Below are 57,671 nucleotides of genomic sequence, written 5' to 3' on the forward strand. Positions count from 1 at the left end.
AACTTAATACAATGTTATTTTTAATAAGCGCTTATCAAAATCATTACTGCAAATACATACTGCCTTCAAAAAAAGCAAATACCGTTTCAAATGCACTTTCTTGATATTGCTTTAAACCCGTATCACGAAAATCAATATCCACTTGGCTACGAGTTAATGCTTTTTTAATAAAAGTACCCGCTAAAATTTCTACCGGTAAATCTTTAATTAGCTGAATAGCTGCTTCTAATTTAAAGCCAACCGGCCCACCTGAGAACTTTCCTTTTAAGGCACGACCTCTGATAACCACTTTATCAACTTTGTAGTCTTCCATCAGTTTAGCAAAAGCAAATTGAAAGTACTGCACTTGCTCAGCGTCGCCAGCATCAACAAGACTAATTTTTTGTACGCGCGTTTTTGGTATGTCGTACAACCCATTTTCCCGCGACATAATACAAATAATTGCATCGTTACCTTTTAATTCAACACCACATATCTTCATAAATTAACCTCGTTTCTATATTGTTCGTTATTATAAAATAGTTTTGCTTAAGCTGCAGTGTTTTCATGCATTTAAAGTAAGCTTTTAGAGCAAACCTATTTATCGTGATAATTTAGCGCTAAATATCTTTTGCCAATTTAATGTTATTTAGGTCAGCAAACTTAGTGTAATCGGCAACCGCATTTGGGTTTGCTTTATTTACTTGGCATACACCGCGTTGGTATTGATAGCTAAAAACATCGAACCACAAATCAAGCAAGTCGGCATTGGTTTGCTCACCCATTAATGACAATACCTGCGCAGCAACTTCAGCCGTGGCTAATTCAGTATTATTTGCCGCCAAACGTATTTGGTAGCGAGAGCTCAATTCAGCTGAATCTGATGGTGTTTTTGGCGTAAATGACACAACAGGCAAATCTTGCAAATATGGACTACGTCGAAACATTTTTTTAGCTTCTCGCCAACTGCCATCTAGCATGATAAATAATGGTCTTTTTCCTGAGCTCAGAGTTATTTTATTATCAAATATTTCGCGATTTTCACCCGCATAGGCTTTAGGAAATACGATCATCGGTTGCCACATAGGATCATTTATTAAGGCAATAATCTCAGGGTTGACTTCGGTTCTCGACCAAAGAAAAGCAAAACTGTCAGGAATTAAATCTGCAATTAATTTACCGGTATTACTCGGTTTTAATACTTCAGTGTCGTACATTAGCATCAAAAATCCAGCATCAGAGTTCACTTTAGGTGCTAACTCGCAAATACAAAAAGGTACGGCTAAACGACAAAGTTCGCAGCGTATAACGCGCTGACCTCTTGATTTATAGGTAGTGGTACTTAAGCTTTTACGATATTGATGAAGTTGCTGTACAGCGTGCATAAAATATTTGTCAGAGCGATTGAGGGCGCTACTTTAACGTGCACCTAATGCGTTGGCAATAAAAAAGCGCAACCTAAGTTAGGTTACGCTTTAAAGTGAGTAAAACTATGAGATATTAATCTTTTGAGTACAATGATTTAGATCGAATTGTTATGCTTGCTTGTACTCGCTGTAATAAAGTCGTAGTCAGATATCTCATCAATACTATTTCTTAATTGCGCTTCCATTTCATCGATAACAATAATTGACTGACATAAAGCTTCACCACGTTTTTCTATGTCTGTACTACGATTCTCCATTTCATTACCTATACGCTCGCCAAAATTTTCCATTTTAGCTTCGAAGGCATCCATGTCACCGCCAGAAAATAATAACTCTTGGCCTACCGCAATCATAACGGTCCCTAAAGAATTTTTAATCGTACTCTCTACCGCTGATTCAATTCTTTGTTCAAAATCTTCACCAAAAAAGTCTTTGCCAGAAAAGCCATCTTCATCGATATAAAAGTTATTTTGATTACCGAATTCCGCTTCTACTTCAGTTCGTATGTAAGTTAATTGCGTGGTTAGATCAGCGCTTACATTGTTACCTTTACCTAATAATTCATTAAACGCTAAATTAACGCCATCAATTGCTAAGTCTATCGCATCTAAGGCAATATTTTTAACTTCAGGCACAACATCTCTAATATGACTAGAGTAATCGTTTAACATTGATTTTTGTTGAGTTGTTAAAGCAATTTCTTCCCCCTTAATCAATAAAGTGTTGTTGTTTGTTATGGTATAAAGAGGTGATTTATTTTTAGAGAATACAATTTCATTTGCACTGATATTAATGCCTCCATTTAACTCAACATCGCATGAATCACTAGAAAAAGAATTATCGTGGGCATAAGTTAATGTGCTGGTCATTATTAGTGCTGTAGCAATCAATGTTTTCATTTTAATCTTCCTTATAAATTAAATCTTTCTAAAGCGACTTAAGACTTTTGAAATCGCTAGTTAGTATTCTATTTACAAAACGGATGCCAAAATTAAAAACATATAATTATCAATAGGTAAGAAATAAAAGTTATTTTTAGGATAAATGTAATTAACTATAATTTAGTGAAATTATTAACTTTATGGTGAGTTTAACAAGTCGTATGATTTCGGGGGTAACTTTACTTAAGAATAAGATAATCGCTGCATTTCAAAAAGACGTGACATGCAACGGGCAAACTCGAAATTCAGTTGTGTACCTTGATAAAGTTCAGCGATATCAACATCTGCGGTTATAATTAAGCGAATACCTCGATCGTAAAATTCATCAACAAGTGCTATAAAGCGACGAGCTTCATCGTCTAAACCTCTTAATTGTCCCATAACAACACCACTTCGTTGATAGCCATCTTCAACACCCGAAAATACCGCCGGAATTAATTTACCATTAAATTGAGGGACATTACTTACCAGTACATTTTTAAAATTATCCGCTAGTTTAATGTAGTCTCTTTGGCTTCTAGGCCCAGAGCAGAGCGCCATAAAATCGAACCAAATTGTGTTATCACTACGAGATCTAAAGTTAATATTTCTATTATTAATGACTATATAATCGTTACAACGAATATTCCCTAGAGATAATTTATTAAAATAATCGACTAAAAAGTTATGCTCAATGTCGTTACCAATAGAGTAATCACGATATTTATATTGTTGAGTTTCTGAAATTAATAACCGATGATCCGTAGGTCCATCAATTGAAATAACTTGGCAGTAATGATTAATTACATCAATTGTTGGTAAAAACCTTTCACGTTGTAAGCCATTTTTATAGAGTTCTTTTGGTGGACAGTTTGACGTTGCCACTAAAGTAATACCGTTTGATAACATGGTTTTAAGTAAACCCGCTAATAGCATGGCATCACCAATATCATTTACAAAGAATTCATCGAAACAAAGTATATCAACTTGTGTAGACCATAGCTTTGCTATCAACATTAACGGATTATCTTTACCACTAAAGTCTTTTAACTGTTGGTGCACATTCTCCATAAAATGGTGAAAATGAATACGTCTCTTCCGTTTTATTTTCAGCTGTTGATAAAATAAATCCATTAGCATGGTTTTGCCACGACCTACTCGTCCATGAAAATATAATCCTTGAATGGGCTCATGTTTAGTGAATAAGTTATTTATTTTGAAAAGGATTGGTTTTGGCTTTTGTGCACACATTAATTTTCTAGAAAGATCATCTAAAGCGAGTGCTGCTTTGTATTGCTCGTTATCGGGCTTAAGCTTGTTAAGTTCAATGAGTTGTTGGTATTGTTCAGTTACAGACATACAAGTTATGCCAATTTTATTAATTAAGTATTCTACTTTTTCATCATTAAAAAGAGATAATTACAAGACCTAAAGCTTAGTCAGTAGCTAGGCACATTTATAAACTTTATAACGCCGTACTTATTCATTTTAACCATTAATACCAATTGAAATAAATAATCGATCATTTTAAGGCGGTTTAAATCGTCAATAACTTATTACATTTGGTATAACAATGAACAACTAATTAATCAATTTATTACAGACACAAAAAAGGGCAGACTAATGTCTCCCCTTTTTTTAACACTGTTAATATTTTAGCTAGTATAACCAGCTAAGAAATATTAATTAAAGTGCTACGATGTTCTCAGCTTGAGGACCTTTTTGACCTTGAGTAACAGTAAACTGTACTTTTTGGCCTTCAGCAAGAGTTTTGAAACCGTCGCCAGAGATTGCAGAGAAATGTGCGAAAACGTCTGGACCAGACTCTTGCTCGATGAAACCGAAGCCTTTAGACTCGTTGAACCATTTTACTGTACCAGTAGTTGTATTAGACATTTTATTATCCTATTTATTCGTAATTGATGCCTCAAAAATAAGGCGATGTTGCAGAGAGTGTTGCTATTACTTATTAAACAGGACGAGCTACTTACTAATATAACTGCGAAACTTTGTACATAAATATAGGTCTTACTTTCTAGCTGCAGGTATTGTATCTAGTTTCTAACAATAGTCAACCCGTTTAATATAAAAGTATCAAATACTGATAAATAATATTTTTAACTTAATAATTAGCGCTTCTAGCTACAAGTTTTTAGACTTTCACGAATACTTTATTATTGGTATCTCGACTACGTTTAATGAGTTCGTTATTAGCAACTATATGCTTCGACTTTGCTAACCGGTCGTATAGTAATACATTTACGCTCGCGGCTAAATTCATGCAACCTATGGTAGGGACATAAACTACGGCATCTGCAGCATCAATAACATTCTGCGCTATGGTGCCATCTTCTGGACCAAAGATGTAAAGTGCATTTTCTGGATGTTCAAACTCAGGTAAAGGTATTGCCCCTTCAACCAAATCTACACAAATAACACGCTGATCTTCAGGTAAATCAGTGATTAAGGATTCAACGGCGTTTAACGGAATTTTTCTAAGCGCATCTTTTGTGTCGGTATGAAACTTTGCTGCACGGGCATATCTAACACCTGTATAACGAACTTCATTGGCTTGGTAACAACCAGCAGCACGCATTACTGCACCAACATTTGATGGGCTTTTAGGGTCGGTTAAACCAATAACAACTTGCTCTGCTTTTAATTTCATTTCAACATTACTCTATATTCACCACGGTATTTTTCGCAATTTTGCGCTGCCAATGATAATACTACAAGGTAATTTTTAATAACTGAGCATTGAATAACACCTTACTTAGCCTTTTCAATTATCTATTAGCGTATTATCTGATAGCATCGCTATGAAGCTTTTAAAAATAAGTCAATTTAGGTATATAAAATGAAAACTAAAAAAAGCATATTAGCCCTCATACTTTCAGGCAGTATTTTCTGCTTTAGCAATGCTGCTATGGCATCTGACGCACCATTAGTGTCTATCGAAACACATGATGATTTTTTTAACAGCATTAAAGCGCTCTGTGACAAAGCCTTTCAAGGTCAAGTAACTATTGATAACGCACCTGGTGACAGCTTTGCCAATAAAGATTTGATTATGCATGTTAGAAAGTGCTCAGATGAAAAACTCGAAATCCCCTTTCACGTTGGTGACGATGCCTCGCGTACTTGGATTATTACTAAAACAGGGTCAGGGTTATCTTTAAAGCATGATCACCGTCACCGTGACGGCAGCCATGATGAAAGCACTATGTATGGAGGTCATACCTTAGATGCCGGTTGGTCACAAGCACAGTCTTTTCCTGCCGATCAATACTCAAAAGAGCTATTTGTTAGTTCAGGGATCCCACAATCAGCGGGAAATACTTGGCAAATGTTTATCTACGCAGACAAATTTACCTACCGATTAATTCGTCAAGGAAGAGAATTTCGTGTCGACTTTGATTTAACAGCCCCCGTAACTCCACCGCCAGCGCCTTGGGGATATTCAGACGAAAACAATGAATAAGCAAAGTGTAAAAGGTGAATGGGTGAATAGATAAATAACGTATAAAACGTCAGACATAAATAATTACATTTAACTGTCTTTAGCGCCTTTGAATGAAGGAACTTTAAAATAACGACTTGGTCAAAAACTAAGTCGTTATTTTTTTAATTGTATTTTAATTCTGCTATTTATTTTATTTAGCATATTACCTATTACTTCAGAGGCTTGCATGAAAAACAACATAAAAAAGAGTATCACTCGAGTATTTAAAGCAAACGCATCATTATTGCTTTTTGTTAGCTTAATGCTAGTTTTTCGCAGTGCCGTCGCTGACTGGAATGATGTTCCTACCGGCTCTATGAAACCAACTATTGTCGAAGGTGACCGAATTTTAATTAATAAGATGGCTTACGATTTAAAGCTGCCGTTTAGTCAGTATTCATTGATAAAGTTCTCTGATCCTTTACCGAATGACATTGTTATTTTTGAGTCAAAAGTGGCAGATAAACGTTTAGTTAAGCGTGTTATTGGTGTACCAGGTGATACAGTTTCCATGCATAAAAACCAGTTATTCATTAACCAAGATACAGCGAATTACCAGCTCATTACAGAAAATGCTAATTTTACTTTAAGCGAAGAAAGTATCGCGGGTAATCGCCATTTAATTAGAACTTCAGTAATGCCCGGGCACAATACCCCTTACCCATTAGAAAGCTTTAAACCGGTAACTATTCCTGAGGGATATTATTTAGTTATGGGCGACAATCGAGATAACAGTGCCGACTCTCGTGCCATAGGACTTATTCCAAGAGCAGAAATTATAGGTAGATCAAGTACTGTGGTTTTTTCTCTGGATTACGAAAACTATTTATTACCCAGAGCTGAACGATTTTTGAAATCCATTTAGTTAATATCTAAGCATATTGTCGAGTAATAGCGAGCTATTGGAATTGAAAACAACGCAGTTATTGACGATTTAAACCGCCTTAAAATGAGCGATTATTTATTTCAATTGGTATTAAAGCTTCTTGCTGTTGTCATTAAAGCCCATTACTATTCAGGCACTTCTTACTAAAAATAGCTATAAGTAATTAACCAATGAATCGCTCAAAACTTTCGAAACTATCAATTGCTGCATTAATTTTTGCTAGCACCTCAAGCTTTGCTACCGTTGTTGAATTCACGACTTCCCAAGGTAACTTCAAGGTTAACCTTCACGATGAAACAACACCAGAAACAGTCGCTAATTTTTTAAAATATATTAATGATGGTGATTACAACAATACCGTTGTTCATCGTGTTGTACCTGACTTTGTCATGCAAGCAGGCGGATTTGAGTTTACTGGAGAGTTCCCGTTAACCCCAATAGCTACAGATAGCAGTATTATTAACGAGCCTGTTTTTTCCAATGTACGTGGTACTATTGCGATGGCTAAAGTGGCCAACAACGAAAATAGTGCTACTAGCCAATGGTTTGTTAATTTATCTGATAATAGTGGCGGCATTGCTGAATTAGATACACAAAATGGCGGTTTTACTGTTTTCGGTGAAGTAATTGAAGGGTTAGAAAATATCGATAATATTTCAGATATATTTCGTTGTAGCGATGTCCCAATGCCTGGATATAACGCCACACAATGCTCTGATAGTAGCTTTGTACCCGGCGTTGAAAACTTTGTGACCATAGAAACCGTAATCATAGTAGATGCAACAGTTAACACGGCAGCAAGCTTAGCTGGTGTTAGGAACACCTCATTAAACACTACGCCACCAGTATCAGAGCCTTCAGAGCCAACAACGTCAAGTAGTGGTGGCGGCTCAATGACTTGGTTCAGTTTAATTTTTGCTGGCTTAATTACCTTAAAAAGACGCTTTAAATAGCGAGTAATAATAAAATCTAGTTGCCATATTAACAGCAACTAGGTTTTAGTTTACTGACTATTAGCCTGATGATTGACTTAATTGCTTTTGACACCATAAGTCGATTAACAACCTTGATATTGACTCTTTTCTTGGTAATTTAGGTCCGTCGCTCTCATCTCCCCATTCACCAAAGTTAACAAGTTCTTGCGCAGTAAACCAGTCCGCGCTGCGAAGCTCTTCCTCTTCAAGGCATAGCTCTGTATTTTGTGCTCTAGCAATAAAACCTATCATTAAAGAGTGTGGAAAAGGCCAAGGTTGCGAGTCAATAAACTCAATATCTGTGGTTTTAACACCTGCTTCTTCGAACACCTCTCTAGCGACTGCTTCTTGTAAAGACTCGCCTGGGTCAACAAAGCCTGCGAGTGTAGAGAAAACTTTTTCGGGTATTCTATGATGCTCAGCTAATAAACAAACTGCAGGCCCTGATTTTGGTTGATGCTCCACCAACATAATTACTGCAGGATCAGTACGAGGAAAATGCTCTTTTTGACAGCGAGTGTTTTGACAAACTAAACGGTGACCACCATCCATAAGCTCGGTTTTTTCACCGCAATGCCCGCAAAATGAAGCACTTTTTTGCCAATGTATTAACGCTTTTGCATAACTTAATATAGCGCCTTGGTGTTGGCTTAATAGTGTTAGCGAACTTCTAAAATCAATAAACTTTAGCCTTTGTATAGCAAGTTTATCCAACCATTGCTTCATCTCAACATCAGTCAAAAATGAAAGATCACACACAAAATATGCTGCATCTTGCTCTGTTCCTAAAAAGGTAACCCGATTATCACTAATTGCTTGATTAAATATTGACGAATTTGAACTATCAAGCGTTAAATCTGGTGTTGATGCTTTGCTATAAACCAATAGACGTTCTTCAAGATAAAGGTACTTGCCGCGCCAATAAAAATAGAAACAACTTTCAGTTGCTGCTAGTTTTTGCTCCAACCAAGACTGATTTTTTCTTAACGTTGATGCTCTATCAAGCGGCATTTTACAAAACGTTAACTCATTGTCCATATTACTTCCTAATGCTTATTGTTATTCAACAAATGCTACTTTTGAATGTATTCAAATTCATATTACTCACGATATATGGCTAACACACGCTTTAATGATCGACTTTTGCACGTAGTAACTTATTGGAACTGTTCTTCTTTTTAGAATCCAAACGTCTGAGGTTTGAGCCTTTGGTTGGCTTGGTAGCTCGTCTGGTTTTTTTCACTATCATGGCCGTATTTATTAACGCTTTTAAACGTTTTAATGCATCATCTTTATTCATAGATTGCGTGCGAAAAGATTGTGCTTTAATAATGATAACACCGTCACTTGAAATACGACTGTCTGAGAACTTTAACAATCTATCTTTGTATATAGCAGGTAATGTAGAGCGCTTAATGTCAAAACGTAAATGTATTGCAGTTTCAACTTTATTAACTCTTTGCCCACCGTTTCCTGTAGCTCGTATGCCTGTTAGCTCAATTTCCCAATCAGCAAGCATGACATTGTTGGAAATTTCTAGCATATACCCTCTTTTTGTATCTTTTAATAAATATAGTAAGGCTATTTTATTGTGATGCCAAACTAAGTGAAACTTAGCAGTATAAGGTTAGCATTTCTGAGCATAAAAAAAGGAGGCAATTGCCTCCTAGAATAAGTTACTAATATCGAACGGTTAATTTAAGCTCATTTCTTGTACTTTTTCGTGAGCAATCTCTGGTGCGGTACTTTCAGGCTTACTATGCAAATTAGCTTTTAACAAACCCTTACGGTGTTTTAATGCTGCGTCTAATTTTTTCGCTGCTGCTGCAATGGCAGGATACATGACATTGTCGCTTGCTGAGGCGGAAATACGACCACCTTCATAAGTTGTTCGCAACTCTACACTATGTTGGTTATGTTCGTGCGATAAAATAACATCGAGTGAAATTAAGGTTGGGAAGTGTGTCGCTATTTTTGAAAACTTTTCGTTGATATGTTCTTTAATTGAATCTGAAACTTCAACATGGTGACCAGAAAGATTTATTTTCATATTTTTTCCTTTTATTGTCTACTCAATAATAATACTTGGGTCAAAAGGTTAAAAACGCAAGTTAATTAGTATTTATTTTTTCGATAAATAATTTCAAAAAGCAATTTGTAAAATAAAACTTAACAATGAAACTTCGCTATGAGCTTTATAAACATTAGTATTTAATCAGTTCAAACAACATCACTATTTGCTTATTTTCGATTAACTTAATATTTTTATTAAAGCTAATCTATTAAACAAAATGCACATTTTTTAAGATGATTCGGTTATAATAATTGCTTATAAATTATTTATTTTCGACCAAAGAAGAGAATTTTGAATGTTTGATGATATTCGCCCTTATCGTGATGATGAGGTAGTTGACGTAATCGAAAAATTAATCAATGAAAAAGGCTTACAAGCTTCAATTGCTAGTCTTAAAATGCCGCGCTTATATCAAGTTCTTCCTTCGCTTGCTTGCACTATCGTTAAATGGTCTTTAAAAATTCGCGTGCAAAAGTTTCACAATATTGAGCAAATTCAAATCGAGGTAGCTAAATACCTCCATCATCTTATCAAAAGCAGTACAGCTGGTTTTAGCTTTAGCGGTATGGATAATTTTGACAATACTAAGCCTGCACTTTTCATTAGTAATCATCGTGATATTGTTTTAGATGTTGCTTTAGTAAATTTAGCGCTCTATAAAAGTGGTATCAGCACAGTTGAAGCTGCTGTAGGTGATAATTTATTAGACCAGCCTTGGGTAGCCAATCTTATGCGGATTAACAAAAGCTTTATTGTTAAACGCAGTGAAAAGACTAAACGTGCAATGCTAACCGCGTCAAAACAACTTTCGGCTTATATTCACGATACCGTAGCAAACCGCAAACAAAATATTTGGATTGCACAACGTGAAGGTCGTGCTAAAGACGGTATAGACAAAACTAACTCTGCATTAATTTCGATGTTGTTGCTTAATAAAGATAAACAAACCCCCATAGCAGACTATCTTGCTGAAATTAATATAGTTCCGGTGTCGATTTCCTATGAATTTGACCCCTGCGATACTGACAAAGCTATTGAGCTTGCTGAAAAAGAAGCAACAGGCAGTTATCAGAAGAAAGCAGGTGAAGACTTAAGGAGCATTACGCAAGGTTTAGTTGGGCAAAAAGGTCGCGTACACATAGAGTTTTGCCAGCCAATTCAAGGCGACTATTGCGACAGCAAAGCCATTGCAGCCGCAATAGACAAAGAGATTATAAGCCACTATAAATTATACGACTCTAACCTAGTAGCGCACGCTAAACTCAATAATTTATCGATCAACGATACTGTATTAAAGCTTTTAAATAAGCGTATGGAAAACCTTAGTACAGCACAACAACATTGGTTATTAACTATGTATGCTAACCCTGTTACAGCTAAGCAAAATTTGCAACTATAAATAAGACAACCTTGGAAACAGACATTTTTCAAGTACGGTATTGCTCGTCTTATACCAATTGACTTAATGAATCGATCAATTTTAAACGAGGATAAATTTTCAGTAGCAAGGCGCTTGATTGATTCTTACATGGATGTAAGTCATTAGAGCAATGCAGGAGCATATTGTCGAGCAATAGCAGGCTATTGGGATTGAAAGCAACGTAGATACTGGATATTTAAACCGCTTTAGAATGATCGATTGTTTATATCAATTGGTATTAAATGTGTTTAAACATTTAAGGCGAGAAAATTCTCAGATAACGGCGTAATGTATCCTAAAAGCACAGTTCAATGGTTAGACGTAAACGAATAATAAGCTAAACGCTTAACAAATATCGACTTAAAACAAAGGTAATTAAACCAATAAACATGGTGAAATAAATGCTTTTAGTTTTGGCTGCGGTTAATACTGCCAAGGTCGCTGAAATTAAATAAGGGTTTTGTAACGAAACACTTAACTCGCCCTGTTGAACAAAAATAATAGGCACCCAAATAGCCGTTAATACCGCGGGCGCGCTAAAACTTAATAGTTTTGCCATTTTTGCGCCTAGGCGCACAGGTAAACGTGGATGAATGAAGAGATAACGGGTAGTAAACGTGATCAGCGCCATCAAAAAAATGGTCAGTAATGTCATACATTTTCCTCAATAGATGAAGCTGAATTGGGTTTACTGTTTATATTGTCACTACCGCTAACGTTAAGCTTTTCGTCAAGGCCATTCTTATCGTCAGTTTTGTTTGTATTTTTATGTTTATGCTGAAATCTGTCGGTAAGGTAACCGCAATACATGGCAATTAATGCCGCTGCAACTAAATCTAATTCAAATGCCATTAACTTAAATACAACAGACAAAATAGCAGCCACTATTACTGTTACCAAAATAGGCAAATTAATAATTGTTGGTATAACTAGGGCAATAAAAGTCACCGCAATGGCAAAATCTAAGCCCAAATGCGTTAAATCAGGCAGGTAACTGCCAGCAATAACCCCTGCTACATTCCATAGCAGCCAAAATACATAGAAACTTCCGCCAGCCACTACAGCATAAATTAACCTTAATTGCCCAACAAACGACTTACTATGACTCGACAACGCAAACAACTCATCGGTCAATAAAAAACCAAGTCCATAACGCCACTTGCTTGGTAAAACTTTCAGTTTATCCCTCAGCGCTAGGCCATATAGAAAGTGTCGCGAGCTAATAATAAAAGTAGTAAATAAAATAGTCGCAAGCGAGGCGTTATTGGCGATTAATTCAATCGCAACAAGCTGTGCTGAGCCAGCAAACACAATCAAGGGCATGAGGATAGCTTCGAGCGCCGAAAAATCACGTTGAACAGCTAAAGAGCCACACAGAATTCCCCAAGGCAATACAGCTAAGTTGAGGGGTAACATGTCAAAAAAGCCTTTTCTTGCCATCAACCAGCGCGCTTTTTTCTTGCTAAGTGCCATTAAACTAAAAACCTTATAGGTACATCTAACTAAACGATAAATTACAATTTATATCTACATAGTAAATTGCTGAAACATACAACTTGGGTTTAACATTTCAAAGATATAATAAAAAAGAGGCTTATTGCCTCTTCATCATTGTTTTCAATGCTATAACGCTTTGGCGTAAGCACGTGCTTTCTCTAAGTCTTCTGGTGTGTCTACACCTTCCACTTCCAAACGAGTATTAGCAACCGCAACGTGAATTTTTTCACCCTGCCAAAGTACTCGCAGTTGCTCTAAAGATTCAACTTGCTCTAGTTGGCTTGCTGGCCACTGAACATAATCTTTAATAAAACCAGCACGATAAGCATATATACCAATATGGCGAAGATAGTAGTCACCAATGGCATTTATATTATCATTATTGAGAAAGCGTTCACGGTCGTACGGTATAGTTGCACGGCTAAAATACAAGGCATAACCATTTTTATCGCATAATACTTTAACCGCATTAGGATTAAGTGCTTCTTCGACATTATCAATTTTCATCGCTAACGTTGCCATTCTAGCTTGGCTTTGATTTGATAAGTTTTCTGCAACTTGAGCAATATTTTCAACTGGAATAAATGGCTCATCCCCTTGCACATTGACAATAACTTGCTGATCTGAAAACTGATAAGTTTGCATCACTTCTGCTAAGCGCTCGGTGCCCGACTGATGATCAGCACGGGTTTTACATACTTCACCGCCAAAACTTTTAACCACACGAGCAACTTCATCGTTATCTGTTGCCACAATAACTTGCTCTGCGCCACTCGCTAAGGCCTTTTCCACAACCCATTGGATCATCGGCTTGCCAGCTATATCAGCAAGTACCTTACCCGGTAAACGTGACGATTCAAACCTTGCAGGGATCACTACCACAAATGACATAAAAACCTCTTTAGACTTATATTTTTTTATACAACATAGCTCAGCATAAATTAACTCAGCATGGCATTTCTAATTTTAGTAAAAAGTTAAACGTCATCCGCGCTAATGCGACGCGCTTCACTTTCAAGTAACACGGGAATATCTTTTTCTATTGCATAAGATAAACGGTCAAACTTACAAATTAACGCTTGTTGCTCTTTGTTGTAATCTAACTTTCCTTTACAAACTGGGCACGCTAGGATTTCCATTAATTTAGTATCAAATGCCATTATTCTCTCTCTTAAGTCTCTTATTACCTAATAAATAGTTATCAGGTGTTAATGTTGATTAAAGCTCATAATTAATACGAATAGCTACTGCATAGCATTCATACGTTTAATTTAAGCTCAATTTTATTTATTGTTATGCAAAAGCTTTATTTTTAACATTCGCAATAGCCTATATGCTTTTTGGAACAAGCCTTACAATATTATTAATAACGTTTGAAATTAATTCGTTATCGCTATTAGTTGAGAAGTCTGCATCTACAGGCAAATACCAAAAATTATCTTGAGCAAACCCAGCACATTTAACCGCATCTTTTTCTGTCATTAATAACGGTATATCTTGAGAAAACACCTGTAAATCATCGGCAGTAAAAGCTTGATGATCAATAAAGCCCTTAGCCGAAACTAAGTTAAACCCGAGTTGCTCAAGGGTATTAAAAAACCGCTGAGGGTCGCCAATACCTGCTAAAGCATTAATGTTTTTAGCACGGGTTAATTGTGTGGTTAAAAAAGTTTCTAGCTCAATTACCACACCACTTTTAACATTAATAACTTGCTTAGCTTTTAACTGCATCGTTAATACAGGTATCGAAAGTTTACTGCTGTTACCCGGCCATGAACTCTCGCCATTTACAATCACACAGTTAGCACTATTTATTCGTGAAGTTGTTTCGCGCAATGGTCCAGCTGGTAATAATAAGCCGTTGCCAAACAAGCGTTTGCCATCAACTACAACAAATTCGAAATCTCTTGCTAAGCGATAATGCTGCAAACCATCGTCTGCAATAATTAATTCGCAGCCTAAATCAACCAAGCGCTGACATGCTTGCACTCTATCAGCGCCAATCACCACAGGAACACCCGTTCGCTTAAAGATTAATAAAGGTTCATCGCCAGCCTGTTCTGCATTACTTTCATGACTAACTTGATAAGGGTAGTGCGGTGCTTTTGAACCATAACCACGACTAACCACCCCAACCTTTAACCCTTGTTCAGTAAGCTTTTCAACCAAATATAACGTGGTAGGTGTTTTCCCATTACCGCCAATACCAATATTGCCAACCACCACAATAGGAACTGAAATCTTAATACGCTTTAGTAGTCCAACTTGGTACGCTATTCGGCGCAAAAAACTGATGATGGCGAACATAACCGTTAATGGAAACAATAGCGGCACGAATAGCCATTTAGCCACATGCCCTTGAAACCATACTTTTTCAATTAATCGCATTATTATTTGCCGCAACCATTCAAGTAATACATAACGTGTTAATCACCAAATTGAAATTTATGTAGTTGAGCATAAGCACCGTTTAACGCTAATAATGTTTGATGGTCGCCCTGCTCTTTAATTTTCCCTTGCTCCATAACAATAATTTTATCAGCACTTTCTATGGTGGATAAGCGATGGGCAATAACGATACAGGTACGATTTTTTTGCAGTATGCTTAAGGCGTCTTGAATATGGCGTTCAGATTCAGTATCAAGTGCGCTGGTTGCTTCATCTAGAATTAAAAATGGTGCATCACATAATAAAGCTCGCGCTATAGCCACGCGTTGACGTTGTCCACCCGATAACATAGCGCCATTGTCACCAATATTAGTCTCTAACCCTTCAGGTAACGCTTCTACAAACTCCATAACATGCGCTTTACGGGCAGCATCTTCTATTTCTTCACGGGTTGCTTCAGGTTTTCCGTAAGCAATATTATTGGCAATAGAGTCATTAAACAGCACAACTTGTTGAGAAACATAAGCAAACTGCTTACGTAAGTCTTTTAATTTGTAGTCTTTAATATCTTGCCCATCAATTAACACCTTGCCTGATGTTGCATTATAAAATCGTAACAATAACGAACTAGCTGTAGATTTACCACTACCAGAACGCCCAACTAGAGCAACCGTTTCGCCCACATTTGCCGTAAAACTTAAATCGGTTAGTGCTTGTTTTTCTTCGCCATCGTTATAAAAGAAATTGACGTGTTCGAACGCCAGTGTGCCTTTTGCTCGTTCAATTGATAACGTGCCGGTGTCATGTTCTGTTTTTTGATCGAGTACACCAAAAATACTGACACAAGCGGCCATACCTTTTTGAAATTCGCTATTAACCGTTGTCAGTAGCTTAAGAGGTCGAAGCAGCGTAACCATGCACATTAATATTGTCATAAATACACCGGCAGAAATGTCAGCTCGCATCGAGTCTAAATTAGCAACATACAAAACAAATGCTAAAGCAAACGACGCTATAATTTGAATAACCGGAACACTAGCTGCTTGAGTTGCTACCATTTTCATACGTTGTTGACGATTTTGTCTATTAATTTTAGAAAAGCGAGCAAACTCTCGCTCTTGGCCATCAAAGGTTAATACCACTTTATGGCCATTAAAAGTTTGCTCTGCCGCCGTGGTAACTTCGCCCATGGCATTTTGAATACCTTTACTTATTTTGCGAAAACGACCAGAAACCACTGTGACTATGCCGGCAATAACAGGCGTGATCAGTAAAAAAATCGACGCTAACTGCCAACTGTTATAAAACATAACAATAAGCAAACCTAACACAAAAGCCCCTTGCTGAACCAAGGTCAGTAAAGCTTTAGAAACCGCACTAAGCACTTGCTCTGTATCAAAGGTTAATTTTGAGATCAAACTCCCTGTTGATTCTTTATCATGGTAAGCAACCGGCATTGACATAACATGTTCAAATAGCTCTTGGCGAATATTAGCAACAACATTATTACCCAACCAAGCCAAAGTATAATTACCCGCAAAGTGACAAATACCGCGAAGAATGAACATTATAACAATGACAAAGGGTGCCCACTTCATAAATTCAGGATCTTGGCCGTCTAAGCCTTTATCGATAAGGGGCTGAAGCTGTGAAAAAACAAAACTGTCGATAGCGGCATAACCAAGCATGCCTAGAATAGATACAACAGCAGCCGCTTTGTAAATTTTGGCGTAACCCAAAAGGCGCTTAAAGTTTTTTCGCGTGGTATCTTCTGTAGTCAATTGTTGGGGTTTTGTCGACATTCATACTCTCAATACGTTATCAAAAAATATCATCCCTAAGGGATTACTTTAATTATAGATATTAAATTATCTGAGTATTTTAACGCTATTTTACCAATCAACCAACCGATAAACTTTCATCGGTGATAAAAACCTAATAATTACGGTAAAACTATTGCCCACCTACCTAATTTACAAACCAGTATGGGCGCATGTTCTCACGATAACTCAACACTTCAATATGTTTCTCATCGTTAGTTTTATTCGCTTTATCTGGACTAAATTTAAAAGTGACCATGCCGACCTCAGCAGTATTAAAGGTTTGTATATTAAACCTATTATAGCGCTTGGTTATTTCGTCTGTTGGCATATGCCAACGGTTCAAGTAGCCCGCACTAAATACCGCATAACTAGGTGAAACAGCAGTTAAAAATTGGCGACTCGACGATGACTTAGAGCCATGATGGGGAACAATTAATAAATCACTGTTCAGGCTTTTACGTATGCTCTTTATATTTAATAACCGCCTTTCTTGCTTTACCGAAATGTCACCGGGTAATAAAACACTATGTACACCATCACTAACAACAACCACACATGAATCGTCATTTTTATCGCCATCAGGCTTTATAGGCGCTAACATTTCAAAACTTAACCCCTGCCAACTGAAACGTTGCCCCATCAAACAAGACCTATCAGGATTAAGTTTACTGTCATTTGCTATAACGTGATCAATACGCATTTTTGCTCTTAATTGCTCTAAACTGCCCGCATGATCATTATCATTGTGACTAATAATAACGCCATCAATCGATTGATGCCCCTGATGAGCTAAGTAAGGTAATAGCGCCGCATCGGCCATATTAAAACCGCTCGGGTAACTCGCACCAGTATCATAAATATAAACATGGTTATTTTTCTCAATAACAATGGCGAGCCCATGTCCAACGTCTAGTACCGATAATTGCCAAGTCTGTTGTTGGCTATTTTTAAATAATACTAGAGAGACGGTGATTACAAATAAGCCCAAAGTAGCAATAAACTTACCTGTACTGAGACGAAAAAATAACGCTAGTGCAATAAAAATAAAAAACATCATCAATAATTTAATTTGCTGATACGAAATAGTAACCATAGCCCACTTTGCATCAGCTAAATAACTCAACCACTGCCAGACAAACGACAAACAAAGCAATGCAAAATCAACAATAAAGCCTGACAACACACTACTAAATGGTGATACCACCACCGCCAGCAGTGTTAAAGGAATAACACTAACACTCATCAAAGGCACAGCGATAATATTGGCAAAAAATGCCGCAAGTGGCAGTTGATAACTTAAGGTGCCGGCAATGGGTAACATAGCCATAGTTAACGCCAATTGCATAATAAGCAGCGTTTTAACCCACAAACAGGCTCGAGCTTTAATTTTCCGCCATTTTTTATTTACCGGGTTTTCTGGTACTTTTTCAAGTAATACATTGGAGACTTCTTCTAACGGCACTTTAGGTATTGAAAAGCGTGCGAATGTTGAAAAAATAATAACTAATGCTGAAACTGAAAGCCAAAAACTGGCACTAATTAAACTTAACGGCCAAAGCAACACAATAATGACAATAGCGAGTAAAAACCAACGTATTAAATTGAGCCTAATATGTAAAACCTTAAGCGACCAAAACAACAGCAACATAACCAGTGCACGTAAGGTCGGAATAGAAAATCCAGCTAAATAGGCGTAATACCATGCCATAAAACAACTACACAGCACGGCAAGATAACTAAAGTTTTGTTGCATCAATTTTAGCTGCCAGCGTTTAGATAAAAGTAAATTCAACGGTAAAAGTCGAGTAAGTAATCTTATAAACATCAAACTTGCAATGGCGACAATACCAATATGTAAACCTGAGATAGCGATAAGATGCTGTGTTGCCGTTGCTGATAACACTTGCCAGTGCTCTGTCGTTAATTTACCTCGCTCGCCAAACCCTAACGCTAAAATTAACCCGCCAAGAGGTTCATCTCCCAAAGCAATAATTAACTTTAGGTATAAGGTTTGACGCCAACTCACTTGTTCATTAAGCAAAACATTGCGCTTAATGTTTATTAACATAGCTTTAGGTTTTTTATCTGCCCTAACATAGCCCGTAGCAACTATTTGTTGTTGCCTTAGCCATACTTGGTAATTAAACCCACCTATGTTTGCTAGCCCATGCGAAGGTTTTAATTTTACCGCCAATTGCCACTGCTGACCTTGTAACAAAGGTTTTTCAGCATTTTTCCATGATAAGCGCACCAAAAAGGGAGTAGTTACTGGTTGCCCTGCCCAATGGCTAATAAGAAAGTTAAAGCGACTATTGCCCGACTTTATATGCACAATGTTACGTACTTCACCTTGGATCAGATGAGCTTGTTTATGCAATGTTAAAAGGTCAATATTATTGTGACTTAAGGTATGTTTGTATTGGCTACCGGCAAGTAAAATCCATACTATTGCAATAGCAGAACCAGCCATTAATCTAAACTTGGCTGTAAAAAGAAGTGCTAAAGACATCATCAATATTATCAGTAACAAAGAAAACTCTGGTACTAAGGGTAAGAATAATGACAAAATAGCGCTGATAAAAAATGTTAATAGCCACCATTCCATAGTGATTAATATCCATTTAACCATATAAAGTTAAGTATATTTATGCCGAAAAAATTGATTCAACGTTTGATGCCTGATCATCAAAAAATCAAAAGTAACAAACATTTAAAAATTTTCGGTGCGTTACTGCATAATGCCAACCTGTGGTATTTAAACCGTAACTCCGTTAGTAAAGCATTTGCAGTAGGGTTATTTTTTGCCTTTATGCCAGTTCCATTTCAAATGATATTAGCGGCAGGCGTTGCCATTATAGTACATGCCAACTTACCTTTATCCATTGCGCTTTGTTGGATCACTAACCCTTTGACTATGCCTGCAATTTTTTATTTTTGTTACGTCGTTGGCACATGGATTGTTGGTGTACCAACTCGGCAATTTGCTTTTGAAGCAAGCTGGCAATGGTTAGCAGAAAGCATTTCAACTATTGGCCCAGCTTTTATCGTAGGTTGTGTGGTACTTGGCATTATATTTTCTATTTTAGGCTATATCTCAATAAATACCATTTGGCGATATTCAGTAGCCAAAGAGTGGAAAAAGCGTCAAGCACGTAGACGTTAATATCGAGCGATTATTATCTCGTAAACGGATGAAAATGGACTAAAAAAAATCAGACAACAAGTCTGATTTTTTTGTTTTATAAAGCGGATTTTTTAAAAGTATCAATTCTGCTTTAAAAGCTATAAGTGTATTTTTTATAATATCGGCTTAGTTTTAAGCTTGCCCTAACACTTTAGCCGGCTCAACCTTTGTTGCCCGCCATGCCGGGTAAATAGTTGCGAGTAAACTCATCACTAATGCGGTAACAACCGTATTAATTACATCCTGCTCTCGCAGTAATGTCGGTAAAAAATCAATAAAATATACATCAGCCGATAAGAACTCTACAGATAACGTTGTTTCTATCGCACGGATAATGTCGGTTAGATTAAGCGAGATTAAAATCCCTAAAGCGGCACCTAGCGCACAGCCAACAATGCCATTCATTAGCCCCTGGAACATAAAGCTAGCCATAATGGTGCTCGATTTTGCCCCCATGGTTTTTAATATGGCGATATCAGATTTCTTCTCGTTTACAGCCATAATAAGTGTCGACACTATGTTAAAACTGGCTACTGCAATCACCAAAACTAAAACGATAAACATCACTAAACGCACGAGCTGTATATCATTAAATAAATGACCATGACTGCGTGTCCAATCCAACATATAAACATAAAAATCAAAATTGTATGCTACCTGTCGAATAATACTTGGCGCGGCAAAAACATCGTCTACTTTTAAACGTATCCCTTGTACTTCATCTGCTTTATAACCCAGTAACTCACCTGCTTTAGCCAAATTAATAAAGACTTGTGTATCGTCAATAGTACCGCCAAATTTAAACACCCCTACAATGGTCGCTTGCTGAGTAACTGGTACTGGAAATTGCTGACTTTTACTCGTTTGTTGATGACTTAACGTTGCAGGAGGTAATAGTAACTGAACCTTATCACCTACTTCTACTGCAAGTTTACGAGCAATACCTGCGCCAATCACCACGCCATTTTCAAGTGATAAATCTTGCCAACTACCGGCAATTATATAACGGGATATAGCTGAAACTTGCTGCTCTAACTCAACGTCAACACCACGTATTTCGACGCCTTTAAGCGCCGCTGACTTTTGCATCATGCCCTGTGTTTTTATAAAAGGCGCAGCCGCAATAACGTTTGAATTTTGCTGAATCAAGGTAACATTTTTAGGCCATTTATTTATTGGTTCATTTACAGCCAACACTTCAGCGTGAGGCACAATAGACAGTAAATGCGTCGCTAAAGCGCGTTCAAAACCATTCATTGCTGATAACACAACAATCAACACCATTACACCAATAGCAATACCTATTGTTGAAGAAGCTGAAATAAAAGAAGAAAACCCCTTGCTATGACGACTTCGCACATAGCGTAAGCCAATAAAAACACTTAATGGTTTTCGCACCTAAGTATCTCCATCTTTTTTACTGCTCGTGTTCTGGGTATTTTCAAGCGGCTTTAAATGACCATGATCTAACCTTAACTGGCGGTCCATTTTGGCAGCCAAAGTTAAGTCATGAGTTACAATAACAAAGCTCGTATTTACTGTGCGGTTTAACGCTTGCAGCAACTGATAAATTTGTTCTGCCGTATCAAAATCTAGATTTCCTGTTGGCTCATCAGCCAGTATAAGTGAAGGTTTTGTCACTAACGCTCTGGCTATAGCAACACGCTGACGTTCGCCCCCTGAAAGCTCAGACGGTCTATGGTGACTACGATGTGCTAAACCAACCTGCTCAAGCATTTCTTTTGCAAGCTGCCTAGCAACTTTTGGTTTATCACCTCGAATTAACAACGGCATTGCCACATTCTCTTCGGCGCTAAACTCCATCATTAAATGATGAAACTGATAAATAAAGCCAATGTGTTGATTTCTAAATTTTGCTCGCTGCTTTTCAGACAACTGATGAATGTTAACACCGTTAATAAAAACTTCGCCTGAACTTGGGGTATCTAAAGCGCCAGCTAAATGCAAAAAGGTACTTTTACCACAGCCGGAACTACCAACAATTGCAACTAACTCTCCGGCTTTAACTGCTAAATTTAGATTAGATAATACTTGGGTCGTTACAGGACCTTGTTGGTAAGATTTACTGAGTTGGCGACACTCTAGTCCGAGTGCAAGCTCAGGTTTTTGTGAAGCTTGATTGTGGTTTTTATTCATCTGATCATTCAACTCACTATTCAATTCACTGTTCAATTCGCTATTCAATTCATTGTCCATTTTACTATTCATTTCTAAGCACCTCTGCAGGCTGTGTTTGTGCCGCGCGATAAGCAGGATAAAGGGTGGCTAAAAAGCTCATAACCAGCGCAGAGGAAACTATAATTAATATATCCATCGGGTTTATTGCCACAGGTAGCTCTTGTCCTGCACCTAAGAGGTTGACACCCAACAAGCTAAATAAGGTATTTAAATTTAAGGTTAATATTACGCCGAGTGTTACTCCCAAAATAACGCCAAAAATGCCGTTTGTTAATCCTTGGGTGATAAATATTTTAACAATGCCACTTCGGTCTAAGCCTAAGGTTTGTAAAATACTGATCTCGCCTTGTTTATCAATAACCACCATCACAAGGGCAGAAACAATATTAAAAGCAGCAACGGCAATAATAAGACTGAGCATCAGCCACATCATATTTTTTTCCATACTCACCGCGGCAAATAAAGCGCCCTGACTCTCTTGCCAACTGACAAATTTAAAGTTCGGATACTTTAGCGATAACTGCGATATTAGATGTTCAGCTTTAAAGGCATCATCTAAATAAAGTCTCAGTTGGTTGACTCCATCACTTTTATTTCGATGCAACTTAGCACCATCTTTAATTTCAATAAAAACCATGGCTTCATCTACTTGCGAGCCGACATTAAAAATACCAACCACGGTAAAAGTACGATGAACTGGCACCCGCCCCATAGGAGTAAATATGGTTTTATTCGGTAATGTTAGTCGCACAGTATTGCCTAAACTAACATTTAACTTTCGGGCTAATGCTTGCCCCAAAACTATACTAAAGGGCTGCTTATCTAGCTTCGATAGTTGGCCATATTCCATAGAGCTGTTAATAATATTGTGCTGTTCAAACTCAGGCATAATGCCATGTACTAAAACACCTTGTAATGCAGTTTTAGACTGAATTAATGCTTCGCTTTCTTGAAAAGGGGTTACTTGAATGACCTCAGGCAAGGTAACTATACCGCGCTGTAAGTCGCGCCAATTATCGATATGTCTCTGATCTGTTGACATTAATACATGCGGCACTAACCCCAACACACGCCTTTTTTGTTCCTGCTCTAAACCATCCATAACAGAAACTACGGTGATCAAAGAAGCAACACCTAGCACAATGCCAATAATTGAGAAGAATGTAATAAAGGAGATAAACCCTTTTCCTTGGCTGCTACGACTATATTTTAAGCCGATATAAACACTAACTGGCTGAAACATGAACTCTTTCTTAATTGATAATGGCAATAATACCCAAACTAATAACCTAAAATAATAACACAGCTCTTTAAAATATATCTGCTGACTTTAGTAACTTTCTGTCTTTTAGAGAAATACGCACTAAATAAATTTTTTCGGTTTTCGCTACTGATAAAGAACGACGACAAGATATAACCAAGCCACGACAAAGTAATGACGTAAAACATCTCGGTTACTCATATTTTTTGTCGCTGTAAATTTAAAACTACATTACAAGTTAACAACTTGTTAAAAAATAACAAACTTATTCTAGTAAATCAGCTTAATAGCCTTTAATATCGGCTACTTTACATAAAAGCTCTGCAACATTCTGAGCATTCTTACCAATTAAATAGTGAGTATTGAATGAAGAAAATATTAACAAGTGCCGTTTGCACATCTTTACTGTTCATTGCTGGTTGTAATGAAACCACCTCTCCAAAAGCAGCAGTTGAAGCCCCAGTAATGCAAAAAACGGCATTAGCTTCTGGTATAGATAAAGCCAATATGGACCTTTCTGTTCGTCCACAAGATAACTTTTACCGCTACGTTAATGGTGCCTGGTTAAATAAGAACGAAATTCCTGGCGACAAAACCTCAATTGGTTCATTTTACGACTTACGCGATGAAGCTGACGATAGCGTAAAAGCCATTATTGAAGAGTTAGCCGCGACTAAAAACTTAAAAATGGGCAGCGATGAGCAAAAAGTTGCTGACTTATTTCGTTCATTTATGGATGAAGAAGCCCGCAATGCTTTAGGCACTGCGCCAATTCAACCGATATTTGATCAAATCAATAACCTTAAAAATAAAACTGAACTAGCGACATTTTTTGGTGAAAATCAAAAAATTGGTATAAATACCCCATTAGCATTTTACATCAGTGTAGATGCTAAAGATTCAACTCGCTACGCCACTCATGTTTGGCAGAACGGTCTAGGCCTACCTGATAAAGACTACTATTTCAACGATACAGAGCGCTTTAAACAATTGCGTGCAGGTTATGTTGCTCACATTGAAAACATGTTCAACTTAGCGGGTTTAAAAGATGGTAAAGCAGCTGCACAAACTATTATGGCGCTTGAAACAAAGTTAGCAGGCTTTCATTGGACAAAAGTTGAATCTAGAGATAGCACCAAGCGTTATAACAAATTTGATGTTAGCGAGTTAAACACAGTTACTGATGCCTTTAACTGGACTGCATTTCTTGAAGCACAAGGCGTTCCTGCTCAAAAAGATCTTATTATTAACCAACCTTCGTTTGTTAAAGGTTTTGGTGAAACTTTCGCAGCAACTTCTTTAGCCGATTGGCAAACTTACTTAACTTTTCACACACTAAGTAATTTTGCTAATTCACTTACCACGGCCTTGAATGATGAGAACTTTGACTTTTACTCAAAGCAATTAAGTGGTCGTGAAGAGCAACGTCCAGCATGGAAACGCGGTGTTGCCGTGGTAAATAGCAACTTAGGTGAAGTTATTGGTAAAGTTTATGTTGGCCGCCACTTTAAACCTGAAGCGAAAGTGCGTATGACAGAGTTAGTTGAAAACTTGCGTGGTGCTTATGGCGCTAGTATTGATGATCTTGAGTGGATGTCAGACGCTACTAAAAAAGCAGCACATGTTAAATTAGCGAGCTTTGATCCTAAAATAGGTTACCCAGATAAATGGGAAGATTACTCTGCATTAGTTATCAAAAGTGACGACTTAGTCGGCAACAAAATTCGCTCTGGTACTGTTGCTCATAATAAAGAAGTGGCTAAACTAGGCGGCCCAATTGATCGTCAAGAATGGGGCATGACACCACAAACAGTAAATGCATACTACAACCCAACCAAAAATGAAATTGTATTTCCAGCGGCTATTTTACAACCACCATTTTTTAACTTAGCTGCAGACGATGCGGTTAACTACGGTGGTATTGGCGCAGTTATTGGTCATGAAATGGGCCACGGTTTTGACGACCAAGGCAGTAAATATGATGGTGATGGCAATATGCGTAATTGGTGGACTGAAGATGATTTAGCAGCCTTTAAAGTACGCACAGATAACTTAGTAGCTCAATATAATGACTATGCCGTATTTGACGATTTAAACGTTAATGGTGAACTTACATTAGGCGAGAACATTGGTGACTTATCTGGTGTTTCTATTGCTTATAAAGCCTACAAAGCCTCGTTAAATGGCAAACCTGCGCCAGTAATTGATGGTTTAACGGGTGATCAACGTTTCTTTATGGGCTTTGCTCAAGTATGGCGTGGAAAAATGGTTGAAAAGTCTTTACGTAACCGCGTTGCCACCGACCCACACTCTCCTGCTGAGTTCCGTGCTTTAGGTTCTTTATCAAACATGCCTGAGTTCTATCGTGCATTTGATGTTAAAGAAGGTGACGCTATGTATATTGCACCTGAGAATCGCGTTAAAATTTGGTAATATCGCTTAATTTATACCATAACTTAACACGATAAATTGAAAGGAGCTTCGGCTCCTTTTTTATTAAATTTATCGCAATTCAAGACAGTCACAGGTTTTCATTGTAAAGCGCTGTACTTAACCGTAAAATCTCCCGCTTAACAAACGATACTTTAGCCAAGCATGCTAATTACTTTTGGCTAATTTATAGGGAACACGGTTTAATGCCGCGACTGTACCCGCAACTGTAAGTAGCTTTTCTTTAAAAGTTATAAGTCAGGACACCTAGTATCAACATGTTTAAATAACACTATTTGAATAAAACTAATAACGCCGTGCGGGAATACACGTGAGTTACACTGTCTACAAGACACTTGTTTCCTATTATTGTCACGCCTTAATTTATTTAATATTTATTTAAATTCATCAATTTGCTTTCACTTTTAGGCAGTAATGAAAATACTCTACTTTTACAGTATGTTAAAAAGCACCGCCTTAGTTTTTAACACTCAGGGCTGCTTGTAATGGCAAAATTACTCAGTGTGGCATCATTATCTTGGTCTGTTGATAAACAATTTATTATCAAGAACATTTCATTTGACGTTAATAGCGGCGATATTATTGGCATTATCGGTCCTAATGGCGCAGGTAAAACAACCTTATTAAAGTGCTTACTAAACCATTACAAGAATTGGCAAGGCACTATCAAGCTAAAAAATAAGGCACTGTCTCAATACAAGCCTAATGAATTAGCACAAACATTTGCTTTAGTGATACAAAATTCCCCACCTATATTTGATTTAAAAGTTTATGACGTGGTTCGCATGGGCCTGTTACCCTATAAAACCCTGTTTGCTCGCGATAGCGACACTGATAAAAAAAGTATTATTAGCGCGCTTGAAAAAGTGGGTTTAGCCAACAGCCAAGCTAAGTTTTTCAATACCTTATCGGGTGGTGAACAACAACGGGTTTTAATTGCCAAAGCCTTAGTGCAAAAAGCAAAAGTATTAGTTCTAGATGAACCAACTAATCATTTAGATATTTACTATCAACATCAAATATTACAATTAGTTAAGGCGTTAAACATTACGGTTATTATGACAATACATGACCTTAACCTTGCCGCACATTACTGTAATAGGTTGCTTTTGTTAGATAAAGGCCAATTAGTTAGCGACAACAGCGTAGATAAAGTATTAAAGCCTGAATTACTCACCAAAGTTTTTGGCTTACCTTGCTATCGAGACGACGCTCAACATTGTGGAGTGCCGAGGGTATATTTTTATCCAGCTTCACAAACTGCAAGCAATATACCGTTGGCTAATAAACCCGATAACCCGGATAACCCGGCTAACAATGAAGGTGAATTGTCTTGAGTACTAATCTAGGAAATATTCTAAGTACTATTAGTGCAATAAAAAGTAAAAATACTTGGGTTTTTTCAGGCCTAATTATTTTCACCCTTCTCTCTATTATTACGTCAATTACCTTTGGACCAGCAGCCATTACTGGTGACGATATACTTCAATGTGTTCTGTATGAATGTATTTCACCTATACACGATATGGTAATTTGGCAAATACGTATTCCACGCGTTTTAGTCGGCTTAGTTGCCGGCATGGGCTTAGCTTGTGCAGGTGCTATTTTGCAAAATGTAACGCGCAATCCACTCGCCGATCCCTATTTATTTGGCATAATTTCCGGCGCTGGCTTAGGCGCAACTATTGCTACATTTGCTTTTAATGATCAACAATCTCTTGCCTTACCGCTAGCGGCTTTTCTTGGTGCGTTGTTTTCCGTCGTTATTGTTTTTGGCATAGCAACCTTGTTACGTAATATGAATCATTTATTACTCACAGGTGTCGCCGTTTCTTTCATGCTAGGCTCAATTAGCCACTTTATCCTTTACCTTGGTGATCCTTTTGCGACCAATCGTGTTATTTTTTGGCTTATGGGTAGCTTAGCTCGCGTTGAAATGTTCCACTTTTATTTGATTGGCGCTATTGTGCTGATCACCTTGTTAACCATTTTTGCCTTACATCGACAAATTGACGCTTTATTACTTGGCGATGAAAGCGCAGCAAGCCTTGGCGTAAACATTGATAAACTCCGTTTAATATTATTAGCTTTGTGTGCGGCAGTTACCGCAACGATAGTAGCTTACTGCGGCGGCATTGGTTTTGTAGGCTTGATGATCCCGCACATTGTTAGGCAATTAGTCGGCGTTACAACTATGCCACTCATTATTGGTTCAGCACTGGTTGGCGGCTGTTTTTTAGTTTGGGTTGATGTTGCAGCGCGCAGTGCGTTCAGTAATGTTGAAATCCCCATTGGTATCATTACCTCAGCCATCGGCAGTATTTTCTTTTTAGCGATTATGTATCGCACGCGTAAAACAGGATAACTCTCATGACAACAGAAACAGATAAAACACAAAAACACCAAGCTCGTATGCAACGTATTAAAGAAAAAGTTGATGCTCGCATTGATTCAGCTCAAGAAGAACGTGGTTTATTAATTGTAATTACCGGCAATGGTAAAGGTAAGTCTACCTCAGGATTTGGTACGTTAGCGCGCGCCGTAGGTCATGGTTATAAAGCAGCAGCATTACAGTTTATTAAAGGCGATTGGGCCTGTGGTGAACGTAATCTATTAGAAAATAATGGTGTTGAATTTCATGTCATGGCAACCGGCTTTACTTGGGACACACAAGATAAATCTAAAGATATTGCCGCTGCCACAAAAGTTTGGCAAGAAGCTAAACGACTGTTACAAGATGAAAGCGTTGATGTGGTTTTGCTTGATGAATTAACCTACATGCTGTCATACAAATACCTTGATTTAGACGAAGTTATTGAAGCCATAGTAAACCGCCCAGCTATGCAACATGTTATTATTACCGGTCGCGCATGTCATCGCAGCATTATTGAGCTTGCCGATACCGTTAGCGAGGTTCAACCGCTTAAACATGCCTTTGATAACGGTATAAAAGCACAAAAAGGTATCGACTGGTAATTTAACTAACAGCGACATCAGCAATGATAAGATGGAATTTTATGAAATTAACACATGTGTTCAATTTGGCAATTATCTGTATTTTAGCCCTAGCTAGCGTAAAGGCTTATAGCAGTAATAATGCCGTTAAAGCCAAGATTGAAACAACTAAACCTAAAATAATTGCGCTTGCTCCGCATATTGTTGAAATGCTATTTGATATTGGCGCAGGTGAACAAATTATTGCCACCACTGAATATGCCGATTACCCGTTAGCTGCGAAAAAAATCCCAAGAATAGGCAGCTCAATGCGCATTCAGTTAGAGCGTGTTATTGAGTTACAACCTGACGTAATTATTGCTTGGGAAAGTGGTAGCCCTAGTGATGATTTAGCGCGTCTAAAACAGCTAGGTTTCAAAATAGTGTATTCGCAACCCGATAGCTTTGCTGAAGTGGCTCAAGAGCTACGCTTATTTGGCAAGCTATCAGGTCATAGTGAACAAGCAGAACAGGTAGCTAATAAGTTTTTAATTGATTTAGCAGAAATAAAAAAGCAATACGGCCAGAAAAAACCGTTAACAGGCTTTTATGAAGTATGGTCAAGACCATTAACGACCATTGCTCAAGACAGCTGGCCACAACAGTTTTTAGAGATATGCAGCATAAACAATCCATTCGAATTGGCCGAAACTAGCTACCCGCAAGTAAATATTGAACAAGTGCTACAACACTCTATTGATATTATTATTCAACCACTGTCAAAAAAACAGCAAGGCGGAGATGAATTCAACTGGAAGCAATGGTCAATATTGCCTGCAGTTAAGCAACAGCAATACATTATTTTAGATGCTGATATTGTCCATCGCATGACAACACGCAGCTTAGTGGCACTCAACGACTTATGTCAGCAAGCCGAAAAAAGCAGAGCCTATTACCACGAAAATTCAACCATGCATTAGTGCAAATTTAGTCAGATGAAACAAAGAAGTAATCTAATCTAGTATTACTTCTTTGTGCTACTACCGATGTAAGTTAACACCTTAGGTTAAACGCAAATTCGATTTAAGGTGGTGTCAACTTGTAATGCCGTTTGTTGTTGCATTTCAGCAAGCTCTGTCACATTAAGCAAATTACTATTAAGCTCTCGACTTAAGTTCACCACTATTGACATATTTTCACTGATTGAGGCTGTGGCCTGTTTTTGTTCGGTTGTGTCTTGCGCCATTTGCGATGTTAACACGTCAACATCGGTGAATACCTGCCCAATTTTACCTAATGCCTCAGCTACCTCAGCAGAATGTATTAAGCTTTCACGTGATAAGCCTTGGCCACGTTCAATAGCATTAACCGCATTGGTTGACTTATCTTGTAAACCTTCAACCATGGCATGAATTTCTACGGTAGATTCTTGCGTACGGTGGGCCAATGCACGCACTTCATCAGCAACCACCGCAAAACCTCGCCCTTGTTCACCTGCTCTAGCGGCCTCAATAGCAGCATTTAATGCTAATAAGTTGGTTTGGTCTGCAATGCCTTTAATCACTTCTAATACCGAGCCAATACGAGAACATTCTTCTTGTAATAAAACTAAATCTGAGGCCATTATAGTCACTTCATTATCGAAGTCTTCAATGGTATTTTTACTTGTGGTAGACGCATGAGCGCCCTGCTTCAATAAAGCAGACACTTGACTAGTTGTTTCACTTACCTTAGTTGCGCTATCAGAAAGAGTGGTCGATGTTAAAGCAACTTGCTCGATTGAACTTGCCATTTGCTCAATTTGATTTACAGATTGATCAACCGCCCCTACCGAGCCATGCATTTGCTCTGTTAGGGAAGAAGAACCTTGTTTTAAAGCATCAGACTCCGCTCTAATTTCATTAATTACATCAGCTAAATTAACAATGAATTTCGAGAGTTCATTGGTCACCTTTGCTAATCCATCACGATTATCATCTTTAAGGGCTACACTTGGTGCCTCGTTAATACTTGCTACTTGATCAATATAAAGTTGCAACTTAACAAGCCTTTGACTGAGCTTTTTTTGTGAATAAATATAACTAACGATTATTTGTGTAGCTACCATCACGATTAAAAATAGCATAGTGGCATTTTGGCTAAAATCCCCGATAAGAGCAAAAGCAAGAATGCTCACAAAGCCAATTGATATAGTAGGTATAAGTAATTTGATACTGAGACGATTAGACATCATTATTTCCGAATATTGTAAAGTAGTAACTTAGTGAACTTTTTTATGGTTTTTGAATTAAGCTGTTCTTGTTCACGTGTTTGAGCTTACAATTAAATTACATGCTATTGTACTCTTTGGCTATTTGTTTTTATTTGAATTTCAATAATGAAAACGTACAAGCTACTTTTTTAAAATATTTTCTTTGAGGTTAACACCATGAGTATTACCACCATTTTTATTATTGTTATTGCTGTTGGCTCTGTAATAGCGGGAATATTATTGATAAAACAATCTGCTCGTAAGTTTGAATTGTCAGAAGAGCAACAGCAAAAAGTAGCACAGCGTAAAGAAGAACAGATACAAAAAGACCAAGAGCAAAAGTAGCTTACCTCTGAACTTATTGTATAAATAACCTGAACTCTAGATAAGCAGCACTTGCTCAATGCTCCCTTTTAACCCATTATCTGCGTTAAAACATTGTTAAATAGCGCGCTATTCATCAAGGTTTTGCTTTGGAAATGCCATAAAATGAAGTATTGATGGTGTAAATTCGTGATGTTCACCTTGCTATAGCATTTACTTTGCCACCTAAGCTTTTGATTCACTTGTGTATCAAACCTCATTATCCAGAGTTCAGGTTAATTAATTATATTTCTATTGAACCATGACACCGATGAACAGTATGCTTTATTTTAATGAGTCTAATGCCCTTAAGTAGCTATTTACAAAGCTTAGACCAGTTTTTTCTTTACTTGTCTGGCTAACCACTTAAAATCACCTTATATTTTCTTTAGTTGATTCTATTTATGAGTTCAATACAACACCTTTTTGACAATAATCAGCAGTGGTCAGATAACATAAAAAAAGATAATCCTGACTTTTTCAAAAATTTATCTGAGCAACAAAACCCTGACTATCTTTGGATAGGTTGCTCTGACTCAAGAGTGCCAGCAAATGAATTACTAGGTATGCTACCTGGCGAAGTCTTTGTTCATCGCAATATTGCCAATCAAGTTATACATACTGATTTAAACTGTCTTTCTGTTATTCAATTTGCTGTTGACGTACTAAAGGTTAATCATATTATTGTTTGTGGTCATTCTAGCTGTGGCGGTGTAATGGCATCTCTTGAAGATAAAAGCTATGGGCTTATCGATAATTGGTTACATCATATTAAAGACGTTTATCGTTTCAATAAAGAGCAATTAGATGCGGTTAAAGATAAAGAAGAAAAAATATCACTGCTTTGTGAATTAAACGTAATTGAACAAGTAGCCAACGTATGTAACACCACCATCTTAAAAAATGCATGGGCAAATAATCAAGACGTTACCGTACATGGTTTTGTTTATAACTTAAAAGACGGTATTTTGAAGGATTTAAACGTATCGGTTGACGGTAGTAAATAAGCGTTGTTTGGCATTCATGCAGACTTCTATCAATTAAAATAACAAATTTTTCAAAGAAATAGTCGTTAATTTTAAAGTGATGAACGCTTCAAGGCTTTAATTTAACGACCTTTAATATCATAAACTCTCAATGATTTACTTTACGCTTTCTACTGCAAAGTTCACTTGATTAGTTTTAAAATAAACGCCCATAAATTTACAAATAAGCCTACTAACATGCAAAAAATATTTATAATTGGCTTACCTAGAACAGGCACAACCAGTGTTTGTGTAGCTATGCTTGAATTGGGCTTTCATGTTGCCCACACCGCCTATACCGACCGCTCGTTTATTGAAGCGCAAGTAATTGCTGACACACCTATCTTTTGTGATTATCAGGCATTAGATCTAACCTATCCCAATGCTAAGTTTATCTATTTAGCACGCAGCTTAGATAACTGGTTGCCTTCTATTAAACAACTACTTGCCCGCATGCATAATAACCTTATTCGCGAAGATGGCGGCTTTAACCCCATAATTAAGCGCTGTTATAAATCAATATTTTCACCTTACAATATAGAAAACATTAATAGTGATGAGTTTTTAGCACTTTGCTATCAGCAACATAAAATTGCAGTCGACAGTTATTTTCAAAACCGACAGAGCGATTTTTTATCTATCGATATTAGTAAGATGAACAGTTATGCACAATTGTTAAATTTCTTAGGGTTGGATTCAAAAGCTTCGTCAGAGCAAGGTTTTAAAAAGTTGAATGTGGGCGGTAAAGTCACCGCTTGGAAAGATATAAAGAACATTTTAAAAGTTGATTCGACCAATAAAGGCCGAGTAACAAAGTTACCTTATTTAAACTAAGTTACTTAAGCTAACTTACTTAAACTAATTTTTTCAAAACAGCGATATAAAAATCTTGGTATCGCTGCTTCTTTAAGTCCCCCTTCCACTAAAGACTTAGTAAATGCTATTTTAACCTGAACTCTGGATAAGCAGCACTTGCTCAATGCTCCCTTTTAAGCCATTTTCTGCGTGAAAACGTCGATAAATAGCGCGCTATTCATAAACGTTTTGCCTTGGAAATGGCATAAAATGAAGCATTGATGATATCTATTCGTGATGTTCACCTGGCTATAGTATTTACTTTATTACCTAAGCTTTTGGTTCACTTGAGTTTCAAGCACTCATTATCCAGAGTTCAGGTTATTTTAATGATTAAAATTCAACCTTTATAAATTGCAAAATAAATGATGATATTTTTCAGGAAAGTAGTAAAAAAGATCAAATTAATTGTTGAAATGAATCCAAATAAGAACTATTATCAATCGCGTTATCAATCTTGAGCGAAATTTTATTATGTTTGTTTGTATTTGCAAGGGCATTACAGATCATCAAATTAAACAATTAGTCACTGAATCTGGTGTCGGGTCTATCCGTGAGTTAAAGCAGCACTTACCGTTAGGTTCGCAGTGTGGCACTTGCGTTAAAGTTGCTCAAAATATTATTGATACCACCATTATGGATGAAAGCTTATTTAAAGAAGTAGGCTAAACCAATCTCTATTAAAAACCTAATTACAACTGATAACGATTAACATTATCAAACCGTTGTTTTTAAAGGAATTTTACAATTTAACCTTTGCAATTTCTGTATATCTTTCTATACTTATAGCCAATATTTAAACCGTTTAAATTTGAGGCTCTTATGAAAGGCAATTCAACTGTACTGGCAATACTTAATAAAGTACTTACCAGTGAACTTACATCTATTAATCAATACTTTCTGCATGCCCGTATGTATAAAAACTGGGGTATCATTGCCTTAAACAGTAAATGCTACAAAAAATCGATCCTCGATATGAAGCAAGCCGACAAAGTTATTGAACGTATATTATTTCTCCAAGGTTTACCTAATTTACAACAATTAGCTCCGCTTGCTATTGGTGAACATACCCAAGAAATGATCAACTGTGACAGTGGTTTTCAAACGGCTCAAATTGCCATCGTTCGCAACGCTATTACTGTTTGTGAACAAGAGCAAGATTATGTCAGTCGTGAAATGTTATACGGCATTTTAAATGATGAAGAAGAGCACTTAGATTGGCTAGAAACTCAGCAATATCAAATTGATGCTATGGGTATTGAAAAATACATTCAAGCGCAGCTTTAATTTTGTTATCGCCAAAATAATTAGAAGGAAAAGTAAAATGAAAGGTAATACACAAATAATTTCTGCGTTAAATGGCCTGCTGTCATATGAACTAGCCGCTATGGATCAATATTTTATACATTCACGTATGTATGAAGACTGGGGCATTAATAAATTGTTCGAACGCATTGATCACGAATTTGACGATGAAAAGCTACATGCGTCTATGCTAATACAACGCATACTCTTTTTAGAAGGCATACCTGACATGCAAACACGCGCAGGTATTAACATTGGTAAAACTGTTCCTGAAATGCTGCAAAGTGATTTAAACGTGGAGTATGACGTAGCTAAAGCACTGAGATCTACAATAGCACTATGTGAACAAGAAAAAGATTACGTTACCCGCGAAATTCTTGAAAAACTACTTGATGATACTGAAGTTGATCACGCCTTTTGGTTAGAGCAACAACTAGGTCTGATTAAAACTATCGGCTTACAGAATTACATTCAATCTCAGCTTTAGTTGCTGATTATTAGATAACCTGAACTCTGGATAAGCAGCACTTGCTCAATGCTCCCTTTTAAGCCATTTTCTGCGTTAAAACGTCGATAAATAGCGCGCTATTCATAAACGTTTTGCCTTGAAAATGGCATAAAATGAAGCATTGATGATATCTATTCGTGATGTTCACCTGGCTATAGCATTTACTTTATTACCTAAGCTTTTGGTTCAATTGAGTTTCAAGCACTCATTATCCAGAGTTCAGGTTAGATAATAAAAAAGCTCGCATAATGCGAGCTTTTTTGTGCCTTAAAAACCGTTAAAAGAATATTAAGATCTCATTTCTTCTTGATCCGCGCCTTCTTTTTCAATTACTTCTGGAATTAAATCTTCTTTCGAAATACCTAATGCCAATGCAACCGAGCTAGCAACATAAACAGACGAATAAGTACCAACAAAAACACCTAACAGTAATGCCGTAGCAAAACCATGTATTAATGCTCCGCCTTTAAAGAATAAAGCAGCAAGTACTAATAATGTAGTAATTGAGGTAATAACTGTTCGCGATAAGGTTTGTGTTAACGAGATATTAATAATGTCTTCAGGAGTGCCTTCTCGCACCTTTCTGAAGTTTTCTCGAATACGATCCGAGACAACAATGGTATCGTTAAGTGAGTAACCTATTACCGCTAATATTGCCGCTAGTACGGTTAAATCAAATTCAAGTTGCAGTACCGAAAACAAGCCTAAGGTAAGTAACACATCATGGAACAATGCGATAACCGAACCTAAAGCAAAACGCCATTCAAAACGAAATGCAACATAAACCAAAATACAGATAAGCGCCGTTAGCATAGCTAAACCGCCCTGCTCTGCTAGTTCATCACCAACACTCGCACCAACAAATTCGATACGACGCATGTCGATAGTTTGCCCTGTACCTGCTTGAAGAATATTAAGTACTTGGTTACCTAGCATTTCAGCTTTAACGTCTTCACGCGTGGCTAAACGTATAACTACGTCTCGGCTTGAACCGTACAATTGCACAACAGCGTCATCATAGCCGTTTGAGTCCATCATCGCGCGAATTTTGTTCAGATCTGCCGCTTGTTCAAAACCAACTTCGATTAAGGTACCACCGGTAAAATCTAGGCCGAAGTTAAGTTTATTGGTCGCTAATGAAAAAATAGAAGCAGCCATCAGAATAAGACTAAATACCACCGCAACTTTGCGGAAGCGCATAAAGGCAACAGTCTCTTTTAATTGTAAAATTTGCATATTATTGAAGCCTTATATTGACAATTTGTCGAGACGTTTACCACCCCAAACAGCGTTAACAACTGTTCGAGTACCCACTACAGCAGTAAACATTGAGGTAAGAATACCAATTGATAATGTTACCGCAAAACCTTTAATCGGCCCGGTACCAACAGCGAATAAAATCAGCGCAGCAATTAACGTGGTAATGTTGGCATCAATAATGGTTGAAAAGGCAGCATCGTAACCTTGATGGATAGATTGTTGTACCGATTTACCTGCACGCATTTCTTCACGAATACGCTCGAAAATAAGTACATTTGCATCAACGGCCATACCAACAGTTAATACAATACCTGCCATACCTGGTAGGGTTAATGTTGCGCCTGGGATCATCGACATAACACCAACAATAAGCACTAAGTTAGCACCTAGTGCTAAGTTAGCAACAACACCAAATGCACGGTAATAAATCAACATAAATAAGAAGACTAAACCAAAGCCCATCATTATCGCTTGGAAACCTAACTGAACGTTTTCTGCACCTAATGTCGGCCCAACTGTACGCTCTTCAACTATTTGAATTGGCGCTATTAACGCACCAGCTCGTAACAATAGTGCTAAGTTATGTGCTTCAGCTTGGCTACCAGCACCGGTAATACGGAAGGTTTTACCAAGTCGAGCTTGAATCGTAGCAACACTGATCACTTCTTCAACTTTTTCGAAAACAGTATTACCTTCAGAATCAACGCGATCGGTAGGTTTGTATTCTATAAATACAGTGGCCATTGGTTTGCCAATGCTGTTTTTAGTACCGTTAGACATTTTGCTACCGCCAGCAGAATCCAAAGTAATATTTACTTGTGGGCGGCTATATTCGTCAAAGCTAGAACCGGCATCAACAATGTGATCACCCGTTAGCATTACACGTTTTTTCAATAATACCGGTTGGCCGTTACGCTCTTTTAATAACTGAGAACTACCCGGAACACGACCGTTTAAGGCAGCTCCTAAATCACCATCAGTATCAACTAATCGAAACTCAATAGTTGCCGTCGCGTTTAAAATTTCTTTTGCTTTTGCAGTATCTTGAACACCCGGTAATTCAATAACAATATGCTTTTGACCTTGGCGTTGAACTAATGGTTCAGCAACACCTAGCTCATTCACACGATTACGAATAATAGTTATGTTTTGCTGAAGAGCATATTCGCGTGTTTCTTTTAATTTCTGCTCAGTCATTTTAGCCGTTAGCGTTAAAGTATCTTCGTCGCTAACAAATAATAAACTTTGGTTTTGCTTCTCTAAAAAAGATTCTGCTTGGTCTAAATCTTCGATATTACGAAATTTAACAGCAATAGCGTCATCAACTTGTTTTACTGAACGGTAGCGAATTTTTTCACCACGTAAACCCGTTCTAAAATCGTCAACTAAACTCTCTTGTGCCTTATTAATGGCTTCTTTCATGTTAACTTCCATTAAGAAGCTAACACCACCACTTAAATCTAAACCTAACTTCATTGGCGTACCGCCAAGAGTAGCTAACCATTCAGGTGTAGCAGGCGTTAAGTTTAAAGCAACAGAATATTCATCACCAATGCTTTCATCTAGTAAATCACGTGCACGTAATTGTTGTTCTGTATCTCTAAAACGAGCTAAAATTTGACCGCCTTCCATTTCGATACTTGCGTATGAAATTTTACTCTCATCCAATTTCGCTTTAACGACGTCTAAGGTTGCAGCGTTTGTTTCTATACCGCGCAAGCCAGAAATTTGTACTGCGGGATCTTCACCATAAAGGTTAGGAGACGCATACAAAGCACCAATAGCCACTATAAATAGCACCATTAATGTTTTCCATAATGGATATTTGTTTAACACAATATCACCCTATTTTCTTTTTGAATCACGCAACAACACTTAGATAAATGCAAACGCGAAAGTTTATTATAATTTTATTATCGCTAACGCCATAAATTACAAAAGGCACTCTATTGAAATCTATCAATGAGCACCTTTAAAAATTATAGCGAAAAGCCAACAAAACCTCTTATAGAGACTTCATTGTACCTTTAGGTAATACCGCATTAACAGCACCTTTTTGTACTGTTACTTCAGTACCTTCAGCAATGCTAACTACGATAAAGTCTTTTTCGTCAGAAACTTTAACAATTTTACCTACAATGCCACCTTGTGTAAGTACTTCATCACCTTTTGATAACTCAGACATTAAGCTTTTATGCTCTTTCACACGTTTTGCTTGTGGACGATAAATCATAAAGTAAAACACTAAACCAAATACCGCTAGCATGATCAACATTGACATACCGTCAGCGCCTTGAGCAGGTGCAGCAGCAGCGTGGGCTTGACTAATAAATAAACTCATAAATACCTCTTGTTATTGTTTCTAATTAAATTTTATAAAGTGATGGTTTAAATTTTTATTTTACTCTGTTGCTTCAGCGGCTGGAGAACCAGCTAATGGTGGCACAGGTAAATCGCGAAGCGCGTAGAATTCGGCAACAAACTCTTCTAGTTTGCCTTGCTCTATAGCATTACGCAATCCTTGCATAACACGTTGGTAAAAACGTAAATTATGCAACGTATTCAATTGCGAACCTAAAATTTCATTACATTTATCTAAATGATGTAAATAGGCACGCGAGTAATTTTTACAGGTGTAACAGTCACATTCAGCATCTAATGGACCTGGATCTGTTTTATGACGAGCATTTCTAATTTTAATTACGCCATTAGTAACAAATAAATGTCCGTTACGTGCATTACGTGTTGGCATAACACAATCAAACATATCAATACCGCGGCGAACACCTTCAACTAAATCTTCAGGTTTACCTACTCCCATAAGATATCGGGGTTTATTTTCCGGTATCAAGGGTGCGGTATGATCTAATATTCTGATCATATCTTCTTTAGGTTCACCTACCGATAAACCGCCAATAGCATAGCCATCAAAGCCAATGCTTGTTAAGCCATTAACCGATACTTCACGTAAATCTTCATACATGCCGCCTTGAACAATACCAAATAAAGCGTTTTGATTACCTTCATGGGCATCTTTTGAGCGTTGTGCCCAACGTAATGAAAGCTCCATCGAGACTTTAGATTCTTCATGGCTTGCTGGGTATGGCGTACATTCATCAAATATCATCACAATATCTGAATCTAAACTCTGCTGAACTTCCATTGATCGCTCTGGCGTTAGCATGATTTTCTCACCATTAACTGGCGAGCTAAACTTCACACCCTCTTCAGTAATTTTGCGCATTTTGCCTAAGCTAAATACTTGAAAACCGCCTGAGTCAGTTAAAATAGGTTTATCCCAGTTCATAAAACCATGTAAGCCGCCATGCTGCTCTATAATTTCAGTGCCCGGACGCAACATTAAGTGAAAGGTATTTCCTAAAAGAATTTCTGCACCCGTGTCAGCTACTTCTTCAGTTTTCATGCCTTTAACTGTACCGTATGTTCCAACCGGCATAAATGCAGGGGTTTCTACTGTACCGCGATCAAACGTTAGGCGACCTCGTCGAGCTTTGCCGTCAGTTTTTAGCAACTCATAACGCATCGGGGTTTTATCTTTCTTTTCTGTCATATTATATCCTTCGCCCACTAGCGAAACAGGCTAGCAGCTTTTTCGTTTAAAGTGTTAGCACGCAAGCTAATACCAACTGATATAAACAATCGCTCATTCTAAAGCGGTTTAAATATCCAGTATCTACGTTGCTTTCAATCCCAATAGCCTGCTATTGGTCAATCAAGCGCCTTGCTACTGAAAATTTATCCTCGTTTAAAATTGATCGATTCATTAAATCAATTGGTATAACTATACTTGTAATGATTAATTTTTTACTTGTCTGACGTTAGCTCTTTCTTCGTTAGCAACATAGCATCGCCGTAGCTGAAAAAACGATACTCTTGTTCAACAGCATGCTGATAAGCCGCCATTATGTTTTCATAACCCGAAAAAGCACTAACTAACATTAATAACGTTGATTCAGACAAATGAAAATTAGTGATCAACGCATCAACAATTTGAAATTCATAGCCGGGTGTAATAAAAATATCGGTATCACCATAAAATTCACTAAAAGGTCTACCCTCTTCTTTGGCAACTTTTGCCGCGCTCTCTAAAGAACGCACCGACGTTGTGCCTACCGCGAAAACGCGTTTACCATTTGCCTTGGTTTGCTCAATTTGTGTAACAACGCTAGCCGGAACCTCGACGTATTCAGCATGCATAACATGGTCAGCCACTTCATCAACTTTTACTGGTTGAAAAGTGCCCGCACCAACATGCAAAGTTACAAAAGCAAAATCAACACCTTTCGCTTTAAGTTGTGCCATTAAGGCATCATCAAAATGCAAACCGGCAGTAGGTGCAGCTACCGCGCCTGGCTTTTCGTTATAAACGGTTTGATAACGTTCTCGGTCGCTGTCTTCATCTGGTCGGTCAATATAAGGCGGTAATGGCATATGGCCAACGTCATCTAATATTGATAAAACTGACTGTTCACCATGAAATTCAAGCTCAAAAAGTGCGTCATGCCTAGCAACCATAGTCGCTTTAACTTTACCTTCTAATAGTATTTCACTACCTGGTTTAGGTGATTTACTACAGCGAATATGCGCTAACACTCGATGTTCATCGAGTAGTCTTTCGACTAATACTTCTAACTTTCCACCGCTATCTTTTTGACCAAACATGCGAGCAGGAATAACACGGGTATTGTTAAATACCAATAAATCGCCAGCTTCTAAATGGTTAATCAAATCTGTAAAAGATTCATCTTTACGCTCACCGCTATTACCGTTTAGCGTCATTAAACGACTGGCTGAACGATTGGCTTTTGGGTAGCGAGCGATAAGCTCTTCGGGTAATTCAAATGAAAAATCAGCAACGCGCATGAGTAATAAACTAGTTTATAGGTAAAAAACGCGTAATTTTAGTGCTGCACGGCACGAATAGCAAGCATTAACTTGAATAACTCAGTCTCATTACTTCACCAAATATCCTTGTTTAGCTCTGTAATATCACACGTTTTTTTTGTTCAAGGTATCACGATAATCAATAGCGACTATAGTTTAAAAATAATCACCTAAATGATTCATTTTAACGTATGCTGAAATTAAACAACTAACGAAGATATGCTTATGAAAAATCTCGCTTTCGCCATCGCAAAAACTATCATCAACGGCTTTGAACGTCATATTTATCTTTATAGTGAAATCACACAAACGGCAAAGCAGCGCTTTGAGCTACGTCAATGGCGCGATATACAAGCTGCAGCCAAAGCACGTACCGACTTTTACGACCAGCGCATAGACGAAACGCTAGCAACACTTAAAGAAGGCTTTGCAATAGGCGAACTTGATGACCAACTTTGGAAAATCGTTAAAAGTTGTTACATCGAGTTGCTAAGTAAACATCCACAACCAGAACTAGCCGAAAGCTTTTTCAATTCTATTTTTTGTCACTTGTTTGATCGCGAGTATTACCACAATGCTTATATTTTTGTGCAGTCAACGGCAACACGCCTAGACGCATTACCTACACCAACCATATACACCAGTTATTTCCCCGAGGAACACGGTTTATTTAAAACCATCAGTAAAATCATGCAAAGCAGAAATTTTTCAGTGCCTTTTGCTCACTTAAAAAAAGACATCAATATTCTAATCGCTAAATTTCGCCAGCAAGCCGATAAAACCCTCTACAAGCCTTCAGATTTACAATTCGATATTTTAGATTCTGTTTTTTATCGCAACAAAGGCGCCTATATAATCGGCCGAGTAATTTCACCAGCCGGTGAAACACCATTTATTATATCTTTACTAAATACCGAAAAAGATGGGTTATTTATCGATGCATTAATCACAAAAGGTGAGCACATGGCCGTGGTATTTGGTTTTGCACGGGCTTACTTCTTCGTTGATTGTCAGCATCCGCGAGCCTTAGTTGAATTTCTTAACCGTTTAATTCCACATAAAACCAGTGCTGATTTATATTCTGCCATTGGTTTTCATAAACAAGGTAAAACACAGTTTTATCGTGATTTTTTAAACCACCTTGATAACAGTGACGACAAACTTGAACTAGCTCCAGGCATTAAAGGCATGGTCATGTCAGTATTTATGCTGCCTTCTTATCCTTATGTTTTTAAAATTATTAAAGATAAATTCTCACCCAGTAAAAATATGAGTAGAGACGACGTTAAGGGCAAGTATCGCTTAGTTAAGCTACACGACCGAGTAGGTAGAATGGCCGATACCATGGAATATTCAGAAGTTGCCTTTCCTAAAGACCGCTTTTCAGAAGAGCTGCTTGACGAGTTAACTACGGTTGCCCCATCGTTGCTCCGATATGAAGATAATTTAGTGATCATTAAACATATGTACATAGAACGTAAAATGACCCCGCTTAATTTATATTTAGCCAAAGCCACTGATGAACAAATTGACAGCGCAATGTATGGCTATGGCAAAGCAATTAAACAATTGATTGCCGCCGATATATTCCCAGGCGACATGCTACTGAAAAATTTTGGTGTTACTCGACACGGACGGGTTATTTTTTATGATTATGATGAAATAACTTACATGAACGAAGTTAACTTTCGAGTGAAGCCAGAGCCAGTAACAGAAGAACAAATTTACGCCGCAGAACCTTGGTATTCGGTAGCCCCTGGTGATGTCTTTCCAGAAGAAATAGCAACCTTTGCCCTAGCAAACAATCGCTACCGACAAGCCTTTTTAGGTCACCATGCTAATCTATTAGAAGCAAAGTATTGGCAAGACTGCCAAGCCAATGTTGCTAAAGGCGTATTTGCTGATGTTTACCCGTATCCTGAGAAGTCACGCTTTTGTCATTGGCGAACCGGTCAATAAACCAACAAACAGACTTGGTAAAGGGCAAAAATGCGTAAATATGCTGTTTATTTAGCCGAACAGTCATTTATTTTAAAATTGCGCTTTACCTTTGGCTTGGCATCAGTATAATTCGAATCCGTTGCAGGGGTGTAGTTCCAATTGGTAGAACAGCGGTCTCCAAAACCGACGGTTGGGAGTTCGAATCTCTCCACCCCTGCCATTTTCTTTTCTAGTATTAACTTATCCTATTGTCTTGTATTACCTTCTTATATAAATTTTTATACTCTCGCTTTTTACTCCTAGTTCTACCTTAATCATAAATCACTAAATTCTACGTAGTAATCTTTGGTTTTATTATTTAATTAATCTCTTTTAAAGATTCTAGTTTTTCCCATTTGAAAATTCTGTCATCATAACCGTAATTTTAACCATAGCTAAATTATACCAAATGTAATAAGTTATTGACCAATTTTAAGCGAGGATAAATTGTTCAAGAATACATGTTTATTGTTCCAGACTAAACATAAGTACCTGCATCCCTGCAGGCAAGGCGTTTGATTGATTAGGGCATGGATGCCCGTAAGTAGAACAATGCAGGAGCAATTGTCGAGTAACAGCGGGCGTGTGTGATTGAAAACAACGCAGTTATTGACGATTTAAACCGCCTTAAAATGATCGATTATTTATTTCAATTGGTATTAATATGAGCATTAACAAACGACAGTTTAATTTATTACAAGCCATGGGCATTACTGTTTGGCAAAGACGTGAGTTGTCTAACCCTAACTCAACTTCATCGAACGCTCCTCAAACAAAGCAAAATAGCAATGAAATTAACCATGCTAGCTCTGCACCTGAAAATACTTCATCAACGCCAGTAGCACACTCTAACGCTAGCCAAACTCAACAGACGAGCTGTAGCGATAAAGTAGCAATCAATTTAGACGAACTATTGAAGCAACAACTTTTTAAAGACATTATTCTCAGTATTGGCGCCAGCAGCGCTGATATATCGATTGCTAATGATCAAATAGATCTCGGCATTATTAATTGGCAATTTAGCGAAAATTCAGCGATTGAATTCAAACATAACTGTCTTAAAACACCTGTTTTAACAACACTTGCTAACTCACCAGCATTAAAAAAAGCCTTATGGCAATCACTAGGATCTTTAAGCTCAACATGACACAAGCAACCAATACCACATTCCACCCTGTAACACAGGAAATAGTAGAAAAACTCATGGTAATCGAGCTTGCCTGTCATCCACATCCGTGGAGTGAAAAAACATTTAGAAGCTGTATTGATGGCCGATATTTTGGCGAATACTTAATTGTTGACCAAGTAATTGTCGGCTTTTATGTTGGGGAGCATGTGGCAGGCGAATCTACCTTGATGGACATTTGTGTTGACCCAGAGCAACAAGGTAGCGGCTATGGTAAAGCATTATTACTACAGTTTTTTAAACATTGTAAACAACTTACTACTTCAACAATTTTCTTAGAAGTGCGAGCAAAAAACATTAGTGCTCAAATGCTTTATATCAATCAAGGTTTTAAAGAAATATCTCGAAGAACCGGTTATTATCCAAGTAACAGCGGGTTTGGCTACGAAGACGCTATTGTGATGTCGAAAAAGATTTAAGTAACCTGAATTCTGGATAGGGAGCACTTGCTCAATGCTCCCTATTGGAGATGTTCACCTTGCTATAACATTTACTTTATCATCTAAGCTTTTGATTTACTTGAGTATCGAGCACTCATTATCCAGAGTTCAGGTTAAGTACAACGAGTTCATGGCTGATCACTTTTATGACATAGCTACTTAAACTAATAAAAATTAACTAAATACCTTCATCAGACTGATAAAATTTTTGCTCTTTTTTTAAGAAATGTAGCGACTCGTACTCAAGGTCTTTAATTGATTCTTACATGGTGTAAAACAGTTAGATAATGTATGAGTAATTGCTGAAAAATATCTGACTATATAGATCGAACACAACACATAAATTGGATGGATAGAGCATTTTAAGCCGCACAATAAATTAACCCACGGGGTATTACTCAGCTATTTGAAAACTGCAATTCGAACATTGCTATTTCAAGCCGTATCCACAGTTCATATCAATCGCGTCTCATTAAATTCCATTACTAATTTAAATCGTTAAAATAGATAATACCAACCCAACATGCTGTTGCTACCCCCTCATTTAAGTAAATATTTTCTTTAATGGGAAATACACGTTAGATAAAAATCATTCACTTTCAATAGCAGCATTTGCTACCGCTTTAAAAAGCCAATCTTTAAATGCTTGTATTCTTGGCAGATCGGCGCATTCGGGGCGGTAAATAACGTAATACGCTAAAGGCGATTCAAAATAAATATTTGGGAACAACCTGACCAAACGCCCTGCGGCTAGGTCATCTTTAGCCATAACACTGCGCGCTAAAGCCACACCGTGGCCGTCAATTGCTGATTGCAGTACAGCAGCTGAGTTATTTATTTGAATGCTTTTAGTGGTTAAAGGGCCTGTTACTCCAGCTTTTTTTAACCACGCCGACCAAGACGGAAAGCCCGTATGGTCATCCATTGACTGATCGTGTATCAGGGTTTCGTTCAATAGTTTATCAATGGTATTCAAGCGGTTTGAGTCTTCTAAAAATTTAGGTGAGCATACCGGATACACTTCTTCATCCATTAGTTTTTCTGCGCTCAAGCCTTGCCAATTACCTACGCCAAAGCGTATACCTACATCGATACGCTGCTCAACAAAATCGACCGGCTTTAAATTGGTATTTAAATTTACATTGGTTTGCGCACATATTTCTTGAAAGTGATGCAACCTAGGCAATAACCATTTCGCGGCAAATGCAGGGCTTACGGCAACCGTTAACACACCGCTAATAGCATTGTCTTTTAAAACGTCTAGCCCTTGGGCGAGTTTATCAAAGCCTTCTCTTATTAGTGGCAATGCCGTTTGTGCGGTTTCGGTGGCTATTAGCCTTGTTTTTCCTGAGTTCATTCGATAAAACAGCGGTGTGTCGAGCCACTCTTCTAATGTTTTAACCAATTGCCCAACGGCTGCAGGCGTTACGTTTAGCTCATCAGCGGCCGCTGAAAAACTCTGATGCCGTGCGCTAGCTTCAAATGCTTTTAATGCCTTTAGATGTATAGGTGATTTCATGCGGTAAACTTTTTCTTTACTGGTGATTCAGATTATCTCGTTTGTTAAAGCAAGTAAATAAGTAAAAAATACCTCCCAAGCCCAACAGCAAGCTACTTGTTATAGGCAACTCAATACTTTTTATTTATATAACAAATACAGCGCATAGTAGCGCTTGGAGAAATAATCATGACTACACAATTTTCAGGTAAAAAATTACTCGTTGTTGGCGGTACTAGCGGCATGGGTTTTGAAACGGCTCGTTTGATCTTAGCGCAAGGCGGTCAAGCTGTAATAGTCGGCCATCGTAAAGAAAAAGCCCAAGCAGCAAAAGAGCAGCTATCAGCTTTAGGCACTGTTGAGGTGTTAACCGCCGATTTAACGAGCGATGAAGGCGTACAAAACTTAATTAATACCATTTCGCAAGATCACGCAGACGTCGATTTACTGGTGAATGCCGCAGGTGTATTTTTTCCTAAACCATTTTTAGAGCACGACGCCGCAGATTACGATCAGTACATGCAAATTAACCGCGCTTTATTTTTTATTACTCAAAAAGTAGCTGCTAATTTAGTTGCTGCAAAACGCGCTGGCGCCATTGTAAATGTGGGTTCTATGTGGGGTAAGCAAGCGATTGCCGCTACACCATCGTCGGCGTACTCAATGGCGAAAGCAGGTTTACATGCGCTAACTCAGCATTTAGCAATGGAGTTAGCAACACATAACATTCGTGTTAATGCGGTATCGCCAGCGGTTGTACAAACGCCAATTTATGAAGGTTTTATCCCTAAAGCACAAGTAAACGATGCGCTACAAGGCTTTAACAGCTTCCACCCTATTGGCCGTGTAGGCACAAGCGAAGATGTTGCCAACACCATCGCATTTTTACTCAGCGACAAAGCTGCTTGGGTAACGGGCGCAGTATGGGATGTTGACGGCGGCGTAATGGCCGGACGTAACTAATATCAATGATGCACGAATAATTACAAAGCGCTTAATGAGCGTAAATTTATAGAGCAATAACATACATTATTGCTCTTGTTTTATTTAGGTTGGATAAATGCGAGTCAATTCAGATTTTTCACAACAAGCTTCAATGCAGGCTAGTCAATATAGTTGGCAAACATCGCCTCAATCGGGTGTTGAGCGCGTAATGCTCGACAGAATAGGCGCTGAAAAAGCCAGAGCAACAGGCGTAGTACGCTACGCGCCTGAGTCTACTTTTCCAAGTCATGCTCATCCAGGTGGAGAAGAAATAGTGGTACTTTCGGGCACCTTTTCAGATGAGTTGGGCGACTACCCACAAGGCTTTTATTTACGAAACCCGCCAGGATCTTCACATGCACCTAAGAGTAAAAGTGGCGCAACAGTTTTTGTAAAACTGTGGCAAATGTGCGTAACAGAAACCGCCCCAGTGCGCATAAATACACACGATCCAGCGACGTGGATAACACAAAACAACCGCATAATATGTCCACTTTATAAGGGTGATAACGAAGTAACTAAACTGGTAAAGTTAGCACCGCAGCAGCCCCTGTTTGATAATGTAAATGCACATAATGCCTTAGAGTTATTTGTACTAAGCGGCAGCGTACTGCACAACGAGGTAGAATATACAGAAGGAAGCTGGCTTAGGCTGCCAAGCAATAGCAAAGCGTTAATATCAGCGGGAAGCAATAACGCTAAAATTTATCTTAAAGTAGGTAATTTTAACAATATAGGCTGTGGAGGCTAAGTAATGCGTACAAAAATTGCGATTATAGGCGGTGGGCTAAGCGGCTTGTATGCAGCTTACCAATTAGAACAACAAGGCATTACCGATTACATATTGCTTGAAGCCAGAGCCCAATTAGGTGGCCGTATTATGGACTTTACAAGCCTCTCGCAAGCTACAGCAAATAACTTTGACCTTGGCCCAACTTGGTTTTGGCCAGAGTTTCAACCGCAATTAAATGAGCTTATTAAAACTCTAAACCTAGAAGTATTTGCCCAGTACGAGCAAGGCAATACCTTAGTAGATCGCTCGCATACGCAAGTGCCAACAGCGATGCCCGGTTATACGCATTCTCCTACGTCTATGCGATTAAAATGTGGCATGGGCACACTCATTAATGCCTTACATGCAAAGCTTAGCAACAAGCAAATAATTACCGGCGCTTTGGTAAAATCAATTACCCACCAACACGGTAATATTGAAGTTAACTTTAGCACCTTAAACACAGCAAATAATCAAGTAAATAATCAAGTAAATGTGGAGTATGTAATGCTTGCACTGCCGCCACGCTTAGCCGTAAGCCAAATAACGTTTACCCCTGCATTGCCAAGCAATTTAGTCACGCAGTGGCAAAATACCGCAACCTGGATGGCACCACACGCCAAGTATATTGCCGTGTACGATACTCCATTTTGGCGCGAACAAGCGTTATCGGGCAGCGCCCGCAGCAGCGTTGGGCCAATGGCAGAAATACACGATGCATCAAACCCAGAAGGCCATGCCGCATTATTTGGCTTTATTGGTATACCCGCCGATGATCGAAAACGCATTAGTAATAAAGATTTAATCACACATTGTCGAGCGCAATTGGTCAGGCTTTTTGGCGCACAAGCAGCTACACTAAAGGCCGATATTATTAAAGACTGGGCACAAGACCCACTCACTGCAACGTTGCTTGATACGCACGCAGCGAGCACACATGCGCCAGCACCTGACATAACAGCGCAAAATGGCCCGTGGCATCAAAAATTAGTCGGTATTGGCAGTGAATGGTCATTGCAATTTCCGGGCTATGTTGCTGGTGCGGTTGATGCAGCAAATATAGGTGTTGAACAGTATTTAAAAAATGTTAAAGCGTGATTTTTATTCGTTTATATCTGAGCTTACAGTTTCGCTACATAGGCTTGGCTGCAGTTAACGGGCAATTATGAGCAATAAACAACATTGAAAGGTTGATAACCTGACGGTCTGCTTCAAGCTCATAGTGCTCGTATAAATTATCACGGTTAGCTTGATAAATAGTAAAGTGTACCTGACCCTACTTAATACTATTTAATAAAATATCAACTACTTAAATAAGTTGCTTGGTCAGAGCCCCAATAATCAGCTGAAGCGTTCAAAAAATTTAACTTGCAACCCCCTTCTCCTCACCATCTAAGTGCTTCACGATTTTATAAACAACAATAAATGCCCAGATCTCAATAGCCACTATCGCGATGTGTATGATCAAATCCCCCATTGGCGACGCCGGTGCATTAGCTAGCGGAAACATAGGATCAACGATGGTTTCTAAGCCTTCTCTGATTATATTCATCAGCAGAATAACCAGAAAATACCGTGGGTTTTGCGTGATTAACACAATGATAGAAACCAGCGCCATGGTTAGGGTTCTTGCTCCAAACTCATACAACATATTCAGATTTGGGCTATCAGTCCCGACGTTAATTCCAGAGGCAGCTATAGCTTGGTGATCAAAGAAAAACATGAAGGTCTGTTGAAGCATAATGGCGATCAGCAAGCCTTGAAGAATATTCACCCACAAAGGGATTTTATAAGAAACGTTTTTATTCATAGTGTGTAGTTTTCTGTTAAGTGTGCGATTAAGGTTATTTGCTTTTTTGATTGCTTGTCAACACTTGTTGACTCGGTTACTCTATAAGAAGCCTACCCCTAAAAAGTCAACAAGCGTTGACTACATCTACAACGGATGCGAATTGATATGACAACTGAACTCGGTACTCGCGATAAATTGATCCATCACGCTAGACTTCGCTTTTGGAGCAAAGGCTACTCCAATATATCTTTGCGTGAAATATCAAAGGCTGCGGGTGTCGATGTGGCGCTAGTATCACGTTATTTTGGCGGTAAACAGGGATTATTCGAAGCGACTCTAAAAGACTCATTAGTTGCGGATGGCTTGCCTCAATTGGGAATAGCTGAGCTGGTAGATATGACCGTCAGCATAATGGCAAGCACTCCCAAAGGTGAGGAGCAGCCGTCAATCATTCGGCTGATACAAATGAATGCTCACGATGAAACTGTGGGTGAGCTGGTTCGTGAGCAGCAGAAGAAGACTATGCAAAACTACCTTGAGAAAGTCATTGGTGATGAGAAGCGTGCCGCCCTGTTTATGGTGGTGTTGTTGGGTATTAGTATGGCGGAGGCGTCGCTGTCCCTTACTGGTATCGCTAAACCAGAGTCACAGGAATATGAGAAGCAGCTGCACCACATGCTAAGTGCGGCGCTAAATTATTAAATATTTCTTAACTTTTATTAAGTAGGGTCAGGTACACTTTATTAAACACAGGCTACCCATAACAACTGCAATGACCTACTCCAATACTCAAATATCTAATTATTTGGGTTAAAATCGTCCTTAATATGTTCATGGTTTTATTAAGTCACCTATTAAGTAGGGTCAGGTACACTTTATTAAACACAGGCTACCCATAACAACTGCAATGACCTACTCCAATACTCAAATATCTAATTATTTGGGTTAAAATCGTCCTTAATATGTTCATGGTTTTATTAAGCCACCCATAATAACTTTCTAAAAATGCCCTGTATAAAAAGGAAGCTCACTAAAACTTTAATAGAACAGTTCAGTAAGTGAATATGTAATCATTGATAGGTTTGGTCGCTACCCGCATCGAAAAATATTTTAGGCCGTGCGTCGACAGCAGAAGAAATTGAGTTTTAAAACAGCCTAATTCAAGCTTTTAATTCGCATGTTTAACAACAAAGCCACTTAAACATTCGATCGTGTTGATTCTATAAACCCTTTAACATAATCAAGCTCTAAATCGTCATCGCGTACGCCTACATTGACACTTTTTTGCAGCCCTTTATTACCTATGCTTATACCTTTTATACCTAAACGGCTTTCGTGCGATGATACTAACCACTCTGGTAAGGCTGCCACGCCTCGATTAGCCGACACTAATTGCAGCATCATTTCGGTGGTTTCTATCGGTACTCTGCGTTTAGGTTGCACGTTAGCGGGGTCTAAAAATCGGGTGTATACATCTAATCGGTTGTAACCTACGGGCACGGTATAAAGTATTTCGTTCTCGAGATCTTGCGCAGTAATAAACGCTTTCTTGTAAAGTGGGTTTTGCTCGCTCACTACAATACATAAATTGTAGTTAAACACCGATCTAAAGTCTAAACCCTCTGTATTTACTGGGTCGGGTGTTATTAATACATCAATTTCATTGGCTTTTAGCGCTGCAACGCCATCAAATCTAAAGGCACTTTTTATTTCTACATCTACCTCTGGCCATGCTTTTAAAAATTGCTGAATTTTACCCATTAACCATTGCTCACACGGGTGACACTCCATTCCTATGCGCATTATTCCTCGACGGCCTTGGGCAAACTCTTGCAACACTCGCTCGGCATATTCAAATTCAACCAGCATTTTTTCAGCAAGCGAAAGTAAATAAAGCCCCGCCTGAGAATACACCAGCGTATTGCCTTTACGGTGCCACAGTTTAACGCCAAATCGACGCTCTAATTTAGTAATAGTATGGCTAATAGCCGACTGGCTTAGGTGTAAACTTTCAGCCGCGGCGGTCACGCTTTTAAGGCGATTAACCTCTTTGATTATGTGTAGATGATTACGCTCAAGCATTATGATTTAAATTCATTCCAAACCCAGATTTTATCATTAGTGTTCATAACTGTGTTTTGTTACATTATCACATTATACTATCAAATCTACACGCTTTGCTATTCGTACCAAAACATACACTGTAGCAAAAGGCTTACCAGTTAACGTATCGTCGGGAGAAACAGTACATGATCAACGACTCTATCTATACTTTTTTATTAATAGGTATAGGGGGCACAATAGTGTTAGATATTTACGCGGGGTTACTCGCTAAGTTTTTTGCTTTACCCGCCACAAATTGGCGATTAGTCGGGCGTTGGGTAGGCCATATGAAGTCAGGAAAATTTTGTCAGCCTGCACTACCTAAGGCCGAAAAAATACTCGGCGAGCTTGCCATTGGTTGGGCTGTACATTACCTAATAGGCATAGCGTATGGCTTAATATTAATGGTGTGCGTTGACACCCAATGGCTTAATTTGCCAACCATACTACCCACATTACTTGTTTCGTGGTTTGGCATAGTCGCCCCCTTTTTTATAATGATGCCAGGCATGGGAGCAGGTATGGCGGGTGCAAAAACACCTAACCCTACTGTAACGCGCATTAAAAGCTTTTTAGCCCACACTATATTTGGCATTGGCATGTTTTTAACCGCACTTGTGTTAGCATAATTCAAAAAAATTACTGTAGGAAAGCAATACCCATGAACATTTTAAACTTAACCACCTACTCTACACATATTAAAATAGTCGGTTTAATAGCTATTGTTATTTCAATAGCTGCGTGGAGCACAGACCTTTCGGGCATCGTTTATGTCTGCCCCTATTGTAGAGTGCAGCGTTCAGTAATTGGCCTTTTAGGTTTATTATTAATAACGCCCGCGGTTACACATTGGGTAGGCAAATATTTTGCTTTAGTGATTGGTTTTTTTGGCGCAACAGTGGCCGCTAATCAGCACTTTATGGGCTGGAAAAAAATATCAGCAGCTACCTTTGAATTTAAAGATAACTTGCTGATTGACCCATTTATTTTATCGGCCTTTGCATTAACAGGTATTATTGGTTTGACTTACTTGGCTGTTACAGCAACTAAAGCATCTGCTAAAGTTATTTAAATCACAGCGTTTAATATCAAGACAAGGCGCAGTTTTCATATAAAACATACGCCTTTTTTTGCGTACAGCCACCCAGCAAAAACAAATCCAACCAACTGATAAATAAGGACATTCTAAAGAATAAAACTCAACTTAACATTACTTATTACAAACTTAATTAAGAATATTAGCTCTACATCTAAGGTCAAATCAGATACAAAGTCAGACCTAAACTCAGGCATAAACTCGGACATAAATTTATCTAAAATTAGCTCAACTTTGACTTACCTTAGACTAACAAAGTGATAATTTTACAATAATTAGCGTGTAATCAGCCCATAATTTAAAAATAAAGTCAGTTTGCTCGATATTGTTACTGCCCTTCGCACTCGTTTTCGCTATAATGTTGCGCGCTCAAATTTAAGCTAATTTTTCATCCACTTTAAACAGGTAATTTGCATGTCTGTACAACAGCAGGAAGTCGATCTACGACGCACCTTCGCTATTATTAGTCATCCCGATGCGGGTAAAACAACGATCACTGAAAAAGTTTTACTTTTCGGTCAAGCGTTACAAAAAGCCGGTACCGTAAAAGGTAAAAAGTCTGGCCAACATGCAAAATCTGACTGGATGGAAATGGAAAAAGACCGTGGTATTTCAATTACTACCTCGGTTATGCAGTTTCCGTATAATGACTGTTTGGTAAACTTGCTTGATACCCCAGGCCATGAAGACTTCTCAGAAGATACTTACCGAACGCTAACCGCTGTTGACTCTTGTTTAATGGTTATCGATGTAGCAAAAGGTGTTGAAGCCCGAACCATTAAATTAATGGAAGTTACTCGTCTGCGTGATACCCCTATTATTACTTTCATGAACAAAATGGACCGCGACGTGCGCGACCCAATGGAAGTGATGGATGAAGTTGAAGACGTACTAAAAATTAAGTGCGCCCCTATTACTTGGCCAATTGGCATGGGTAAAGAGTTTAAAGGCGTTTATAACCTGTTAACTGATGAGATATTTTTATATCAAACAGGTCAAGGCCACACAATTCAAGAAAAGCGCGTTATTAAAGGTATTGATAACCCTGAGCTTGATAAAGTTATTGGTAACTATGCTGAAGATTTACGTGAGGAGCTCGAGCTTGTTGTTGGAGCTTCACATGAATTTAATCAAGAAGAATTCTTAAAAGGCGAATTAACACCGGTATTTTTTGGTACCGCATTAGGTAACTTTGGTGTTGACCATATGCTTGACGGTTTAACACAATGGGCACCTAAACCATTACCTCGTGAAACCTCTACTCGCACTGTAAATGCCGAAGAAGAAAAGTTTTCAGGTTTTGTTTTTAAAATTCAAGCCAACATGGACCCGAAACATCGTGACCGTATTGCCTTCATGCGTATTTGTTCAGGCAAGTATGAAAAAGGCATGAAAATGAAACAAGTGCGTATTGGCAAAGACGTTAAAATTGCTGATGCGGTAACTTTTATGGCTGGTGACCGTTCTAACGTAGAACAAGCATACGCGGGCGATATAATTGGTTTACATAACCACGGCAGCATTCAAATTGGCGATACCTTTACCGCTGGTGAAGATATGAAATTCAGTGGTATTCCAAACTTTGCCCCTGAAATGTTCCGCCGTATTCGTTTACGCGATCCTTTAAAAGCTAAGCAATTGCAAAAAGGCTTAATTCAGTTATCTGAAGAAGGTGCAGTACAAGTATTTAGACCTTTAAACTCTAACGACATGATCGTTGGCGCGGTTGGTGTATTACAGTTTGAAGTAGTGGTTCAGCGTTTAAAAACAGAATACAAAGTAGACGCAATTTACGAGCCTATTAGCGTTGCAACCGCGCGTTGGTGTACATGCGATAATGAACGTACGTTAGAGCAATTTCAAAAGAAAGCTTATGACAATCTCGCACTTGATGGCGGTGATAACTTAACTTACATCGCGCCAACTATGGTGAACTTAAGCCTAGCGCAGGAACGTCATCCGGATATTGTGTTTCATAAAACACGTGAGCACTAATCTGCTGAAATAGACGATGACAAGTAACTGATGACAAACCAAAGTCAATCACGTAATTTACCTATAAGCCTAATGCCTATCATTAGGCTTATTCATTCAAGTTAACACCACTAACTTGAACCTAAATTGAATAAGAGTTAAATAAAATGAATATTAGTAACATCCTAAGTGAAAAAGTTAGCGCAGCAATGACAGCAGCAGGTTTACCTGAAGGCACAAACCCTGCAATAAGTTTATCTAACCGTGCAAATTTTGGTGACTACCAAGCCAACGGTGTTATGGGTGCTGCTAAAAAATTAAAAACCAATCCACGCGAATTGGCCACTAAAGTGGTTGAAGCTTTGGACTTAACCGGTATCGCTGAAAAAGTTGAATTAGCTGGCCCGGGTTTTATTAATATTCATTTAGACAAAAATTGGTTAGCTGAGCAGTTAAACAACATATCAACCGATGCAAACCTAGGTGTAAGCCAGTCAGCTAAGCCACAAAACGTGGTTGTTGATTATTCAGCGCCTAACTTAGCTAAAGAAATGCACGTTGGTCACTTACGCTCAACCATTATTGGCGATGCAGTTGTTCGTGCACTTGAGTTTCGTGGTGAGCATGTTATTCGTCAAAATCACATGGGTGATTGGGGCACACAGTTTGGTATGTTGCTTGCGCACTTAAGTGATAAGTTAGCGTCAAATGAAGTTGCTGAAACAGCGCTAGCTGATTTAGAAAACTTTTACCGTGAAGCAAAAGTTCGTTTCGACGACGAAGAAGGTTTTGCTGACCGTGCCCGCGACTACGTAGTAAAACTGCAAAGTGGTGAAGCGCAATGTGCGGTACTTTGGCAACAATTTATCGACATCTCTATTGCTCACAGTGAAGACATTTACAAAAAACTTAATGTTACGTTAGCGCGTAAAGACATTATGGGTGAAAGTGCTTACAACGATGATTTATCAAATGTTATTGATGAATTAATGGCACAAAAAATAGCGATAGAAGATCAAGGTGCTAAAGTTGTTTTTATCAATGAAATGGCGAATAAAGACGGCGATCCTTCAGTATTTATCGTACAAAAATCAGGTGGCGGTTATTTATATGCTACAACTGATCTTTCTGCCTGTCGTTACCGTGTTGGAGAATTAAAAGCTGACCGTATTATTATTTTTACTGATGCTCGCCAAGCTCTACACTTTAAACAAGTCGAAATTGTTGCCCGTAAAGCAGGTTTCTTACCTGAACATGTCGGTTACGACCATTGTCCATTTGGTATGATGATGGGAGACGACGGCAAGCCGTTTAAAACCCGTACTGGCGGTACCATTAAACTTGCAGAATTACTTGATGAAGCCGTAGTTAGAGCCAAAGCGGTAATTGCAGAAAAAAATCCAGATTATTCAGAAGCTCATTTAACTGAAATTGCTGAAAAAGTAGGTATTGGCGCAGTTAAGTTTGCTGATTTATCAAAAAACCGTACCAGCGATTATATTTTCAACTGGAAAACCATGCTGAGCTTTGAAGGTGCTACAGCGCCTTACTTACAATATGCTTATTCTCGTATTCAAAGCATTTTCACCAAAGCAAGCTTTTCAATCGCTGACACTATGCCAGCCATTGTTATTAGCGAACCACAAGAAAAAGCCTTAGCACTAAAATTACTACAATTAGAAAATGTTATCGACTCGGTTATAAGTGAATGTACTCCTAACTTACTTTGTAATTACTTGTATGAACTTGCAAGCTTGTACATGAGTTTTTACGAGGCTTGCCCGATATTAAAAGATGATATTGCACTTGAGGTTAAACAATCACGATTAGCACTGAGTTACATCATTGCGAACACCCTTAAACAAGGTTTAGATATTTTAGGTATTGATGTAATGGAACGTATGTAAATTTCACGGAAAACTATGCTGTAGATGAAAATATTACTCATTGATAACAACGAGAACCAACTGCTCGAACTTAAACAAGAATTTGTTAAGTCTCGAGCTAAGCTTGCTCATGTTAACGGCTTAAATTCAGCGATTTCAGCCCTTTCAAAATATAATTTTAATGTCGTAATATGTACCGCCATTGTAGAAAAAAACGATGGCGACACGATACTTGACATGATCGCGAAAAAATTCCCAACGATTGTTCGCATTTTAATTAACGATAATGAGCAACAAGCTAATACCAGTGCGCATTATCGTTTCGCTCAGCCAATAGCGTGTAAAACAATTATTAGCACTATCGCGAATTTAGCTAATAACAATAAAGCAATAACTAAAGATATTATTGTTAAAACCGTTGCCAATACAAAAACGTTACCCAGCCCACCTAAAGTTTACATGCAACTTAATTCGATTTTAAAAGAGAGTAATACTGACTCACAGAAAATTGCCCAAATTATTCAACAAGACCCTGCGCTAACCGCCAAAGTATTACAGTTTTCAAACAA

The 57,671-nt window shown here is 38.1% G+C and carries 56 protein-coding genes, 1 tRNA gene and 1 riboswitch (1 of these 58 running past the window's edge); of the genes, 29 read left to right on the plus strand and 28 right to left on the minus strand.

The features are described from left to right. Positions 1-43: 43 nt before the first annotated feature. The 6 genes from AC27H3_RS12230 to AC27H3_RS12255 form a co-directional block, all read right to left on the minus strand. A complete protein-coding gene (locus AC27H3_RS12230; RefSeq protein WP_487106585.1) occupies positions 44-481 on the minus strand; it encodes a DUF3010 family protein in 438 nt (145 codons plus the stop codon). Between the two features lie 118 nt (positions 482-599). Next, positions 600-1,364, minus strand: a complete 765-nt coding sequence (locus AC27H3_RS12235) for a tRNA-uridine aminocarboxypropyltransferase (RefSeq protein WP_487106587.1) — start codon at positions 1,362-1,364, stop codon at positions 600-602. Between the two features lie 137 nt (positions 1,365-1,501). Next, positions 1,502-2,305, minus strand: a complete 804-nt coding sequence (locus AC27H3_RS12240; RefSeq protein WP_487106589.1) for a DUF2884 family protein — start codon at positions 2,303-2,305, stop codon at positions 1,502-1,504. A 225-nt stretch (positions 2,306-2,530) separates the two neighbouring features. After that, positions 2,531-3,685 (minus strand): cell division protein ZapE, encoded by a 1,155-nt coding sequence (zapE, locus tag AC27H3_RS12245; protein WP_487106591.1) that lies wholly within the window; start codon positions 3,683-3,685, stop codon positions 2,531-2,533. A 327-nt stretch (positions 3,686-4,012) separates the two neighbouring features. Further along, positions 4,013-4,222 (minus strand): cold-shock protein, encoded by a 210-nt coding sequence (locus tag AC27H3_RS12250; protein WP_077287100.1) that lies wholly within the window; start codon positions 4,220-4,222, stop codon positions 4,013-4,015. A 256-nt stretch (positions 4,223-4,478) separates the two neighbouring features. Next, a complete protein-coding gene (locus AC27H3_RS12255) occupies positions 4,479-4,994 on the minus strand; it encodes an RNA methyltransferase (RefSeq protein WP_487106594.1) in 516 nt (171 codons plus the stop codon). Positions 4,995-5,252: 258 nt separating this feature from the next. On the opposite strand from AC27H3_RS12255, the gene AC27H3_RS12260 reads away from it, so the two are divergent. The 3 genes from AC27H3_RS12260 to AC27H3_RS12270 all read left to right on the plus strand — a co-directional run bounded on the left by AC27H3_RS12260 (position 5,253) and on the right by AC27H3_RS12270 (position 7,667). Further along, positions 5,253-5,807, plus strand: a complete 555-nt coding sequence (locus AC27H3_RS12260; RefSeq protein ID WP_487106752.1) for a hypothetical protein — start codon at positions 5,253-5,255, stop codon at positions 5,805-5,807. A gap of 220 nt (positions 5,808-6,027) precedes the next feature. After that, positions 6,028-6,693 carry a signal peptidase I gene (lepB, locus tag AC27H3_RS12265; RefSeq protein WP_487106753.1) on the plus strand — a complete coding sequence of 222 codons (666 nt, stop codon included), beginning with the start codon at positions 6,028-6,030 and terminating at the stop codon, positions 6,691-6,693. Between the two features lie 191 nt (positions 6,694-6,884). Next, positions 6,885-7,667 carry a peptidylprolyl isomerase gene (locus AC27H3_RS12270; protein ID WP_487106596.1) on the plus strand — a complete coding sequence of 261 codons (783 nt, stop codon included), beginning with the start codon at positions 6,885-6,887 and terminating at the stop codon, positions 7,665-7,667. 60 nt (positions 7,668-7,727) lie between these two features. Here AC27H3_RS12270 and nudC read toward each other — a convergent pair whose 3' ends face one another. The 3 genes from nudC to hpf all read right to left on the minus strand — a co-directional run bounded on the left by nudC (position 7,728) and on the right by hpf (position 9,738). Further along, positions 7,728-8,726: an NAD(+) diphosphatase gene (gene nudC / locus AC27H3_RS12275; RefSeq protein ID WP_487106598.1), complete on the minus strand. Its 999-nt coding sequence runs from the start codon at positions 8,724-8,726 to the stop codon at positions 7,728-7,730. 91 nt (positions 8,727-8,817) lie between these two features. Further along, positions 8,818-9,231: an alternative ribosome rescue aminoacyl-tRNA hydrolase ArfB gene (arfB, locus tag AC27H3_RS12280; RefSeq protein WP_487106600.1), complete on the minus strand. Its 414-nt coding sequence runs from the start codon at positions 9,229-9,231 to the stop codon at positions 8,818-8,820. Positions 9,232-9,381: 150 nt separating this feature from the next. Next, on the minus strand, positions 9,382-9,738 hold the full coding sequence (gene hpf, locus AC27H3_RS12285; protein ID WP_487106602.1) for a ribosome hibernation-promoting factor, HPF/YfiA family: 357 nt from the start codon (positions 9,736-9,738) through the stop codon (positions 9,382-9,384). A 319-nt stretch (positions 9,739-10,057) separates the two neighbouring features. On the opposite strand from hpf, the gene AC27H3_RS12290 reads away from it, so the two are divergent. Then, a complete protein-coding gene (locus AC27H3_RS12290) occupies positions 10,058-11,161 on the plus strand; it encodes a 1-acyl-sn-glycerol-3-phosphate acyltransferase (protein ID WP_487106603.1) in 1,104 nt (367 codons plus the stop codon). A 358-nt stretch (positions 11,162-11,519) separates the two neighbouring features. On the opposite strand, the gene AC27H3_RS12295 is transcribed toward AC27H3_RS12290, so the two are convergent. The 7 genes from AC27H3_RS12295 to AC27H3_RS12325 form a co-directional block, all read right to left on the minus strand. Next, positions 11,520-11,837, minus strand: coding sequence for an AzlD domain-containing protein (locus AC27H3_RS12295; protein ID WP_487106604.1), 318 nt, complete (start codon positions 11,835-11,837; stop codon positions 11,520-11,522). Next, on the minus strand, positions 11,834-12,655 hold the full coding sequence (locus AC27H3_RS12300) for an AzlC family ABC transporter permease (protein ID WP_487106605.1): 822 nt from the start codon (positions 12,653-12,655) through the stop codon (positions 11,834-11,836). Before AC27H3_RS12300 ends, AC27H3_RS12295 begins: the two co-directional genes overlap by 4 nt. A 150-nt stretch (positions 12,656-12,805) precedes the next feature. Beyond that, the gene (kdsB, locus tag AC27H3_RS12305; protein WP_487106606.1) at positions 12,806-13,570 is read right to left on the minus strand and encodes a 3-deoxy-manno-octulosonate cytidylyltransferase; all 765 of its coding nucleotides are present in this window, start codon (positions 13,568-13,570) and stop codon (positions 12,806-12,808) included. A gap of 86 nt (positions 13,571-13,656) precedes the next feature. Next, a complete protein-coding gene (locus tag AC27H3_RS12310; RefSeq protein ID WP_487106607.1) occupies positions 13,657-13,839 on the minus strand; it encodes a Trm112 family protein in 183 nt (60 codons plus the stop codon). Between the two features lie 169 nt (positions 13,840-14,008). Further along, positions 14,009-15,067: a tetraacyldisaccharide 4'-kinase gene (gene lpxK / locus AC27H3_RS12315; protein WP_487106609.1), complete on the minus strand. Its 1,059-nt coding sequence runs from the start codon at positions 15,065-15,067 to the stop codon at positions 14,009-14,011. Positions 15,068-15,105: 38 nt separating this feature from the next. Beyond that, the gene (gene msbA / locus AC27H3_RS12320) at positions 15,106-16,869 is read right to left on the minus strand and encodes a lipid A export permease/ATP-binding protein MsbA (RefSeq protein ID WP_487106610.1); all 1,764 of its coding nucleotides are present in this window, start codon (positions 16,867-16,869) and stop codon (positions 15,106-15,108) included. 166 nt (positions 16,870-17,035) lie between these two features. Further along, a complete protein-coding gene (locus AC27H3_RS12325) occupies positions 17,036-19,495 on the minus strand; it encodes a DNA internalization-related competence protein ComEC/Rec2 (RefSeq protein ID WP_487106612.1) in 2,460 nt (819 codons plus the stop codon). Between the two features lie 42 nt (positions 19,496-19,537). On the opposite strand from AC27H3_RS12325, the gene AC27H3_RS12330 reads away from it, so the two are divergent. Continuing rightward, the gene (locus AC27H3_RS12330; RefSeq protein ID WP_487106614.1) at positions 19,538-20,053 is read left to right on the plus strand and encodes a DUF2062 domain-containing protein; all 516 of its coding nucleotides are present in this window, start codon (positions 19,538-19,540) and stop codon (positions 20,051-20,053) included. Between the two features lie 153 nt (positions 20,054-20,206). On the opposite strand, the gene lolE is transcribed toward AC27H3_RS12330, so the two are convergent. The 3 genes from lolE to AC27H3_RS12345 form a co-directional block, all read right to left on the minus strand. Then, a complete protein-coding gene (gene lolE / locus AC27H3_RS12335) occupies positions 20,207-21,472 on the minus strand; it encodes a lipoprotein-releasing ABC transporter permease subunit LolE (RefSeq protein ID WP_487106616.1) in 1,266 nt (421 codons plus the stop codon). Beyond that, positions 21,473-22,231 carry a lipoprotein-releasing ABC transporter ATP-binding protein LolD gene (gene lolD / locus AC27H3_RS12340; RefSeq protein ID WP_487106754.1) on the minus strand — a complete coding sequence of 253 codons (759 nt, stop codon included), beginning with the start codon at positions 22,229-22,231 and terminating at the stop codon, positions 21,473-21,475. A gap of 64 nt (positions 22,232-22,295) precedes the next feature. Next, positions 22,296-23,516, minus strand: a complete 1,221-nt coding sequence (locus AC27H3_RS12345; RefSeq protein ID WP_487106618.1) for a lipoprotein-releasing ABC transporter permease subunit — start codon at positions 23,514-23,516, stop codon at positions 22,296-22,298. 384 nt (positions 23,517-23,900) lie between these two features. Between AC27H3_RS12345 and AC27H3_RS12350 the strand changes: the two genes are divergently transcribed. From AC27H3_RS12350 to AC27H3_RS12370, 5 genes are all read left to right on the plus strand, one after another. After that, positions 23,901-25,967 (plus strand): M13 family metallopeptidase, encoded by a 2,067-nt coding sequence (locus AC27H3_RS12350; RefSeq protein ID WP_487106619.1) that lies wholly within the window; start codon positions 23,901-23,903, stop codon positions 25,965-25,967. Between the two features lie 136 nt (positions 25,968-26,103). After that, positions 26,104-26,253, plus strand: a riboswitch (cobalamin riboswitch). Positions 26,254-26,470: 217 nt separating this feature from the next. Further along, entirely contained in the window at positions 26,471-27,322 is an 852-nt protein-coding gene (locus AC27H3_RS12355; protein ID WP_487106621.1) for an ABC transporter ATP-binding protein, read from the plus strand. Further along, a complete protein-coding gene (locus AC27H3_RS12360; protein ID WP_487106623.1) occupies positions 27,319-28,350 on the plus strand; it encodes a FecCD family ABC transporter permease in 1,032 nt (343 codons plus the stop codon). Before AC27H3_RS12355 ends, AC27H3_RS12360 begins: the two co-directional genes overlap by 4 nt. 5 nt (positions 28,351-28,355) lie before the next feature. Next, positions 28,356-28,961: a cob(I)yrinic acid a,c-diamide adenosyltransferase gene (gene cobO / locus AC27H3_RS12365; protein ID WP_085305455.1), complete on the plus strand. Its 606-nt coding sequence runs from the start codon at positions 28,356-28,358 to the stop codon at positions 28,959-28,961. 41 nt (positions 28,962-29,002) lie between these two features. Then, a complete protein-coding gene (locus AC27H3_RS12370; RefSeq protein ID WP_487106625.1) occupies positions 29,003-29,899 on the plus strand; it encodes a cobalamin-binding protein in 897 nt (298 codons plus the stop codon). A gap of 86 nt (positions 29,900-29,985) precedes the next feature. Here AC27H3_RS12370 and AC27H3_RS12375 read toward each other — a convergent pair whose 3' ends face one another. Then, positions 29,986-31,149 carry a methyl-accepting chemotaxis protein gene (locus AC27H3_RS12375; protein ID WP_487106627.1) on the minus strand — a complete coding sequence of 388 codons (1,164 nt, stop codon included), beginning with the start codon at positions 31,147-31,149 and terminating at the stop codon, positions 29,986-29,988. Between the two features lie 198 nt (positions 31,150-31,347). Between AC27H3_RS12375 and AC27H3_RS12380 the strand changes: the two genes are divergently transcribed. The 6 genes from AC27H3_RS12380 to bfr (AC27H3_RS12405) all read left to right on the plus strand — a co-directional run bounded on the left by AC27H3_RS12380 (position 31,348) and on the right by bfr (AC27H3_RS12405) (position 35,205). Next, entirely contained in the window at positions 31,348-31,515 is a 168-nt protein-coding gene (locus AC27H3_RS12380; protein WP_487106629.1) for a DUF2897 family protein, read from the plus strand. Positions 31,516-31,937: 422 nt separating this feature from the next. Next, positions 31,938-32,540: a carbonate dehydratase gene (gene can / locus AC27H3_RS12385; RefSeq protein WP_085305447.1), complete on the plus strand. Its 603-nt coding sequence runs from the start codon at positions 31,938-31,940 to the stop codon at positions 32,538-32,540. Between the two features lie 216 nt (positions 32,541-32,756). Beyond that, complete coding sequence (locus tag AC27H3_RS12390) at positions 32,757-33,392, plus strand: sulfotransferase (protein WP_487106631.1); 636 nt, start codon at positions 32,757-32,759, stop codon at positions 33,390-33,392. Between the two features lie 495 nt (positions 33,393-33,887). Beyond that, positions 33,888-34,082 (plus strand): bacterioferritin-associated ferredoxin, encoded by a 195-nt coding sequence (locus tag AC27H3_RS12395; RefSeq protein WP_085305443.1) that lies wholly within the window; start codon positions 33,888-33,890, stop codon positions 34,080-34,082. Positions 34,083-34,235: 153 nt separating this feature from the next. Continuing rightward, a complete protein-coding gene (bfr, locus tag AC27H3_RS12400; protein WP_487106632.1) occupies positions 34,236-34,700 on the plus strand; it encodes a bacterioferritin in 465 nt (154 codons plus the stop codon). Positions 34,701-34,737: 37 nt separating this feature from the next. Then, the gene (gene bfr, locus AC27H3_RS12405; protein WP_487106634.1) at positions 34,738-35,205 is read left to right on the plus strand and encodes a bacterioferritin; all 468 of its coding nucleotides are present in this window, start codon (positions 34,738-34,740) and stop codon (positions 35,203-35,205) included. Positions 35,206-35,514: 309 nt separating this feature from the next. On the opposite strand, the gene secF is transcribed toward bfr (AC27H3_RS12405), so the two are convergent. The 5 genes from secF to queA form a co-directional block, all read right to left on the minus strand. Then, positions 35,515-36,462, minus strand: a complete 948-nt coding sequence (gene secF, locus AC27H3_RS12410; protein WP_487106636.1) for a protein translocase subunit SecF — start codon at positions 36,460-36,462, stop codon at positions 35,515-35,517. 12 nt (positions 36,463-36,474) lie between these two features. Then, positions 36,475-38,322, minus strand: coding sequence for a protein translocase subunit SecD (secD, locus tag AC27H3_RS12415; RefSeq protein ID WP_487106638.1), 1,848 nt, complete (start codon positions 38,320-38,322; stop codon positions 36,475-36,477). A 169-nt stretch (positions 38,323-38,491) separates the two neighbouring features. Further along, positions 38,492-38,827, minus strand: a complete 336-nt coding sequence (yajC, locus tag AC27H3_RS12420; RefSeq protein ID WP_085305429.1) for a preprotein translocase subunit YajC — start codon at positions 38,825-38,827, stop codon at positions 38,492-38,494. Between the two features lie 60 nt (positions 38,828-38,887). After that, on the minus strand, positions 38,888-40,030 hold the full coding sequence (gene tgt / locus AC27H3_RS12425; protein ID WP_085305551.1) for a tRNA guanosine(34) transglycosylase Tgt: 1,143 nt from the start codon (positions 40,028-40,030) through the stop codon (positions 38,888-38,890). 281 nt (positions 40,031-40,311) lie between these two features. After that, positions 40,312-41,370: a tRNA preQ1(34) S-adenosylmethionine ribosyltransferase-isomerase QueA gene (gene queA / locus AC27H3_RS12430; protein WP_487106640.1), complete on the minus strand. Its 1,059-nt coding sequence runs from the start codon at positions 41,368-41,370 to the stop codon at positions 40,312-40,314. A gap of 246 nt (positions 41,371-41,616) precedes the next feature. Between queA and aceK the strand changes: the two genes are divergently transcribed. The 4 genes from aceK (at position 41,617) to rimI (ending at position 44,976) form a co-directional block, all read left to right on the plus strand. After that, positions 41,617-43,350 (plus strand): bifunctional isocitrate dehydrogenase kinase/phosphatase, encoded by a 1,734-nt coding sequence (gene aceK, locus AC27H3_RS12435; RefSeq protein WP_487106641.1) that lies wholly within the window; start codon positions 41,617-41,619, stop codon positions 43,348-43,350. A gap of 125 nt (positions 43,351-43,475) precedes the next feature. Then, positions 43,476-43,552, plus strand: a tRNA-Trp gene (locus tag AC27H3_RS12440). Positions 43,553-44,035: 483 nt separating this feature from the next. After that, positions 44,036-44,518, plus strand: coding sequence for a hypothetical protein (locus AC27H3_RS12445; RefSeq protein ID WP_487106643.1), 483 nt, complete (start codon positions 44,036-44,038; stop codon positions 44,516-44,518). Next, positions 44,515-44,976, plus strand: coding sequence for a ribosomal protein S18-alanine N-acetyltransferase (rimI, locus tag AC27H3_RS12450; RefSeq protein ID WP_085305421.1), 462 nt, complete (start codon positions 44,515-44,517; stop codon positions 44,974-44,976). The genes AC27H3_RS12445 and rimI overlap by 4 nt, the downstream gene beginning before the upstream one ends. A gap of 610 nt (positions 44,977-45,586) precedes the next feature. Here rimI and gcvA read toward each other — a convergent pair. Then, the gene (gene gcvA / locus AC27H3_RS12455; protein ID WP_487106645.1) at positions 45,587-46,516 is read right to left on the minus strand and encodes a transcriptional regulator GcvA; all 930 of its coding nucleotides are present in this window, start codon (positions 46,514-46,516) and stop codon (positions 45,587-45,589) included. A 168-nt stretch (positions 46,517-46,684) separates the two neighbouring features. Between gcvA and AC27H3_RS12460 the strand changes: the two genes are divergently transcribed. The 3 genes from AC27H3_RS12460 (at position 46,685) to AC27H3_RS12470 (ending at position 49,349) form a co-directional block, all read left to right on the plus strand. Further along, positions 46,685-47,458 carry an SDR family NAD(P)-dependent oxidoreductase gene (locus tag AC27H3_RS12460; protein WP_487106647.1) on the plus strand — a complete coding sequence of 258 codons (774 nt, stop codon included), beginning with the start codon at positions 46,685-46,687 and terminating at the stop codon, positions 47,456-47,458. A gap of 97 nt (positions 47,459-47,555) precedes the next feature. Next, on the plus strand, positions 47,556-48,230 hold the full coding sequence (locus tag AC27H3_RS12465) for a cupin domain-containing protein (RefSeq protein ID WP_487106649.1): 675 nt from the start codon (positions 47,556-47,558) through the stop codon (positions 48,228-48,230). 3 nt (positions 48,231-48,233) lie between these two features. Then, positions 48,234-49,349, plus strand: coding sequence for a flavin monoamine oxidase family protein (locus AC27H3_RS12470; protein ID WP_487106651.1), 1,116 nt, complete (start codon positions 48,234-48,236; stop codon positions 49,347-49,349). Between the two features lie 265 nt (positions 49,350-49,614). On the opposite strand, the gene AC27H3_RS12475 is transcribed toward AC27H3_RS12470, so the two are convergent. Further along, on the minus strand, positions 49,615-50,061 hold the full coding sequence (locus tag AC27H3_RS12475; RefSeq protein WP_487106652.1) for a hypothetical protein: 447 nt from the start codon (positions 50,059-50,061) through the stop codon (positions 49,615-49,617). A gap of 147 nt (positions 50,062-50,208) precedes the next feature. On the opposite strand from AC27H3_RS12475, the gene AC27H3_RS12480 reads away from it, so the two are divergent. Next, positions 50,209-50,745 (plus strand): TetR/AcrR family transcriptional regulator, encoded by a 537-nt coding sequence (locus AC27H3_RS12480; protein WP_487106654.1) that lies wholly within the window; start codon positions 50,209-50,211, stop codon positions 50,743-50,745. Between the two features lie 495 nt (positions 50,746-51,240). On the opposite strand, the gene AC27H3_RS12485 is transcribed toward AC27H3_RS12480, so the two are convergent. After that, complete coding sequence (locus tag AC27H3_RS12485) at positions 51,241-52,125, minus strand: LysR family transcriptional regulator (protein WP_487106655.1); 885 nt, start codon at positions 52,123-52,125, stop codon at positions 51,241-51,243. A 167-nt stretch (positions 52,126-52,292) separates the two neighbouring features. Between AC27H3_RS12485 and AC27H3_RS12490 the strand changes: the two genes are divergently transcribed. From AC27H3_RS12490 to AC27H3_RS12510, 5 genes are all read left to right on the plus strand, one after another. Further along, a complete protein-coding gene (locus tag AC27H3_RS12490) occupies positions 52,293-52,775 on the plus strand; it encodes a DUF2938 domain-containing protein (RefSeq protein WP_487106657.1) in 483 nt (160 codons plus the stop codon). Positions 52,776-52,807: 32 nt separating this feature from the next. Further along, complete coding sequence (locus AC27H3_RS12495) at positions 52,808-53,218, plus strand: hypothetical protein (protein ID WP_487106659.1); 411 nt, start codon at positions 52,808-52,810, stop codon at positions 53,216-53,218. Positions 53,219-53,656: 438 nt separating this feature from the next. Further along, on the plus strand, positions 53,657-55,237 hold the full coding sequence (prfC, locus tag AC27H3_RS12500; RefSeq protein WP_487106661.1) for a peptide chain release factor 3: 1,581 nt from the start codon (positions 53,657-53,659) through the stop codon (positions 55,235-55,237). Between the two features lie 146 nt (positions 55,238-55,383). Then, positions 55,384-57,123, plus strand: a complete 1,740-nt coding sequence (gene argS, locus AC27H3_RS12505; protein WP_487106663.1) for an arginine--tRNA ligase — start codon at positions 55,384-55,386, stop codon at positions 57,121-57,123. A gap of 24 nt (positions 57,124-57,147) precedes the next feature. Beyond that, positions 57,148-57,671, plus strand: partial view of an HDOD domain-containing protein gene (locus AC27H3_RS12510; protein WP_487106664.1) — the 5' portion only. Its footprint extends 592 nt past the window's final position; the window shows 524 of its 1,116 coding nt (coding positions 1-524); the start codon lies at positions 57,148-57,150; its stop codon lies off the right edge, out of view.

This window comes from Colwellia sp. NW0002-52-1, from assembly GCF_057550865.1.

Excerpts from the sequence above, each read along its gene's own strand:
- argS (WP_487106663.1), top strand. The coding sequence starts at position 55,384 with ATGAATATTAGTAACATCCTAAGTGAAAAAGTTAGCGCAGCAATGACA.
- AC27H3_RS12260 (WP_487106752.1), top strand. The coding sequence starts at position 5,253 with ATGGCATCTGACGCACCATTAGTGTCTATCGAAACACATGATGATTTT.
- AC27H3_RS12375 (WP_487106627.1), bottom strand. The coding sequence starts at position 31,149 with ATGTCTAATCGTCTCAGTATCAAATTACTTATACCTACTATATCAATT.
- bfr (WP_487106632.1), top strand. The coding sequence starts at position 34,236 with ATGAAAGGCAATTCAACTGTACTGGCAATACTTAATAAAGTACTTACC.
- AC27H3_RS12250 (WP_077287100.1), bottom strand. The coding sequence starts at position 4,222 with ATGTCTAATACAACTACTGGTACAGTAAAATGGTTCAACGAGTCTAAA.
- can (WP_085305447.1), top strand. The coding sequence starts at position 31,938 with ATGAGTTCAATACAACACCTTTTTGACAATAATCAGCAGTGGTCAGAT.
- AC27H3_RS12270 (WP_487106596.1), top strand. The coding sequence starts at position 6,885 with ATGAATCGCTCAAAACTTTCGAAACTATCAATTGCTGCATTAATTTTT.
- AC27H3_RS12325 (WP_487106612.1), bottom strand. The coding sequence starts at position 19,495 with ATGGAATGGTGGCTATTAACATTTTTTATCAGCGCTATTTTGTCATTA.
- cobO (WP_085305455.1), top strand. The coding sequence starts at position 28,356 with ATGACAACAGAAACAGATAAAACACAAAAACACCAAGCTCGTATGCAA.
- kdsB (WP_487106606.1), bottom strand. The coding sequence starts at position 13,570 with ATGTCATTTGTGGTAGTGATCCCTGCAAGGTTTGAATCGTCACGTTTA.
- AC27H3_RS12475 (WP_487106652.1), bottom strand. The coding sequence starts at position 50,061 with ATGAATAAAAACGTTTCTTATAAAATCCCTTTGTGGGTGAATATTCTT.
- AC27H3_RS12350 (WP_487106619.1), top strand. The coding sequence starts at position 23,901 with ATGAAGAAAATATTAACAAGTGCCGTTTGCACATCTTTACTGTTCATT.
- bfr (WP_487106634.1), top strand. The coding sequence starts at position 34,738 with ATGAAAGGTAATACACAAATAATTTCTGCGTTAAATGGCCTGCTGTCA.
- lpxK (WP_487106609.1), bottom strand. The coding sequence starts at position 15,067 with ATGCGATTAATTGAAAAAGTATGGTTTCAAGGGCATGTGGCTAAATGG.
- AC27H3_RS12480 (WP_487106654.1), top strand. The coding sequence starts at position 50,209 with ATGACAACTGAACTCGGTACTCGCGATAAATTGATCCATCACGCTAGA.
- AC27H3_RS12470 (WP_487106651.1), top strand. The coding sequence starts at position 48,234 with ATGCGTACAAAAATTGCGATTATAGGCGGTGGGCTAAGCGGCTTGTAT.
- AC27H3_RS12460 (WP_487106647.1), top strand. The coding sequence starts at position 46,685 with ATGACTACACAATTTTCAGGTAAAAAATTACTCGTTGTTGGCGGTACT.
- AC27H3_RS12235 (WP_487106587.1), bottom strand. The coding sequence starts at position 1,364 with ATGCACGCTGTACAGCAACTTCATCAATATCGTAAAAGCTTAAGTACC.
- AC27H3_RS12300 (WP_487106605.1), bottom strand. The coding sequence starts at position 12,655 with ATGGCACTTAGCAAGAAAAAAGCGCGCTGGTTGATGGCAAGAAAAGGC.
- AC27H3_RS12495 (WP_487106659.1), top strand. The coding sequence starts at position 52,808 with ATGAACATTTTAAACTTAACCACCTACTCTACACATATTAAAATAGTC.
- rimI (WP_085305421.1), top strand. The coding sequence starts at position 44,515 with ATGACACAAGCAACCAATACCACATTCCACCCTGTAACACAGGAAATA.
- AC27H3_RS12390 (WP_487106631.1), top strand. The coding sequence starts at position 32,757 with ATGCAAAAAATATTTATAATTGGCTTACCTAGAACAGGCACAACCAGT.
- AC27H3_RS12355 (WP_487106621.1), top strand. The coding sequence starts at position 26,471 with ATGGCAAAATTACTCAGTGTGGCATCATTATCTTGGTCTGTTGATAAA.
- arfB (WP_487106600.1), bottom strand. The coding sequence starts at position 9,231 with ATGCTAGAAATTTCCAACAATGTCATGCTTGCTGATTGGGAAATTGAG.
- AC27H3_RS12310 (WP_487106607.1), bottom strand. The coding sequence starts at position 13,839 with ATGGCATTTGATACTAAATTAATGGAAATCCTAGCGTGCCCAGTTTGT.
- yajC (WP_085305429.1), bottom strand. The coding sequence starts at position 38,827 with ATGAGTTTATTTATTAGTCAAGCCCACGCTGCTGCTGCACCTGCTCAA.
- AC27H3_RS12240 (WP_487106589.1), bottom strand. The coding sequence starts at position 2,305 with ATGAAAACATTGATTGCTACAGCACTAATAATGACCAGCACATTAACT.
- hpf (WP_487106602.1), bottom strand. The coding sequence starts at position 9,738 with ATGAAAATAAATCTTTCTGGTCACCATGTTGAAGTTTCAGATTCAATT.
- AC27H3_RS12295 (WP_487106604.1), bottom strand. The coding sequence starts at position 11,837 with ATGACATTACTGACCATTTTTTTGATGGCGCTGATCACGTTTACTACC.
- gcvA (WP_487106645.1), bottom strand. The coding sequence starts at position 46,516 with ATGAAATCACCTATACATCTAAAGGCATTAAAAGCATTTGAAGCTAGC.
- AC27H3_RS12445 (WP_487106643.1), top strand. The coding sequence starts at position 44,036 with ATGAGCATTAACAAACGACAGTTTAATTTATTACAAGCCATGGGCATT.
- tgt (WP_085305551.1), bottom strand. The coding sequence starts at position 40,030 with ATGCGTTATGAGTTGCTAAAAACTGACGGCAAAGCTCGACGAGGTCGC.
- nudC (WP_487106598.1), bottom strand. The coding sequence starts at position 8,726 with ATGGACAATGAGTTAACGTTTTGTAAAATGCCGCTTGATAGAGCATCA.
- secF (WP_487106636.1), bottom strand. The coding sequence starts at position 36,462 with ATGCAAATTTTACAATTAAAAGAGACTGTTGCCTTTATGCGCTTCCGC.
- aceK (WP_487106641.1), top strand. The coding sequence starts at position 41,617 with ATGAAAAATCTCGCTTTCGCCATCGCAAAAACTATCATCAACGGCTTT.
- prfC (WP_487106661.1), top strand. The coding sequence starts at position 53,657 with ATGTCTGTACAACAGCAGGAAGTCGATCTACGACGCACCTTCGCTATT.
- AC27H3_RS12345 (WP_487106618.1), bottom strand. The coding sequence starts at position 23,516 with ATGTTTCAGCCAGTTAGTGTTTATATCGGCTTAAAATATAGTCGTAGC.
- msbA (WP_487106610.1), bottom strand. The coding sequence starts at position 16,869 with ATGTCGACAAAACCCCAACAATTGACTACAGAAGATACCACGCGAAAA.
- lolD (WP_487106754.1), bottom strand. The coding sequence starts at position 22,231 with ATGAATAAAAACCACAATCAAGCTTCACAAAAACCTGAGCTTGCACTC.
- AC27H3_RS12230 (WP_487106585.1), bottom strand. The coding sequence starts at position 481 with ATGAAGATATGTGGTGTTGAATTAAAAGGTAACGATGCAATTATTTGT.
- AC27H3_RS12370 (WP_487106625.1), top strand. The coding sequence starts at position 29,003 with ATGAAATTAACACATGTGTTCAATTTGGCAATTATCTGTATTTTAGCC.
- AC27H3_RS12465 (WP_487106649.1), top strand. The coding sequence starts at position 47,556 with ATGCGAGTCAATTCAGATTTTTCACAACAAGCTTCAATGCAGGCTAGT.
- AC27H3_RS12485 (WP_487106655.1), bottom strand. The coding sequence starts at position 52,125 with ATGCTTGAGCGTAATCATCTACACATAATCAAAGAGGTTAATCGCCTT.
- zapE (WP_487106591.1), bottom strand. The coding sequence starts at position 3,685 with ATGTCTGTAACTGAACAATACCAACAACTCATTGAACTTAACAAGCTT.
- AC27H3_RS12255 (WP_487106594.1), bottom strand. The coding sequence starts at position 4,994 with ATGAAATTAAAAGCAGAGCAAGTTGTTATTGGTTTAACCGACCCTAAA.
- AC27H3_RS12395 (WP_085305443.1), top strand. The coding sequence starts at position 33,888 with ATGTTTGTTTGTATTTGCAAGGGCATTACAGATCATCAAATTAAACAA.
- AC27H3_RS12490 (WP_487106657.1), top strand. The coding sequence starts at position 52,293 with ATGATCAACGACTCTATCTATACTTTTTTATTAATAGGTATAGGGGGC.
- AC27H3_RS12330 (WP_487106614.1), top strand. The coding sequence starts at position 19,538 with ATGCCGAAAAAATTGATTCAACGTTTGATGCCTGATCATCAAAAAATC.
- AC27H3_RS12380 (WP_487106629.1), top strand. The coding sequence starts at position 31,348 with ATGAGTATTACCACCATTTTTATTATTGTTATTGCTGTTGGCTCTGTA.
- AC27H3_RS12290 (WP_487106603.1), top strand. The coding sequence starts at position 10,058 with ATGTTTGATGATATTCGCCCTTATCGTGATGATGAGGTAGTTGACGTA.
- queA (WP_487106640.1), bottom strand. The coding sequence starts at position 41,370 with ATGCGCGTTGCTGATTTTTCATTTGAATTACCCGAAGAGCTTATCGCT.